The following is a 57,671-nucleotide window of genomic DNA, read 5'->3' as shown; positions in this document are numbered from 1 at the left end:
CAGGACCTCCTGGCCGGGATGGTCTAGATGGTCTGCCAGGGCCATTGGCCCAAGTATTTGAAGTTCAAATTGATTTCACAGCTGCCAATAATTTTGAATTTTTAGTCTCTTTCCCCTCAAACATTGAAGTGTTTGATAGTGATGTGGTCGCTGCTTACATTTTAGATGAGGTAGACAATGGTGTCGATATCTGGGAGCCACTCCCGCAAACATTGTTCTTGGGGAATGATATTCTAATTTATGGTTATGACTTTTCTTCCAGCGACATCAACTTTTTCATAGATGGCACCATCGACCCATCAACTTTAGATCCGATCTATACCGATGACGTTATTTTTAGGGTAGCCATTATCCCTGCGGAATTTGCACGAAGTTTAGACCTATCTAATTTTCAAAGCATAATGAACGAGTTAAAAATTCAGGATTTCCAGCAATTAAGATAGTGTGCAACATCAAAAACCGCTGATCTCAATGACCTATTTTTTAATCAAAAACATCATATAGACCTTCAGATATCATGAAGAAATTTATTATTTATACCAGTATACTAAGCCTTTTGGCCGCTTGCGATTCTGCAGAAAAAAAAGACACAACATTGAATTATCCGGAAACTAAAAAAGAGGCCGTTGTAGATTCCTATTTTGGAACTGAAATAAAAGATCCATACCGATGGTTAGAAAATGACATGAGCGATGAAACCGCTTCATGGGTAAAAGCACAAAATGAAGTTACCTTCGGTTATTTAAATGAAATTCCGTTTAGAACACAATTGAAAGAGCGTCTTGAGAAAGTATGGAATTACGAAAAAATTTCTCGCCCATTCAAAGAAGGTGATTATACCTATTTTTATAAAAATGATGGACTGCAAAATCAATATGTCGTCTATCGTAAGAAAGGTGAGGGTGAAGAAGAGGTATTCTTGGATCCAAATACATTTTCTGAAGATGGCACTACCTCGCTCGCAGGGCTTAATTTTTCCAAAGATGGAAGTCTCGCAGCGTATTCTATCTCTGAAGGGGGTAGCGATTGGCGAAAGATCATCGTTATCAATGCAGAGACCAAAGAGATCATCGAAGATACTATTGTGGATGTTAAATTTAGCGGCATCTCTTGGAAAGGAAACGAAGGCTTTTACTATTCTAGCTACGACAAACCAGAAGGCAGTGAGCTGTCGGCCAAGACCGACCAGCATAAATTATATTACCATAAGCTTGGCACCAAGCAAAACGAAGATGAAGTGATATTTGGCGCCACAGATGCGGAAAAGCATCGCTATGTAGGAGGATATCTTACCGAGGATGATCGCTATTTGGTTATCACGGCCAGAGTCTCTACTTCGGGCAATAAACTTTTTATCAAAGACCTCTCAAAATCGAATAGTAAGCTCATTACTGTATTAAATGACACAGAAAGTGATACCTATGTTATCGACAATGTGGGGCCTAAACTATATTTGGTGACCAATCTTGGAGCTCCCAATCAGAAAATAGTTACTGTCGATGCCAAAGATCCGAGGCCTACATTTTGGGAAGACTTTATCCCTGAGACAGAGAACGTGTTGAGCCCTTCTTCGGGAGGAGGTTACTTCTTTGCCGAATATATGGTCGATGCTGTCTCCAAGGTCTTTCAATATGACATGAATGGCAAGTTAGTTAGAGAGATCGAGCTTCCAGGAGTTGGAAGTGTTGGAGGATTTGGCGGAAAAAAGGACGAAAAGGAGATGTACTTTACCTTCACAAACTACAATACCCCTGGGACACTTTATAAATATGATGCTGATACTGGTGACTACAAGGTCTACTGGAAACCTGAGATCGATTTTAATCCAGATGATTATGAGTCAAAACAGGTATTCTATACTTCAAAAGATGGCACTAAAATTCCGATGATCATCACCCATAAAAAAGGCCTTGAACTCAACGGTAAAAATCCAACGATTCTTTATGGTTACGGTGGTTTCAACGTTAGTTTGACGCCAACATTCAGCACGGCAAATTCTGTATGGATGGAGCAAGGTGGCGTTTACGCGGTACCCAATCTTCGCGGTGGAGGAGAATATGGGAAGAAGTGGCATATCGCGGGCACTAAAATGCAAAAACAAAATGTTTTTGATGATTTTATAGCAGCCGCAGAATATTTGATCGACAATCGATATACCTCACCAGATTATCTGGCAATTCGAGGAGGATCCAATGGCGGTCTTCTAGTAGGTGCCACCATGACGCAGCGCCCAGATCTAATGAAAGTGGCATTGCCAGCCGTAGGGGTCTTGGATATGTTGCGCTACCATACATTTACGGCTGGCGCCGGATGGGCGTACGATTATGGAACTTCTGAAGAAAGTAAGGAGATGTTCGAATATCTAAAGGATTACTCACCAGTACATAATGTGAAGGCCGGAACAGCCTATCCTGCAACCTTAGTAACGACGAGTGACCATGACGACCGTGTGGTACCAGCACATTCCTTTAAGTTTGCCGCAGCCCTTCAGGAAAAACATGTTGGTAGCAATCCCGTGTTGATACGAATAGAAACAAATGCGGGGCACGGTGCAGGAACTCCTGTGAGTAAAACGATAGAACAATATGCGGATATCTTTAGCTTTACACTTTACAACATGGGCTACGAGGTATTGCCCAGCAAAACAGATAAAATAAAAGGGTAAATACTATTTATTTATCCAGAAAATAGACCACACAGGTTTTGGAAACCTTTGTGGTCTTTGTATTTTCACTCTATGCTCAACGTACAAAACATCTCATTTGCATACGATAACGAAAATGTCATCAATGATATAAGTTTTTCCATGAGGAGAGGGGAATGTTTGGCCATTTTAGGTGAAAGCGGCTGTGGAAAGAGCACCCTGATCAAAACGATCTATGGTCTTTACAATTTAACGGATGGAAGCATATTTTGGGGTGAAAAACAGCTGCTTGGACCAAATTTCAATATCGTTCCTGGAGAGGATTTTATCAAATATGTAGCGCAAGATTTCGACTTGATGCCCTTTGCAACCGTTGAAGAAAATGTGGGCAAATTCCTTTCTAATTTCTATCGCAAAGAAAAAGCCAAACGAACAGCTCAACTGTTAGAAACCATAGGGCTTTCGGCGTATGCCAAAACAACCCCTAAATACCTCAGTGGAGGGCAGCAACAACGTATAGCAATCGCACGTGCACTAGCCAAAGATCCCGAATTGCTATTACTCGATGAACCCTTTGGACAGATTGACAATTTTAAGAAAAACGAATTAAGAAGAAATCTTTTCTCCTTTCTAAAAGAGAATAATATCAGTTGCATTTTGGCCAGCCACGATAGCACGGATGCCCTTTCTTATGCAGATAGGATCATTGTGATGAAGGATGGTAAGATCATAGCCGATGACACACCTCAACATCTTTACAACGATCCAAAAACCCTGTATATCGCTTCGCTTTTTGGTGAGGCAAATGTTTTACCATATCTAGTTGACGACAAAGAAGTGCTGATGCTTGTATATCCACATGAAATTAACATTGATGACTCTTCAAAATTTAAAATGACCGTGACCAAATGTTACTTTCGTGGCGACCATTTTCTAGTGGAAGGCATCATGAACGACCGCCCAGTTTTTATAAAGCATTCAGCTTTTCTTGAAGCTGGAAATGTCACAGGTTTTTCTCTTGCAAAACATGTTGGTGAAAAAAGAATTTTGAGCTAACCTTCATTTTAAATTTATCATATTCTACACTCCTTTCGCAAAAGCAACTCCAAGATATCGTAAGCGATTTTTCTTTGATGCTAAAGAAATGAAACAACGACAAGATTTAAGACCTGGTCATGACGGTAGTCTACCGATGCATCCTATCCAACATCTCCATCACTTCTTGCTTTTTACGGACAGAAACTGGAATGTTGTCATCATTCTTTAGCATCAGATAACCGCCATCGGTCTTGATATAGGCGCTGATGAATTGCACATTGACCAGATGACTCTGATGGACCCGCAAAAACTGGTAGTTCTTTAACATGTCGGCAAAATATTTGAGTGTCTTTGTCACAAAGACCTTTTGCCCATCTTTTAGATAAAATATGGTGTTATTGCTATCTGACTCGCAGCGAACGATATCGTCCAAGCTTACGATGATGATCTTGTCTAAAGTATGCAGCGAAATCTTGTTGGGTTTTTGTTCTGGAGCCGATAAGGTTTCCTTTAAGATATCCAAGCGCTCCTTGTTGGGTTGAATCTGCTCTTTGGCCTTGGTGATGGCCTGTGCCAATTCCTCATTAGAGTAGGGCTTTAATACGTAATCTATCGCCGCAAACTTAAAGGCGCGTATGGCAAATTCATCGCTCGCAGTGACAAAGATGATCTTTGACCTCAGGTCTGGGAAAATTTCCAGAACGTCAAAGCCTGTGCCGTCGCCCAGCATAATATCCAAAAAAAGGATGTCGGGTTGTTCTTTTCGCAATACTTTTGCTGCCTCGACCACACTGTTCGCTGTGTCTACAATGGTAACTTCGGGATGATTGGCCTCTATGTCACCTTTCAGCAACTGAAGGGCGTCTGGCATATCGTCTACGATAACGGCTGTAAGCATAATTATATCTTAGTAATCGGTTTCTAGTGGTATCTTAAAAGAAATCTCCGTTCCAGTGACTGTACCTTTCTCGGTTTGTAACTCCTTTATTTTGAGGGTGTCTTTTCCAGTAAGCGATTCGATCCTTTCTGTGGTCACTGTCAAAGCCATCGATTGATGGTCCGTATTTGTCTTGGTCTTTTGCGACTGAAAGATTCCCATTCCATTGTCTATAACACTGCAATGTAAGAAATCCCCTCCGTTTGTACTGAAGTAAATATTTAACTTTCCTTTTCTGGTACCTTTAAGTATGCCATGTCGTATCGCATTTTCAACGAATGGCTGTATTAACATCGGTGGTATCAAGATCTCTTCTTTGTCTAAATCAGAATCTACTTTGATGTCATACGTAAACGGTTTGGTTGCCATCAATTGTTCCACTTCGATATACTTTTTTAGCGTTTGAACTTCTTGATCTAATGTGATATGATCTTGTCGCGAATTATTGAGCGTTTCTCTGAGTAGGGTAGCGAAGGTGTTGATGGTAGTATTCATCTTGCCGGGATTGCTGGTGCCCATCGCCTTGATCCCGTTGAGTACATTGAAGATAAAATGAGGATTCATCTGCAGGCGCAATGCTTTCTGTTCTAACGAAAGAAGATGATTCTGCATCTGAAGACGTTCACGTTCTTCCCTATTCCTTTTCTTTACCCTTCTCAAATATCGCAATGCGAGTATGGCCATGGTTGCAAGTATGGCCAAGAATACCGAGGCCTGGAACCAGAACTTCTTATAAAAGGGTCTTTGAATGAAAAAGTTGAAAGCAATGGGATCGCTTTGCTCCCAACGTCTATTTCTGGATTGTACTGTAAAGTTATGCGCCCCGTATGCCAGACCCGCAAAATTCTGTCTACTCTCAAATGACCATGGACTCCACTCGCCCTTGTTCAATCGAAAGCGATATTGTACCTCAGAAGGATTATTGATGTCTATGGTCTTGAATGCAAAGGTGACTTGTTTTTGAGAGGGATTCAATTGAACGACCTTTTCACTATTGGTCCACTCATTTAAATTGATACTATCGATACTCTGATAAGCGACCTCAACGTCCTCAAAATGAAGGGTAGGCTTGATGCTGGTATCTTTTTTCGTGCCTGGTTGATATTGGGTGAGTCCATAGATGGCTCCAAACCAGAGATTACCTTCATCGTCCTTGTCCACGGCATTCAAACAGGTTTCAATTCCTAAAAAGCCGTCGTTTCTGCCAAAGTGAAAAACATCGACGATCTCATTGGAAGGGTTCAGAACGATCTTATCGACGCCACGTTCAGTGCCCGCCCAAAGGTTACCTTCATTATCAAAAATAAGCTGATAGATATTGTCTGAATAAAGCTTCTTCTTACCTTTTAGCCTGGCAATGTTTGTTGGATCTGAGACACTCGCCCACCAAACACCACTCCCAGACGTCCCTATGTAGAGTTTGTCTTCATGAAATAGCAGCGAATTGATGGTGATGTTTCGTCCAAAAATATTTCCAAGATGCTTGACGCGATTTCCCTTGATATATCCTAGGTGACCATCTTTTGTCGCATACCATATCTTTCCGTCATTGTCAATTCTCATATCCCTAATGAATAGGTCCTTAATTCCAGAACGTGGACCGAACTTTTTCATGTCGCTGACCTTGCCTGTCTCTGATGAGTACTTAAACCTATTGATCCCGCTAGAATAGGTCGCCACCCAAATGACATCGTCCCTGATCTCGATCTTGCGTATCCAATCTGAAGTTAGGCCCAGCTTGGTGTCGATCAGATGATCCTTTGTGACCTTCTTTACAATGGTGTCGGTGATGATGTTCTTTAGGTCGGAGCTATCTATAAGTATGCTATCTACTTCGATAGTTTCTCTAAATAATATTCCCTTTCCCTCGGTTCCCGCCAGGATATTTCCGCTAGAGTCGCTGGCAATCGTTTTGAACTTCACCTCAGAAAAGCGCTCATCTTCTGGGATTGGATGTATTCCAAGAGAATCAATACGCGTTAGTCCAGCTTCCGAATTGGAGACCCAGAGACCATCGGCTGCCTTGTGAACCGCATATATCCTATTTCCTTTTAAGCCCGAACGTCTATCGAAGTGCTTAAAGCTATTTTGAAAATACTTGTAGAGCCCCCCACCCGAAGTAGCGATCCAGATGTTGGATTGCCGATCCCTGATCATCGTTCTAATATGAGCAACTGAAAGGCCACTGGTTCTGCTCAATGTCTTTTGCTCTGAAAAATCGAGCAAGCTGACGACCTTAACACCGCTGTTATCCGTGGCAACCCAAAGTTGACCATCAATGATTTGCATTTTATTAATGCGGTAGGGCCTCTCAAATAATACATAGTCCGCTCTGCGCCCTCCTTTTGCATTCATCACTAAAACACCGGCATTGTAGGTGGCAGCGTATATTTTATTGTTTTTGACTGCCAAAGAGGTGAAGTTGTTGGTTGCCTTTTTCCGAATGTATGTCGGATTATCCTTCAACTCCTTTAGCCGCCAAAGTCCCCTGCTCGATGCTATCCAAAAATGTCCTCCATCGAAAACAATATCGTTTACGACACTTTTATTGATGAACTCGTGAACAGAAACTCTTTTGAGCGCTGCGCTATCTTTTAACTGAAAAAGGCCATTGTCTGTAGCGACAAAGGTCTTGTTTGCAACTTTGAGAATTTTATTTACCTGAGGACCTTCGATATTTGTAAATCCTCGCTTGGTCTTGATAGATAATCCTCGCTTGGTCCCGATGAATATGCTGTCGTTGGCATGTGTAATGGCGTGTATGTAATTTGAAAGTAATCCATCGCTTTCGTTCCATACCTTAAACTTCTCCCCATCAAATCTGGCAAGTCCGCCTCCTTGGGTCCCAAGCCATAGATATCCGATCTCGTCTTGAATAACGTCATACACCTGCGACTGAGGCAGGCCGTCTTCGAGCGTATAGGATTGTAGCTGATTATTCTGCGCAAAAGTCTGTGCACATATAAAGTACATCCATAGCAATATGGCAGTATAGGCTAGTCGTTGTAGGTACATTTAAGTTTCAATGGGTTATAACAAATATAAACAATTCATTGACTTATCATTACAAAAAGAAAAAGGGCCCCTTCCGCCCAAAGAAGAGGCCCAATTTTGAATTAACCCAATAAATTAATCAAAACTTAAGGCTTATTGAAGGTTTGCGCATAGGTTTCTTCGGCGAAAAAAGTGTTTTGTGTCCATGAATAGCTTTTCTCCAAAGAAACATAATCGATCTTAAACTCTTTGTTAAAAGATGATTGCGCTCTAAGTATCTTCCCCTGTTGTCCATATTCTTGATTAGGGAAGATATACTGTGTTATTGGTCCTGGTTTTTCACAATAAATATTTTCTAACATTGGTAGCGCAGTCAGAACATTCTCTTCAGAAACGGTAAAATAATATGCCTGAACTCCTGTGCAGCATGCGCCGTATGCCAATTCTACTTTTAATACTTCTTTTATCCCTTCTAATCCATTGTTCTTTAATGTGGAGATATAAACCCCATCAAAGATGTCTGGGTCTGTGATCGTCATAGATGCCACCATGTTCACCGGATCTTCCTTTCCAACCAACGATACTTTCGTAAGCACCTCTCCATTACTCTCCAAAATGGTCGTGTATGCCTTGGTCTCTACAAAGTCTTGTGCGGTTAGGCTTCCAAGACTTAGAAATATGGTTAAAAGTATGCTCAGTTTTTTCATAGCAAGTAGTTTTTGGTGGTTACTACGAGGTAAAAGTAGCATGGTTAAGTTTGGCTAGAAAGGTCCTTTTAGAATTCGTAGTAGGTAAATTAGAATTCGTTAAAAGCGGCATTTCAGCTATCCTTAGAAGCAGTGAAGTTATTTTAAAGAGCTATAGAAAATTATTGGCCAGGAGCATCCATGCGCCTTATAAGACCCGCATGATCGTTATTTTTTTGCCCTTGAAGACAATCGTTTCGCCCTTTTCCTTTCCTATAAGTAATATGCCAATTGGCGTGTTGGTAGCTATCGCATAGAAGCTGTCTTCTTTGTGTTTTAGGACACCCGCGGATATCGAAATAAAATAATTCGCCTGATCAGTAAAGACCAAACTGCCCAGTCTGATGCGACCTTGGTCCTGAAACGTAGTATGCTCTGGCAACACTTCTATTTTACATAATATAGCTACTAGCTTTTGTACCTCGGCTAACTGCTGCCCTACCTTTTCTCGCTCTAACTGTAGCATGGCCCTTCCTGTCTCGTGCTTGTCGCCTGCGGTGCTCTTCGTTTCTGAATTTAAAGACTGTTGTATTCCTTGGATGCGATCTTGGATGCGACCCAATCGTTCGTTGACGAACTGCTCACATTGCTTGAAAAGGATTGTTTTTATATCATTCGTTTCCATACAATTCTTCTTCTTCCGCGGCTTTGAGAAATTCCTCTTGCTCAACCTCGTATTTCTTGATATCGCCCAACAGTTTCTTTACCTTTTCAACCTGTGCTTCCATATTTTTTTTCAGTTCACATTCCCAAACCACCAGTACCTTCCAATCGTGTTTAGCCAATTCCGCCTGCTTGGCTTGATCTCTTCGAATATTTTTGGTGAACTTCTCTTCCCAGAATTGGGTGTTGCTCTTGGGTAATTTTAATTTACAATGCGGACATCGATGCCAAAAGCAGCCATTGACAAAAATGGCCACTTTCTTTGTAGTAAATGCGATATCGGGCCGGCCGGGAAGCTTCTTTTGATGCAGTCGATAGCCTCGAAATCCAGCCTTCCATAATGCCTTTCGGAACAATATCTCTGGCTTGGTGTTCTTGCTTTTGTTCGCACTCATCACACGAGAGACCGCTTCGCTTTTTGGCGTTGGCGATCGTTTATCCCTGCGATATGTATTTTCCTTTGTCACAAACTTTCTTAAAAACTCTAATTATCTACTAAACGAGAAAGTTCTTCTCCAATGATGCTTCCAATGGCAACGCCCATTCCTCCCAGTCGCACCCCGCAATACACGTTATTCGATACCTGCTTCACAATGGGTTTCTTTAGATTCCCAACTCCCATAATACCACTCCAACGGTGGTCGATCTCAAAATGTGTGTTTGGTAATATGGTGGTTTTCAATAATTCCTCTAGTCTATTTTGAATAAGCGGTGTCTGCGCCATCTTGGAAGTCTGTTCTCCTTTAAAATCGAGATTTCTTCCACCACCCAAAAGAATTCTGTTGTCTATATTTCTAAAATAATAATAGCCCTTGTCCAAATGAAACGTTCCTTTGATGGACAGTCCTTCAATTGGTTTTGTGATCAATACCTGAGCTCTAGCCGGTTGGGTCTCTTTGATATTCATCTGCGACGCGAAACCATTGGTCGCAATTAGCAATTTCTTGGTTTTGAATTGAAGAGTATCCGTTTTGACATCCACGTCTTCAAAATTCTCTGAATAGGCCTCGACGGTGCAGTTATTCAGGATCATGATTCCATTTACGATGGCTTTTTTAAGCAATGCGACCATCATCTTTCCGGTATCGATCTGTCCCTCAAACTTATTGAAAAATAAATCGGGCTGAATCCTCTTAAAGCCAAAAGCATTGGTCCTTATTTCGAAAACATCCTCTTCAAATATGGGTTTTAATAAGCCATTTATCTCATTCTTTTTGTTCAAGCAGTTTTCAAGGAGTTCTTTATCCCTATGGCCAAATAGCTCGTAGCCACCTAGCTGCTGATACTCGATGGTCGAATCACCTAATGTTTTTCGAAGTAATTGTAATCCCTCCCATCGTTTTTGTACCAAGGTGACCATCTCTTGTGCGGAATGTGAATTAAGGTCATCTATCAATTCTGAAATACTTCCAAAACAGGCAAAGCCAGCATTTTTGGTACTTGCACCTTGTGGTAACAATCCACATTCTAAAATAAGGATCTTGGCCTTTGGAAATCTTTTTTTAAGGTGAAGCGCCGTGCTCAACCCCACGATGCCACTCCCAACAATAGTATGGTCTACATTACTGAACCATGATTTTTGTTCCCAATAGGATAAATTCATATACAAAACTAGTTGTTATAAAGATACGCTTTAGGGCTTAATTTTTTCTTGTAGATGGTTTGGATCTAATTGCGAGGAAGGTCTTAATTAGAAGCGACAGAAAATAAGCGATGTAAGCAATTTAAGAAAGATAAAAAAAGCTCCCAATATAGGGAGCTAGATATCATTGTTCTTTAGGATCAGTCCTCTGTCTCGGCCATTTCAAAGTCCTCCATGAACTTGGTGGTATAGTTCCCAGCGACATAATCGGGATGATCCATCAATTGTCGATGGAAGGGAATGGTCGTTTTGATTCCTTCGATCACAAATTCGTCCAACGCACGCTTCATCTTATTGATCGCCTCTTCTCTGGTCTGAGCCGTTGTGATCAGTTTGGCGATCATCGAATCGTAGTTGGGGGGAATGGTGTAACCACTATATACATGGGTGTCCAAACGCACACCATGGCCTCCTGGCATGTGAAGTGTGGTGATCCTTCCGGGGGAAGGGCGAAAATCATTATGAGGATCCTCTGCATTGATGCGGCACTCGATAGAATGTAGCTTTGGTATATAGTTCTTGCCAGAAATCGGCACTCCCGCAGCTACTAGGATCTGTTCTCTTATGAGGTCAAAATCGATGACCTGTTCTGTAATGGGATGTTCCACTTGAATACGCGTATTCATCTCCATAAAATAGAAGTTACGATGTTTGTCGACAAGGAACTCTACTGTTCCTGCTCCTTCATACTTTATAAATTCGGCGGCTCTTACCGCAGCTTCTCCCATTTCTTTACGCAACTTATCGGTCATGAATGGTGAAGGCGTTTCTTCTGTCAACTTCTGATGTCTGCGTTGTACGGAGCAATCTCTTTCCGACAGGTGGCAAGCTTTTCCAAACTGGTCCCCGATGACCTGAATCTCTATATGACGTGGTTCTTCGATAAGCTTTTCCATGTACATCCCATCGTTACCAAATGCCGCTCCAGCTTCTTGTCTGGCCGAATCCCAAGCTTTGCGGAGATCTTCTTCTTTCCAAACAGCACGCATTCCTTTACCTCCACCACCAGCGGTAGCCTTCAACATTACAGGGTATCCCATCTCTCGTGCTAACTTTTCGGTTTGTTCAAAGGATTCTAACAATCCCTCAGATCCCGGTATGGTAGGAACACCAGCCGCTTTCATTGTAGCCTTTGCTGTAGCCTTATCACCCATTTTTTCGATCATCTCTGGAGAAGCTCCGATAAACTTAATTTCGTGCTCTTCACAGATCTTTGAGAACTTTGCATTTTCGGAGAGAAAGCCATATCCTGGATGAATGGCATCGGCGTTGGTGATCTCTGCCGCAGCGATGATGTTTGCCATCTTTAGGTATGACTGATTGCTTGGTGCTGGGCCGATGCAAACCGCTTCATCTGCAAAACGAACATGTAGGCTTTCGGCATCTGCGGTAGAATAGACAGCAACAGTCTTTATTCCCATCTCTTTGCAGGTACGTATTACTCGCAATGCGATCTCGCCTCTGTTTGCAATTAATATCTTTTTAAACATAATTTTTTCAAATTAAAAATCTCAAATTCCAAGCACCAAACACCTTATTTATGGGATTTGGCTTTTGATTATTGGAATTTTACAATTTGATTAAGATGGGTCTATTAAAAACAGTGGTTGGTCGAATTCTACCGGTGAAGAATCATCTACCAACACTTTCACTATAGTTCCTGAAACTTCAGATTCTATTTCGTTGAAAAGTTTCATAGCTTCAATGACGCATAATACGTCTCCTACTGCCACGCTTTGGCCTACCTCTACAAAAGAAGGTTTGTCTGGGGAAGGCTTTCGGTAGAACGTTCCGATGATAGGTGACTTGATCGTGATATACTTAGAATCGTCCGATGCTGAATCCGTCTTGGTCTCTTTGGCCGGCTCTGGTGCGGCAGCAACTGGTTGTGCTGCAGGCGGCATTCCTGTAGCAGCAGCGACGGGAATCTGCTGTACAAATGTTGTTTCACCTTTAGCGCCTTCACTTCCGGTTCTGATGGTGATCTTTACATCATCCATCTCTAACTTTACTTCGCTGGCGCCTGATTTTGCCACAAATTTGATCAAGTTTTGAATTTCCTTAAGATCCATGATATAGGTTTAGTTAGCTGTTAGTCTTAGTTTAAATATTATTCGTTAAGAGTTATAAGCCCACTTGAGGTATATTGCTCCCCAGGTGAATCCTCCTCCAAAAGCTGCGAAGATAAGATTGTCGCCTTTCTTCAATTGATTCTCATAATCGCTTAATAATAGGGGTAAGGTTGCCGAGGTGGTATTTCCATATTTATGGATATTCATCATCACCTTTGACGCATCTAATTTCATCCGATTGGCCGTTGCGTCTATAATTCTTTTATTGGCTTGATGTGGCACCAACCAGTTTACATCATCATGTTCCATCTGATTGCGCTGCATGATCTTTTCGCTTACATCTGCCATATTGGAAACTGCGAATTTAAACACGGTTTTACCATCTTGATGAACGAAATGTTGCTTATTCTTAACGGTCTCTTCAGATGGAGGAAGTATGGATCCGCCAGCTTCGATCTTTAGAAATTCACGCCCGACACCATCAGTTCTGAGATACTCGTCTTGAAGCCCAAGCCCCTCTTGGTTAGGCTCAAAAAGAACGGCACCTGCACCATCTCCAAAGATGATGCAGGTGGTCCTGTCTGTATAATCGATGATCGAAGACATTTTATCTGCTCCGATCAGCAGTACTTTTTTATATCTGCCAGATTCTATATAGCTCGCCGCTGTGGACATCCCATAAAGAAAACTAGAGCATGCCGCCTGAAGGTCGTAAGAAAATGCATTGACGGCTCCGATTTCGGAAGCGACGAAGCATGCGGTTGCGGCCACTGGCATATCTGGAGTAGCCGAAGCAACGATGATCAAATCGATTTCTTTTGGGTCAAGCCCCCGTTTATTCAAAAGATCTTGAGCGGCCTTTATTGCGAGAAAAGAGGTGCCTTTGCCCTCTTCTTTGAGAATTCTCCTTTCTTTGATTCCTGTACGAGTGGTGATCCACTCATCATTGGTATCTACCATGGTTTCCAACACCTTGTTGGATAACACGAATTCTGGCACATATGCACCTACAGCTGTAATGGCTGCCGTGATTTTGCTCATATCAGTTTTACCTAATTATTGGTCATTTTAGCAAAAAATCAAATAAAATTGATTCAAATTACTAAAAATACTGTAAATAGTGGTGCAAATTAAGTGGTTTTTGACACTTAGAAAAATTTTAAATAAAAAAACCCTCGCTATGGCGAGAGTTTTAACGTAAGTACTATTTTTCTTAAGCTACGTTCTCTTCTGTATTGTCAACTAGCACTTGGCCTCTGTAGTACAATTTTCCTTCGTGCCAATGTGCTCTATGAAACAAATGTGCCTCTCCTGTTGTTGGGTCTGTGGCCAATGTTGGAGCCACTGCCTTATAGTGAGTTCTTCTCTTGTCTCTTCTAGTTTTCGATATTTTTCTCTTAGGATGCGCCATCGCTAATTCTTATTTATCTGTTAATAGTTTCTTTAATGTATCCCAGCGAGGATCTGTTTCCTCAGTATCATCTTGTACTTCTTTTGGTTGCAATTCCTCCAACTTTTCAAGAAGTTCGCTTTTCAGGGTCCCGTCGGCAATGCCCGGGTGTACTCTTTTGGTAGGTGTGGACAAGACGATCATTTCATAGATATACTGTGCCACCTGAACTTTATGTTCTCCATGAGGGATGATCAGAATTTCATCATTCTCATCATTGAACTCTTCTCCAAATTTCACGATCAACTTAAGACTTCCTTCTATAGGAAGGTCAAAAGGCTCATTGGTCAGGTCGCAATTTACATTGACCGTCCCACTTACCTGAAAACCGAACTCAAGCAATGTGCTTTTCTTTTCCAGCATTGTTGTTACCTGGAGATCTGCACTGTTGAATTCAGCGTATTCAAAAGTTTCAAAGAATGCATCATCCACATGATGCTCAAACTGGTGCGTTCCTTGCTTTAAACCCACAAATGGGATTTCGAACGTTCTCAAATTCTTCATCTTAACCTCAGTTTGAACGCCCCTACCTCAAGATAAAGGCGGGTGCAAAGATAAACAAATTTTCGTTCTAGGAAATGGTTGTCAACATTTTTTTGTTCATATCTTGGCGGGGCGCTTTTTGAGCACATTACTGGTGAGTTCAACATGTTCGTTTCTTGCCTTATATATCGACAAAGCAGCGAACAATGCCTCTTTGAATGAGCTGTTGTCGGCTTCACCCTTTCCTGCGACTTCATACGCCGTACCATGGTCGGGAGAGGTCCTCACCTTTTCTAGGCCTGCGGTGTAATTAACTCCTTTTCCGAAAGAAAGTGTCTTAAAAGGAATGAGTCCTTGATCGTGATAGGCTGCCACTATTGCATCAAACTTTTTATATCCGTCCGAGCCGAAAAAACTATCTGCAGAATATGGCCCGTAAACAAGCTTGCCTCCTTCAAAGAGCTCTTTGATGGTTGGTCTAAGTATCTCATCATCTTCTTTCCCTATGACACCGTTATCTCCACTATGCGGATTGATTCCCAGCACAGCTATCTTTGGTTTTCTAACCCTAAAGTCCTTCACCAATGAATCATGGATGATCCCAATTTTCTTTTTTATCAATTCTGGGGTGATGTGATTGGCGATCTCACTAACGGGCACATGGTCTGTAAGAAGACCTACCTTAAGCTCTCCAGTAATCATAAACATAAGGCTTTCGCCATCGAGTTCTTTGGCGAGATAATCGGTATGGCCGGGGAAGTCAAATTCTTTAGATTGGATATTGTGCTTATTTATGGGTGCTGTGACCAGCACGTCCACCTTGCCTTCTTTCAGCGCTTTTGTAGCAGCTTCCAACGATTTTCTAGCATAGTCTCCGATCTTTTCATCGGATTGGCCAAAGTTGATCTCTACACCCTCGTTCCAAACGTTGATCACGTTTACCTTTCCGTGGACAATGCGATCCACATGGTCAACACTTTGAAAGTTGGTAGCTAGTTTCAGTTGCTTTTTTTGAAAAGAGAGCACTTTGGAGGACGCAAAAATAACAGGAGTACAAAAATCGAGCATCCGTGGGTCCTCAAAGGTCTTTAGGACTACTTCGGGACCTATTCCGTTCAAATCTCCTATCGAAATTCCTACGCGTATCTTTTCTACCTTGTTCATTAACGATTGCTCCTTTTATTTGTACCTTTGATTCGCAAATTTAACCATTTAATCCTTTCCATGTTTACAGGAATTATTGAGCAACTTGGAATTGTTGCCAAACGTGAAAAAGAACAAGAAAATCTTCACCTTACCATTAGAACTGATCTAGCCAGGGAATTAAAGATAGACCAAAGTGTTGCTCACAATGGTGTTTGTCTAACCGTGGTAAGTGTCACGGATGACACCTATGTAGTAACTGCCATAAAAGAAACGCTCCAAAAGACTACCATAAACCACCTGCAACCTGGTGATCGTGTTAATTTAGAACGCGGGATGAAGCTCGGTGACCGCCTAGACGGTCATCTTGTGCAGGGGCATGTAGATCAGACTGGTCGTTGTGTGGCCTTGGAAGAACAGAATGGTAGTTGGTTCTTTACCTTCGAATACGACCCTTCATTGAATAATCATACGATTGAAAAAGGTTCTATTACTGTAAACGGAGTAAGCTTGACTGTTGTTAATTCTGAGAAGAATCGCTTTAGTGTCGCTATCATCCCTTACACTTTCGAGCACACCAATTTTAGCTCCATGACAGTAGGTCAAAAAGTGAATTTAGAGTTCGACGTAATCGGAAAGTATGTGGCTAAGTTACATGCTGCCAAATAAGACTATTAGAGCATCTTATTTTCGAGTCAAGTTTCGTTTGGGGCCAAAATAAAAAAGCACTGTTCGGTTTCCGAAACAGTACTTTATCATAATACTTATCTCTTAAGTCTTTTTCTAACACCGTACACAACCCCTAGCATTGCCAATCCTAAAAGGCCCTCCGTTATCGGAAGTCCTGGTGGTGGCGGCGGTAGTGGTGGCGGCGGGGTCTGCGCATATCCTATCGTCGCAAAAAGACATAGGAATAGCATCATTGTAAGTTGTTTATTGTTCATAACCATAGCGCCGTAAATGTAAAAAATTAAATCATTCAACAAAAAAAATCGTGCTTGGGGCACTCATTTAATCTATAAATGGACAATATATTCGTTGAATGATAAATCTACTTTACCGATTCCAAAATACAACTAAATTTTGAATTGGCAAATTTAGTTGTTAATAAGTGGACCCAGAAGGGCTCGAACCTTCGACCCCCTGATTATGAGTCAGGTGCTCTAACCAGCTGAGCTATGGGTCCTAGAGCGGGTGCAATTATACTACATATTTTGAAACCCTGCAAGCTTTTTAATTGTTAATAACTGATTCTTGACAGAGCTCTATCAAGACCCCATTTGTGGTCTTTGGGTGGAGAAAAGCCACCAGTTTATTGTCTGCTCCTTTCTTGGGTTTTTCGTTCAACACAACAAAGCCTTCCTCCTTAAGTCTGGCTATCTCGGCTTCAATATCCTCCACATCAAAAGCTATGTGATGGATGCCCTCGCCGCGCTTCTCGATGAACTTAGCTATCGGACTCTCGGGGCGTGTGGCTTCCAACAATTCGATCTTGTTTGGGCCTGACTTAAAAAATGAAGTTCGCACGCCTTCGCTTTCTACCTCTTCGACCTTATAATGAGGCGTTCCCATCAGTTTGGCAAATACATCATTGGCGATGTTCAAATCCTTCACCGCAATACCTATGTGCTCGATTTTCTTCATTGTAATTAATTAACGATTATACCATAACAAAATTATGCCTCTTCTTATAAGATTGCAACTCTCCTATCAGTTATTGTCGTATTTTTGCTGCATGGAAAGTAATAGGCAAAAAAAAATAGCCGGTGTCATCCAAAAGGACTTGGTAGACATCTTACAGGGGGCTGCAAGAGATGGTGGCCTCTTGGGCACTTTGATCTCTGTAACCAAGGTGAAAGTAACGGTAGACCTGTCGGATGCTAAAGTCTTCTTAAGTATCTTTCCTAACGACCAAGCTAAGGGGTTGCTAGAGGGTATCACTGACAACGCTTCTCAGATAAAGCATCAATTGGCCATGAAGACAAAAGACCAATTGCGCAGAGTTCCAAACCTTCAGTTTTATTTAGACGACTCATTAGAATATATCGATGAGATCGATCGTTCTTTAAAAGGAACGGAAAATCCGATCGACAATCCAGATCTTCTAGACCCAAGAAAGAAATCATAGTTTCATTGCGTTTGAAAGTACCGCTCTACATAGCAAAGCGTTATCTTATCTCTAAAAGCAGTCAGAATGCCATTAATATCATCAACATTGTGGCATTTACCGTTGTGGTCATCGCAACGGCTTCCCTTTTTGTTGTATTGGCAGGCTTTTCAGGTCTAAAGACCTTTGGGCTTTCATTTTCTAATAGCTTCGATGCCGATCTAAAGGTGTTTCCTGTAACGGGCAAGTCTTTTTTCGTCTCGGCAGACCAAATCGAGCAACTCAAGGAAACAGCGGGCATCATTAATTTTTCTGAAGTCGTCGAAGAGCGTGTTTTCCTACATTTCAAACAGAAGAATGCCATCCCTATCCTAAAGGGTGTGGATGAAAACTATAAAAATGTGGTTGCCATCGATAGTGCATTAGGTTATGGCAATTGGGTTTCAAAAAATAGTCAGGATGTGATTCTGGGTGCCAACGTCGCGACCACCTTAGGAGCCGGAATTTTAGATTACGGCAATCTCATAGAGGTCATCGTTCCGAAGGCTGGAAAAGGTAATATCACTTCTGGCCAAAAACCTTACAACAACACTCTTGTGGCCGCAGTGGACTATTATATGGTGAGTGAAGACCTCGATGCGAAGTATGCTTTTTGCGATATCGACCTAGCAAGATCGCTGTTGAATTTTGCGCCAAATCAAATTTCGGCCATAGAGATAAGAATGTCTGAAGATATTGATGAGATCGCTCTAAGAAGGGAAATTTCTTCGATTTTTGAGGATGACGTGCTGATCAAGAATAGAGCAGAATTGAACGACGCGTTATATAAGATGTTAAATACTGAGAACATTGCCATCTATTTGATCTTTACCCTCGTTCTCATTATCGCACTCTTCAATGTCATCGGCTCCATTATTATGATGATCTTGGATAAAAGAAAAGATCTTAAAACCCTTTCCAATTTAGGCTTGACGACGGCAAAAATTCGAAATATCTTTTTTAGCCTAGGGATGCTTCTAACACTTATAGGCGGCACGATCGGTATTGCTATTGGTGCTCTTTTGATATGGCTTCAACAAAGCTTTTCGCTGGCCATGATCACCCCATCACTCGCTTATCCCGTAGAGCTTAGACTTTCAAACACCCTAATTGTAATTGTTACGATCATCGTACTGGGGATGATCGCTTCAAAAATTGCCTCGAGCCGCATCAATAAAAATTTGATCGCCTAGCACTTGATCCAAAAAATAATGGTCGCGAAAACGTTGCGATTCCTATTAAAAAGTGATAGACGCAAGGATGTTCTAAACGAATTGATAATCGCCAAATTTTGCCAAAACTTCATCGAAAGCAGCAAAAACATCTTCGCTTTGGTCACTCGTTACCATCTTGGTTCGGTACTCCTTAAAATGTGGTATTCCTTTGAAGTAGTTGGTATAGTGACGGCGTGTTTCGAAGACGCCTAATTTTTCGCCCTTCCAGTCGATGGCCATTTGCAGGTGTCGGCGAGCAGCTTCTACACGCTCTTCGATCGTCGGTGGTGCCAAATGAGATCCAGTGTTAAAAAAATGTTTCACTTCCTTAAAGAACCATGGATATCCAATACTTGCTCTTCCTATCATCGCTCCATCAAGCCCATACCTATCACGCATTTCCATGGCCTTTTCTGGGGTATCCACGTCACCATTTCCAAACACGGGAATATGCATGCGTGGATTATTCTTTACAGCGGCAATTGGCGCCCAATCTGCCTCTCCCTTATACATCTGAGCGCGTGTACGTCCATGAATGGCGATCGATTTAATTCCCACATCTTGCAACCGCTCTGCCACTTCAACAATTCTGATAGAGTCATGGTCCCAACCCAAACGTGTCTTTACCGTCACTGGAAGGTCGGTTCGCTCTACTATTGCTCTGGTCAGTGATACCATGAGATCTACTTCCTTTAGTATTCCTGCACCAGCGCCTTTACTCACCACCTTTTTAACAGGGCACCCAAAATTAATGTCTATAATATCGGGGTTTGAAGCTGCGACGATATCCGTAGCCTGCAGCATGGAATCGAGCTCAGCTCCAAAAATTTGAATTCCTACGGGGCGCTCCTTCTCATAGATGTCGAGCTTCATCACGCTCTTTGCAGCATCGCGAATAAGACCTTCGGAAGAAATGAATTCTGTGTAAACGACATCGGCCCCTTGTTCTTTGCATAATGCACGAAACGGTGGGTCACTTACATCTTCCATTGGAGCTAACAACAACGGAAAATCAGGAAGTTCTATATTTCCAATTTTAACCATATCAGATACTTGGGCTGCAAAGATACTTGATTTTGTAAAAAGTAAAAGCCTCTATTTTTCTTCCAGGCGTTTTTGCTCTTCTGTCTTCTTAGTGGAGCTGTTTTGTTCTAGTTTGCGATTTCCAAAGCGGTATCGGGCTCCCAAGCGAATAAAACGCGTTTCATAGATTTGCCTGTAGGTTGTGCTCTGGTCCAAATAGTTGATCCTGTTCCTAGGGTTTGAGGTGCCTAAAAGATCTTCAGAAATAAGACTAAAGGACCATTTTCTGTCTGCCGTCGTCTTGCGCAGACCTATACTTAAATTTGCCCAACCACCTTGTCTCGATGCCCCTAAAATTGCAGGGGACACGTAGGTAAGGTTGATGTCGGCTTGCAAGTCGTGCTTCTTGGAAAGCGTCAATTCATTACCGACATAGGTGAATAGGGACCATAAGCCATTGTCGATGAGTTGCCCATTATTTTCAATTGCCCTGAACCTTTCGGCGCTGTAGTAGATAGAGTTAAGCACATACAATGACCAATGATCTGTGATACTTTTATATGTCGTAAAATCAAAGCCCCACGAGACCTCGCGGTCGATATTAGAGTTTACATAGCGCAAGGTAAGGTCGGTATTGTTTTGAAAGATCAATTGACGCTCCGAGTTCTCTTCATAACGATAATAGAGTTCAAAGGTGTAATCACCATTTAAGGTATAAGAAAGGGTGAGTAGATTTTTGTATGCTGGTTGTAGATTTGGATCTCCCTCAAAGGTGGAATTAAAGTTTAGAAAGTATCTGAAAGGATTGATACTACCATAGCGAGGTCTGCTAATTCGCCTTCCATAGCTCAGGCTGTATTGATGTTTGTCACTTGGCGTGTATTGCATATTAACGTTTGGAAAAAACTGTACGTAGTTTTGGTCGGTCGTCTGCGACAACACTTCAGAAATCCCTTCTATATCCGAATATTCAGCTCTTAGCCCTCCCTTAAATCTCCATTTGTCCCAACGATCCTCATAGCTGGCATAAATCGCATAGTTCTTTTCATCATAAAAGAAAGTATCATCGATCGTGGCACTTGCTCGATTTTGATCGAGCTTGTTTTCAGATTCGATCGTCGCCATCTTTACACCCGTCTCTAATTTGGCATTGTCACCGATTTCCGATTCAAAATCTATCTGACCTGAATAAATGTGAACAATTTGATCAGAGAACGAATCAAATTCCTCATTTCTAAGATTTGCCCCCATAGCATCAAAGAATGTCGTATTGATCGACTGGTCCCGCGCAAAGTCTGAATATGAATATTGAAAGTCTGTAGAAATCCGAGCTCGATCCGAAAACGCATATCGATATCCAAGATTGCTTGAAATGCTGTTTCTTTGATCACCAATATCGTTGGTGGCAATATAGGTAGAATCTAATTGCGCACTGTTGAAGATTCGCGTATCCCCTCTGTTTGTATATGTTCGTTCTGGCGTAAATGATCCATTGAGGGAAAGGCTTAGCTCGCTCTTGCTGTTGAAGGTATAATCAAGATTCATCATCCCATTATGACGCTCGGACCTCGAGACTCTATTGATATCGGAGATCCAAGTCGAGGAGGGAACTCCACTTTCGAAGAAATTGATCGTCTCGTCAGTATTTCTGTTAGACTTGTTATCTCTATAGTTGTAATTGACGTATAGATCGAGTTTCTTTGATTTGAAAAATTGACTTATCCCAGCATTATACTTCGGAAACACGGCTTGCGTAAAATTTCCATAGAGGCTACCACGATATCCCGCGATGATATTTTTACTCATATTAATGTTAATGATCGCACCGCCTTCGGCACCATATCTTGCCGATGGGTTAGTGATCACCTCTATGGATCGAACATTGCTCGCTGGTGTTCCTGCTAAAAGAACGTAAAGGTCCGATATCGGCAGTGAGACCTTCCTATCATTGATAAATAATTGAAAGTCTGTATCTCCTTTAATAGTGATTTGGTCGTTAAGCACCAAAACTCCCGGTGTCCTTTTCAATGCATCGATGATGGGTTGTTCGCTTAGTGTAGAGTTTGCGATGTTGAACACAAGCCGATCTATTTTTCTCTCTACGGTGGGGCGTTTAGTTCCAACAACCACTTCGTCCAATTCATCCACTGTTTCTAACAGCGCGATATCTAATTGCACGATGCTTTCAGCAGTATGTATTTTAAATGGGATGATGGTTTCTTCGTAACCGATAAATGACCCTTTTAAGAGATAATCTCCAAGGTCCAGCTCGTTAATCTCATAATAGCCATTCTCTTCCGAGGTGGTGCCCGTAACTATGGTAGAATCATTTGCCTTCAATACCAAAACATTCGAGAAAGATATAGGTTGATCGTTTCTGTCCAATACCTTTCCAGAAATCATGCCTTGTTGTGAGAAACACAGATGAAGACAGAATAGACAACAGATATGTAGCAGGGAACCTTGTTTAGGCAAACTTTGATAATCAATTATTTAGCCAAGCTAAAATACATCAAATTTTACTTTTTATCGTATTTTTATGATGCTTCATCGATTTTTTTGTTAAAAAACGATTGTTGCCTCCACTCGTTTCCCTTTGCGATCTACCACTACTTTTGTGGTGTCGCCCTTCTGAAAAGTCGTGAGGGCTTTCATATAACTCATCATGTCTGTCGTCTCCATATCGCCTAGCTTAATGACGATATCCCCTTTCTGCAAACCTGCCTTTTCCGCCGGTTTTCCTTCACTCACCCCATCGATACGCATCCCAACGCCATCAAATAGATAGTCCGGTACAACTCCTAGTGCAACTTTGAATCTAGGGACTTCTTCGCTCTCATTCTTTGTTTTCTTAAAAACGAGTTTGTCGCTCGCATCCAAATCGCTTATAATGTTGAAAATGTAATCGGTAATCATTTTCATCCCATCATAATTTAATTTTTGATGGTCGTCTGAGGGCTTGTGATAATCCTCGTGCTGCCCCGTAAAAAAATGTAATGCTGGAATATTCTGCAAATAGAAAGAGGTATGATCCGACGGTCCAATTCCCGATTCATTCAGGACCAATTTAAATCCAGTATTGTTGCTGTTCAATATTTGTTTCCATAAGGGCGTCGTTCCAACACCACTTATTGAAAGCGCTTTATCTTCACGTAACCTGCCCACCATGTCCATATTCAGCATATAATTGGCTTTGGAGAGGTCGACAGTAGGGTTCTTAGCAAAATAGTTAGACCCCAATAGCCCCATTTCTTCGCCAGAAAATGCTATGAACAGATAATTATGTCCTGTATTTTGGTTTGTGAGGCGTTCAGCCAATTTCAACATCATGGCCACTCCACTGGCATTATCATCAGCACCATTGTGCACCTCAAGACTTCCTCGATGTAAACTTCCCTGACCACCATACCCCAAATGATCGTAGTGCGCTCCGATGATGACCGTTTTCGCCGCATTGTTATCGATATATCCTATCACGTTGGTGCCTGTAGTGGTGCCATCTCCTGCATCTATGAATTTGACCTTTTCGTGGGGATTGGTACTGGGTCTGAAGGTAAAGGTCTGAAAGTAGGTGCCAGCCTGTCCTTTTGCAATAAGACCAATCGCTTCCATCCGCTCTTTGATATACTTTGCCGCCATCAACTCTTCCTTGGTCCCTGTCTCTCTGCCAGCCAAATCATCGCTTGAGAGAAAAGCGACGTCTTCCTTAATACTTACTTGGACAACTTCTTTTTTACAAGAAACAAAACAGAGTACGGCAATAGACAGCAATAGTATCTTCATGATATTGGTTATTTTTGTGTAAAATTAAGCATCTCATGAGACATCTGACTGTTATAACATTGTTAATCATCTTTTGTTCTTGTAAAAGTGAGAGAAAAGGTAGAGCGATCATTGAAATACCAACAACATTAGTTGCTGGAAAAGATTCCCTGATCTATCCTGAAGAGATTCATTTTAGAGCGATCAGACAAATAACGTTTGGAGGCGACAATGCCGAAGCCTATTGGAGTTTTGATGACAGGCAACTTATCTTTCAATCTAACAACAAAGATTGGGGAGTCGGCTGCGATCAGATGTTTTTGATGAATGTTGGAGAGACCTTTAAAAATACACAGCCACCGATGATCAGCACAGGAATGGGGCGTACCACATGTGCCTATTTCTTGCCCGACAACAGGCATATTGTTTATGCCTCCACCCATCTTACGGACAAAGAATGTCCCGAAGTCCCATTGCGCGAAAACGGCAAATATGTATGGCCAGTGTATGATTCCTTTGATATTTTTGTCGCAGATCTCAACGGAAATATCACAGCTCGGCTCACTAATGAACCTGGCTATGATGCTGAGGCCACGGTGTCTCCAAAAGGTGATAAGATCGTTTTTACCTCAACCAGAAGTGGTGACCTTGAACTCTACACAATGAATATCGACGGCTCTGATGTGAAGCAGATCACCAACGAATTGGGCTACGATGGTGGTGCTTTCTTTTCGCCAGATGGAAGCAAGATCATCTTTCGTGCCTCACGTCCAAAAACTGATGAGGAAATAAAGGAATACAAAGATCTATTGGCTCAAGGTTTGGTACAGCCTACCGAAATGGAACTTTTTATCTGTAATGCCGATGGCAGCGATTTAAGGCAGTTGACCTTTTTAGGTAATGCCAACTGGAGTCCATTCTTTCATCCATCGGGCAAGAAGATCTTGTTTTCGAGTAACTATGAAGCCGAACGAGGGTTCCCTTTTAATTTGTACATGATCGGCATTGATGGGAAGAACCTCAAACGCATTACACATAGCGAAACCTTCGATGCCTTCCCGGTCTTCTCTAACGATGGAAAATACTTGGCTTTTTCAAGCAACCGGAACAATGGTGGTACGCGCGATACCAATCTGTTTATTGTTGAGTGGCAGGAATGATGCGTTTAGAGGTTAAAGAGTTGAGGGGTTGAGTTGTGCTTTTGAACTTAAAGTACTGTTCCGAGTTCCAAAAAGTTCTCGATACGTTTCGCGAAGCGAAACACTCGAACGGACATTCAGTGTAAATAAACAAAGCATTCACAAAGTATTTTGACACTTACAAAATCTTTCCGTTCTATTTTTAGATTAATTGCTATATTCGGCTTCCTTAAATCAGACCATTATGCTTAAGAAATTGTTCCTGCTTGTCGTTATTGCCACATTTGTAAGTTGTGAGACCGATACAAACGCTCCTCGAGAAGGCGTTTTTGAAGGTGATGTTGTTTTACGTAGTCAGCAGGAAGTCGATGATTTTGGCTCTGAAAACTATCATACAATTAATGGAAATCTCTGGGTCTATTCGCCTCTAGAGATAACAGATGTTGCAATATCCAGCATTTCGCCGTTGGCCACCTTGACCTCTGTTGGTGGTAATGTCCAATTAGAGGGTGATTATCAACTAAATTCGTTAGAAGGGCTGCATAATATTACTACTGTTGGCGGAAACCGCATTGAAGTGTTGCTCCCTAATTTAAACTCCTTAGAAGGGTTTCCGAAAATAGCAGACCTTTCAGGTGTTGATTTAACGATACGAAGCAACGAGATGAGCTCGTTGATCGGCATGGAAGATCTTACTCGGGTAAATGACCTCTTCATTAATAACTGTTCAATGCTCGAAACATTGGATGGCATGGAGAATCTTGCTGATGTCAATTCCATGCAAATACAAAACAACGATAGCCTTGACGATTTCTGCGCTTTTCAAAATTTATTTACCAATAGCATCATTCCGAACGCTCCCATTATCAGCGGAAATCTCTTTAATCCTACTGTTCAAAATATTGTGGATGGTATTTGTACTCAAAATTCCTTTGAAGGTGATGTCGTCTTATTGTCTCAACAAGAGGTCAATGATTTTGGTGCCAACAATTATACCAATATCAATGGTAACCTTACTATCGGAACTACTGGTGTGCCTACAGACATTACGACCCTTGCTCCATTGAATTCTTTGGTCGCCATTTCTCAAGCTTTCGAATTAAGAGAGAACCATAGCCTCACATCGCTCGAGGGCTTGGAGAATCTTCAGACAATAGGTGACCAACTTCTGGTAGGCTACAATATGAATCTTTTTTCACTAAAAGGGTTAAACAATCTGGAGCGTGTCGGTCTACTCGTAATTGATAATGGCGTCTTGACGTCGATCGAGGATCTGCACAATCTTAGCAATATAGAAGGAGCGTTTTTACTTTCTGAAGGTTCTCTCGTCAATTTTAAGGGGTTGGAAAATATCACAACTATCAAAGGAGATTTTACATTGGAAGCCCCAAAAAATCTCGCATCTTTTGAAGGGCTAGAGAATCTTGAACGTATCGAGGGGGATTTTTCATTCAATACCTTGAACAATTTAACAAATACACTTGCCTCGCTTTCAGGTCTAGAGAAACTAGAATCCATATCAGGCTCCTTAAGGATTGTTCCGAATGAAAATTTTGTGTCCCTTAACGGATTTGAGGCCCTAAATTCGGTAGAGGATGTAATTGTTGGAAGCATCGTTTCTGAAATAACAGATTTTTGTGGACTCTCCAATTTGCTCACCAATGGCACCTATAGAAGTATGACCATATTGTTCAATCCCTATAGCCCTTCGGCACAAGATATCATCGATGGGAATTGTCGTCAGTAATTAAGACAATGATCTATCAACAAGAAGTCAAAAGGCTTCCTTTTTTCATACATCAACTTTAAAGAGAAATAAACTTTTTTAAAATGTATCTTTGCAGCCACACGAAGAAGGATTTTATTTGATATATGAAGAACATCCGCAATTTCTGCATCATCGCCCATATCGACCATGGTAAGAGTACCTTGGCGGACCGCCTACTGGATTTTACAGGTACGGTCACCGAGCGCGAAAAGCAAGATCAATTATTGGACAGTATGGACCTGGAACGCGAACGGGGTATTACCATCAAGTCACACGCCATCCAAATGGAATATACCTATAAGGGGGAAGAGTATGTCCTTAACCTCATCGATACGCCTGGACACGTGGACTTCTCCTATGAAGTGTCGCGATCCATCGCGGCCTGCGAAGGCGCGTTATTGGTGGTAGATGCTGCCCAAAGTATTCAGGCACAGACCATTTCCAATTTGTATTTGGCCTTAGAAAATGATCTAGAGATCATTCCGGTGCTGAACAAAGTAGACCTTCCTTCAGCAAATCCAGAAGAAGTGACCGATGATATTGTGGATCTTTTGGGTTGCGATGCCGAGGAAGTGATCCCGGCCAGTGCAAAGACCGGTATTGGGATTGAAGAGATCCTTGAGGCAATCATTGAACGGGTGCCTCCTCCCAAAGGGAATCCCGATGAATCCCTACAAGCCTTGATATTCGATTCGGTATATAACCCATTCCGTGGGGTAGAGACCTATTTTAGGGTGATCAACGGGGAGATCACAAAAGGACAGCAAATCAAATTCATCGCGACAGGCAAAACCTATTTTGCGGATGAAGTCGGCACTTTAAAATTGAGTCAGGTACCTAAGAAAAGTATCAAAGCTGGTGATGTAGGCTACCTCATCACGGGAATCAAAGATGCCCGCGAAGTCAAAGTAGGTGATACCATCACCGATGCCAAAAAACCTACTACCAATGCCATTGAAGGATTTGAGGATGTAAAGCCGATGGTATTTGCCGGCATTTACCCTGTGGACACCGAAGATTACGAAGAACTTCGTAATTCAATGGAAAAGCTTCAGTTAAATGACGCCTCGTTGGTGTTTCAACCTGAGAGCTCCGCCGCACTAGGATTTGGTTTCCGTTGCGGATTCTTGGGCATGCTTCATTTAGAGATCATTCAAGAGCGATTGGAGCGCGAATTCGATATGACAGTGATCACCACGGTCCCTAACGTATCTTATCACGCCTATACAAAGAAAAATCCTGAAGAAACATTACTTGTAAACAATCCTTCCGACCTTCCAGATCCGAGTGGTCTAGATCGTGTAGAAGAACCATATATCAAAGCATCGATCATTACAAAATCTGATTTTGTTGGGCCAGTGATGTCGCTATGTATCGAAAAGCGCGGACAGATCACCAATCAGACCTATTTGACACAAGATCGTGTGGAATTGAGTTTTGACATGCCTTTGGCAGAGATCGTCTTTGACTTTTACGATCGATTGAAAACCGTCTCCAAAGGATACGCTTCCTTCGATTATTCACCTATAGGAATGCGCGCCTCAAAATTGGTAAAAGTTGATGTGCTGATCAACGGAAGTTCGGTTGATGCGCTTTCAGCATTGATCCATGCGGACAACGCGTACAACATTGGTAAAAGAATGTGCGAGAAATTGCGCGAATTGATTCCCAGACAGCAATTTGACATTCCTATTCAGGCGGCGATCGGTGCAAAGATCATCTCGAGAGAGACCATCAAGGCACTTCGAAAAGATGTGACGGCAAAATGTTATGGCGGTGATATCTCTCGTAAGCGTAAGCTTTTAGAGAAACAGAAAAAAGGTAAAAAGCGCATGCGCCAAGTCGGTAATGTCGAAATTCCGCAGCAAGCGTTTATGGCTGTTTTAAAATTGAATGATTAAATAAGTAGACCTTAGAGTAAAAGTGAAAGGACACCATTATGTTGGTGTCTTTTTATTTAAGAGAGTTTCACTAATAGCTGAAATCAATATATACATAGGTAGTATGAGCATCTATAAGGTAGTTCTAAAATCTTGGATTGCTTTCAAAAAAAATAGCCCGCACATTGCGAGCCATTATATGAAATGGAAGTAACTTCTGTCGGTATTCTTACATGACCGACTTATACACAGATAAGCATGGTAAGGGCAATCACTACTGCTGCAACTATCAACTTTTTCATCATCAGTTCGTATAAGATCTATTGGGTATTGTAAAAGTAGGGCAAACCTGTGATAACCAAAAAAAAACGTTGTGAATTGGGCTTTTATTGTTGTAAATCACTCCAATCAGGCCAATAATTCTATGGATTTTCCCATATACACAAGAAAATAACCTTGCTTAATATCCATTTCTTCACTTTTGCAAGATAAGATATGCAGTTCTCCATCTAGGTCTTTGATAAATACTGGTATAGACTCTCTTTCTTCATTTATAGCATTCAGGCTTTCGAGAAAATGTTCCTTTGACTCTATCTCTAATTCGTGCATTGTTGGGTAATCCCTAGCTACTTCACTCAGGTTGATGAAATCATCTGTAGGCGAGAAAAGACAATCGGGTCGATCTATCTTCTCATCGCTCATTTCCTCATTGGTAATAAGCCTAAAGGCACCATTTTCACCAAGACTCTTCCCAAAACGATCTAGCACATGTTCGTTGACCTGTCTGCTTGGGGTAAGTGCCATTAGATAACCAATGTCGCTAAATTCTGGATCGCTGCTTAGGTCTTCAGAAAAGATGTTTGCCTCTGTCGCCAGTAGATTCATCTCTTGAGCATTCTCTATATTTTCCTTATTACTATCTGCCAAGACCACATGTCGGCCATTGTCATCTAAGTACTTTCCAATTAATCTTGCAAAAGGACTTGCTCCTACGATCAATACCCCATCGGAAGATTTTAAGAAAACTCCTATAAGTTTTGCGAAAGGCCTCGCGGTCGTAGCATTGAGCAACACCGTTCCCAGAACGATCATAAAGACCAGTGGAGTAATATATTCCGCCCCAGGCTCGCCTTTCGCCGCGAGTTTTGCTCCAAAAAGTGATGCGATTCCTGCAGCGACAATACCTCGTGGCCCTACCCAGCTTATGAAAACTTTTTCGTTGAGCTTCAATCCAGAGTTGAAGGTGCTTAAGAATACTCCAACAGGTCTAATGAGAAAGACCACAATGGCAAAAAGAATGGCGCTCTTCCAATTAAAGACCAGTATAAGGTCTTTCATTTCAATATTGGCCGCGAGCAAAATAAACAGTATGGATATCAATAGCACGCTCAAAGATTCCTTGAAATACAGAAGCTCTTTCAGATTTGGCAATTTTGTATTTCCCATCACTAATCCCATAACCACCACAGCCAATAATCCTGATTCGTGGGCGAAAATATCGCTCTCCACAAATACCAACAAGACTACTGATAAAGACACTACATTGAGCAAATAATGAGGTATCCATTGCTTCTTGATTATATATACCAACGCATGTGCAAAGGTGAAGCCGAAGGCGGTACCAAACAGGACGATCTTCCCAAACTCTATCAAGGCCGTTTTGGTGTAGGCATTGCCTTCGCCCACTGTAATAAATTCAAATACCAAGACGGCCGCCAGCGCTCCGATGGGGTCGATGAGGATCCCTTCCCATTTTAAGACTGCAGAAACATCTTTCTTCAGAGGAATATTCCTTAGGATCGGTGAGATCACGGTGGGTCCGGTGACGATGATCAATGCAGAAAAAAGAAAGCATATCTTCCAGCTAAGATCAAATATATAATGTGTTACGATTCCCGCAGCAAAAAACGTGACCAGCGTTCCGATAGTGATCAACTTTGTGATAACGGGACCCACATTCTTTATTTCATTCTTTCTTAATGTAAGTCCGCCTTCGAATAGAATGATACTGATGGCCAGCGATACAAAGTAGAAAAGGTTCTCTCCAGGAAAGAATCCTTCTTCACCATTCCAGATAGGCTCGATCCACTTGGTGCCATCTTCCGACAACAGGGTAGATACTGGGCCTACGAAGAGCCCGATAAGGATGAGTGGTAATATCGCTGGTATTTTGAACTTCCATGCTACCCATTGTGCCAAAATTCCTAAAATGATAATACTTGCTAACTCTAACATCGAAGTTTTTTTTGTTAAAATACTACTTTTTCAGATTTACTGAATACGCTTAGCTAAGCTTTGTTCCTTTCCAAAAGAAAAATTAATTATATCTTGGGCGCTTATCACCTAAAAACCACCTCTTGCACAAAGATTTTAAAACGATAAGTATCGGTATTGCCTTTTCCCCAAACCTCCGCGCAAATGTTTTTGAGGCTGCCCGATTGGCCAAATTATTCTCAGCGAAGCTAATTCTAGTGCATGTAGGCGATAGGACACCTCAGAAAGAGGAAATCCTAACCTTGATCCTTGAAGAGTTTCCCGAGCAAATCACAAATATCGATGTCGTATGGAAAGAAGGTGCTCCTGTTGAGGTGATTTTAAAGACTTGTGAGGAATACTGCGTGGACTTGCTGATCTTAGGTGCTTTGAAGCGCGAAAATCTCTATCAGTATTACATCGGGTCGATTGCGAGAAAGCTTACCAGAAAAGCGCAATGTTCCGTGCTGTTATTAATTAAACCCTCTGTACATAGAATACCGTGCAATCATATTGTTGTGAATGGTCTTAAGGATCCGAAAACGAAAGAAACTGTGCTCAGCTCTTTCTTTGTCGGAACCTTATTGGGCGCCAATAAGATCACTATTGTTGAAGAAATAAGCCAGCAGGAAGTGCATGTTGCCGTTGAGGACGATCGATCATTACGAAAGGCTACCTTGGTCAAGGAGCGCATCAAGCTTCGCGAAAACTCGCGGGTAAATCAAATCTTAGAGGAGGTGCCAAAAGACCTCAAGCCTGGCATTAACGTACATGTTCAAAGTATTTTTGGGAGAAGAGGTTATTCCATCGGCCACTATGCCCAAGTTGTGCGAGCCGATCTCCTTATCATGAATGCGCCAACTAAGAGCGGTCTTCTGGATCGCATATTTCCACATGATATCGAGTACATTCTCTCAGAACTTCCAACCGACGTATTGATCATCCAATAACCACATGTCCACAAAAACAAGTATGAACACTCCCGCCAAGAACCTGCCTAAAAATATTTTTGCTGGTTTCGTCGTTTCCTTGATCGCGTTGCCTTTAGGACTTGGTTTGGCCCTTGCATCTGAAGCGCCTCCAATTTCTGGAATCATCGCTGCAATCGTGGGTGGTTTTCTCGTAGGATTCTTGGGAGGTTCCAATGTAACGATCACAGGTCCTGGTAATGGGTTGGTCATAGTACTCCTAGGTGCCATTACAACCTTAGGTGAAGGAAATAACTATCAAGGATATTTATTTACACTGGCAGCGATCGTCGTTGCTGGAATACTAATGATGCTGTTGGGTTTTCTGCGGCTGGGGATACTGAGTGACTTCTTCCCTTCTTCCGCCATACAAGGAATGTTGGCGGCCATCGGAGTTGGCATCTTTGCCAAACAGTTTCATGTAATGCTGGGACAGCTGGATACGAAAGGAAGTATCGTAGAACTTCTTTTTCAAATACCCTCGTCCTTTATCGAGGTATACACATCTAACGATAGAAGTCTTCTTGCCGCCGCCATCATAGGGCTCATGAGTCTTGGAATTATGATATTTTATTCCAAGATCAGAAACAAGTACTTTCAGTTAATTCCTGCTCCGATGTGGATTGTTATCTTGGTCGTTGGTTTCAGCTATTATTATCAGCTCTTTTCCAAAGAGGCCTATCCGATGTCCGAAGATCTTTTAGTCAACATTCCGGAAAATTTTGCAAGCAATCTGGTCTTTCCAAATTTTGATAAAGCTCTCAGTCTTGATTTTGTCGGTATCGTGCTAGCAATAACACTCATCGCCAGTATAGAATCACTGCTCAGCATCAAGGCGGTGGATAAATTAGACCCAGAAAAAAGGAGAAGCAACGTAAATAAAGACTTGAAGGCGCTTGGTTTTGCGACGGTAGTTAGTGGTTTTATCGGAGGCTTAAATGTGGTGACTGTGATTGCCAGAAGCTCGGTCAATGTGAATAACGGGAGTAACGATCGATCCTCCAACATGTTTCATGCGATGTTTTTACTCATCTTCCTCTTGGTATTTCAAGAGCAATTACAAATGATCCCATTACCCGCACTTGCTGCGATCTTGGTATATACGGGTTACAAATTGGCTGCGCCGGGCACGTTAAGAGAGGTTTCAAGAATCGGAAGAGAACAAGTGCTGATCTTCGTCATTACATTGCTGACAACGATTCTCACCAATCTAATATCCGGTATTCTGATAGGTATTCTTGTCACTTTTATTATCCACGTTGTCATCAATAAAAGTTTTACCCTCTTCCTTCGGAACTTTGCCAAACCTAATGTATTGATGTACAAGGAAGCGGTAAAGGGAAACTACTATGTGAGTGTAAAAACATTCTCAAGTTTTCTCAATTTCTATCGGCTCAAGGCAAAGTTAGATGGGATCCCACAGGATGAAGAGGTGATCGTCGACTTCTCTCTTTGTGATTTTGTCGACCATACCGTTATGGAAAATCTAAATAGCTATCAACAAAGTTTTGATAGAAAAGGTGGACATTTTGAGGTTATTGGCCTTGATGCTCACGACACCGATTCTAAGCATCCATTCGCCATAAGGAAGGTGTTGCCGCTTCAAAATATTATCGGGATCGGTAAATTTCTTACCAAGAGACAAACAGCGCTCAAAGAGGTGTCTAAAGATCTAAGTTGGGCATATGTTCCTAAAAAAACTGAAAACACTCAGTTTTTAGACGACTTTTTATACTTCAAAACCAAAAGACCCAATGTGATCTTCAATGAGCTCTCAGACGAAAAGAATCTATTTCGACTGTTCGATATCGAATATTCAGAAGGAGCGTTCATCGCGAAGGAAGTTGTGCGCACTACGATGCTTTATATCGATCTGAAGCGCACAATTCCAATATTTACGCTAGATAGGGAAGGATTCTTAGAGATGCTCTATCATCTAGCTGGTTTTAGGGATATTGATATCGACGGGCACAGCGACTTTTCTAAGCGATTTTATCTTAGAGGAGAAGATCAGGAGGCGATACGAGAATTATTTACAGATGAGTTGGTCTTGTTTTTTGAAAGTAACCCTTACTATCATATCGAATCAAATGGCTCTTCATTGATCATAAAGAATAAGGAGCGTTTGGCCAGCGTGAGAGAGGTCAAGGCACTCGTGGATTTCGGAACCCGCCTTCAAGGATTGCTTCAACATTAGACCGTTTTCTGTTAAAAATATCTCAACAATTGAGGGCTATTTTGTTAAATGTAAGATGCTTTTCTTATTTTGCATCATATTTATCTTTCTCATGAATTTATACCCCATAGAGACAGGAAATTTCAAGCTAGATGGAGGGGCTATGTTTGGTGTTGTCCCCAAAAGTCTATGGCAAAGAACCAATCCTGCAGATGCCAATAATATGATTGAAATGTCTGCCAGATCCTTGCTCATCGAAGATGGTGATCGGTTGATCTTGATCGATACTGGCATGGGAAACAAGCAGAGCGATAAATTCTTCGGCTACTATGATCTCTGGGGAGATCATTCTATCGATCTCTCATTAAAAAAATATGGCTTCCATAGAGACGAGATCACAGATGTATTTATGACACATCTGCACTTCGATCATTGTGGCGGCAGTATCCAATGGAATCACGACAAAACCGGATACGAGCCCGCTTTCAAAAATGCTCGTTTTTGGAGTAATGAAGCACATTGGCAATGGGCAACCACTCCAAACCCAAGGGAAAAGGCCTCTTTTTTATCAGAAAATATACTGCCGCTTGAAGCTAGTGGGCAACTCAATCATGTTGGAATTCCCTCTTCGAATATCTTGAAAGATTCCGAGTTAGGTTTCGACATTTTTTTTGCTGACGGGCATACCGAAAAACAGATGATCCCACTGATCAATTACAAAGGCAACACCTTGGCCTTCATGGCAGACCTACTACCAACGGTGGGGCACATACCCTTACCCTATATTATGGGCTACGACACAAGGCCTTTATTGACACTAGAAGAAAAGAACGTTTTTTTAAATATCGCCGCGGAAAATAATTTCTATTTGTTTTTGGAGCACGATCCCTATCATGAGATAATTTCGGTAAAGCGAACTGAAAAGGGTGTAAGGCTCGATGAAATATTTTCGGCGGAAGAACTATTAGGATAAAATTTAATTGAGAATATGAAAAAAGTAAGTAAACGTATTGCACTATTAGCGCTCACAACATTGGTTTTGGCAAGTTGTGGTGCTCCAACCTTGATTTCTACACCAATTGAGAATATTGACGCCATTCCGCTCAAAACTATTCCTTTGAGTGAGGAAGAAAGAAAAAGCTGGGGTCACGCCGACCTTGTCTCCGACACCATTCCAGGCATGAGCGTAGATAAAGCCTATGAGGAGTTCATCAAAGGCAAGAAAGGAACAACGGTCATTGTTGGAGTCATCGATTCGGGAGTGGATATAGAACACGAAGACTTAAAAAATGTGGTCTGGGTGAATAAAGATGAGCGACCAGGCAATGGAAAGGATGACGACAACAACGGGTATGTCGACGATATTCACGGATGGAATTTTCTGGGTGATTCTAACGATGAGCAATTAGAAATGACCCGCATCGTTGCCAAAGGAGACGACGGGTCTGAGATATACAAGAAGGCCAAGGCTAAACTGGAAAAAGAGCTTGCCGATTTACAAGGTCCTAAAAATCAATTGGATTTTATATTGAATGTAGATAAAACACTTCAAAACCATTTGAAGAAGGAGACCTATACCAAAGAAGAGGTCGAAGCAATCGATACTGAGGATAAAGAAGTTGTCCAAGCAAAGCAGATAATGCTTCAAATCTTGAATGGGCAAGAAATGAGCAAGGCGGATTTTGACAAAGAGATCAAGAACTTTCAGGATTATGTATACGACCAACTCAACTATAACCTCAATGTAAATTTTGACGGTAGAAAGGTCGTTGGTGATGACCCTTATAATTTTAACGACAAGAATTACGGGAATCCAAATGTGATTGGTCCTAATAAGGAAGATGCAGGCCACGGTACCCACGTTGCTGGTATTATTGCTGCACAACGGAACAACAACAAGGGAATTGACGGTGTTGCAAACAATGTAGAGATCATGGCGATCAGAGCCGTTCCCAACGGTGATGAATACGACAAGGACATCGCATTGGCCATCAGATATGCAGTAGATAATGGGGCCAAGATCATCAATACCAGTTTTGGAAAGGCCTTTTCACCTAATGCAGAATGGGTACGAGATGCTATTAAATATGCTGGTGAGAAGGATGTGCTCATCGTCAACGCAGCGGGTAATGATGGTATTGATCTAGATGACACGGAAAATGATGTGTTCCCAAATGATGCCATCGATAACGGTCCTGAAGTGTCTGACACCTTTATCTCAGTGGGTGCATTGGCGAACAAATACGGAGCAGAGCTAGTCGCTGGATTCTCCAATTATGGAAAACAGAATGTAGATGTCTTTGCTCCTGGTTCTGGAATTTACTCCACCACGCCGAAAGACAATTATGAATTTAAGGGAGGTACTTCTATGGCCGCTCCGGCAGTTGCAGGAGTTGCGGCATTGATCCGTTCCTTATATCCAAAACTTACCGCTTCTCAAGTAAAACAGATCCTTATAGACTCGGGCTTGGCCGTTAAAACAAAAGTGATCGTCGGAGGCAAAGTGGACGATGTACGCTCGTTTTCAGAATTATCAAAGTCTGGAAAAATGGTCAATGCATATAACGCCCTGATCATGGCTCAGAAAATGTCCAAATAATTACAGTCGTCCAGACTTCCTTAAAAGAAAAATTACAGGTATGAACAGACCCATTCTTAGTATCATCAGCTTGGCAATGCTTCTAAGCGCATGTTCCTCCTCTGGGACAACGATAAAGCAAGAGCCCCAACAGCAACCTTTGGTCACAACCAATTCAGCATGCGGTTATTGGCAACAGCACGTAGACTATAAGATGACCATAGATTTTGATGTCACCAATTATCGCTATAGTGGTGTTCAAAAGTTGGTATATACCAACAATTCGCCAGATGTCTTGAATAAAGTGTTCTATCATTTGTACTTTAATGCGTTTCAGCCAGGAAGTGAAATGGATGTCCGCTCAAGGACCATTGCCGATCCCGATAGCCGTGTTGGAAACCGGATCAGTAAATTAGGCCCCGATGAGATCGGATACCTCAAAGTGAGCTCATTAAAACAAAATGGGAAACCGTTAATGCACGAGACTGCTGGGACCGTTCTAGAAGTGATTTTGGCAAAGCCCATTCAGCCAGGTGAAAGTGTTACTTTCGACATGGAATTCACCGGACAGGTTCCTCTTCAAATAAGGCGATCTGGAAGAAATAATAGTGAGGGGGTCGCACTTTCTATGACGCAATGGTATCCCAAAATGGCCGAATATGATTTTGAAGGGTGGCACGCACATCCTTACATCGGTAGAGAGTTTCATCAGGTTTGGGGAGATTTTGACGTAAAGCTATCCATTGACAAGGACTATGTAGTTGGCGGTACCGGATATCTTCAAAACCCCCAAGAGATCGGCCATGGATATGAGGCGAAAGGTATGCGTGTGAGTAAAAAAGTAAAGAATGGAAAGCTCACCTGGCATTTCGTGGCGCCACAGGTGATGGACTTTGCATGGGCCGCAGACCCAGCGTATATTCACGATAAGCTACAGGTCGAAAACGGTCCTATGTTGCATTTTCTCTACAAGAACAACCCAAACATAACCGACAGTTGGAAAAAGTTACAACCGAAGGCGGTCGAGGCACTGAATTTCTTTAATAGAAATATCGGGCCATATCCCTACGATCAGTACTCTGTGATACAAGGAGGCGATGGGGGTATGGAATATGCCATGTGCACGTTGGTTACAGGTCAACGCTCCTTCCCTAGTTTGGTAGGGGTTACGGTCCACGAAATGGCCCATAGCTGGTTTCAGCATTTGCTTGGCACGAATGAGTCCAAACATGAATGGATGGATGAGGGGTTCACCAGCTTTATTTCTGCTCTTTGCGAAAATGCGATCATGGATCAAAAAAAGGAAAATCCTTTCATGTCCGACTATAGCGGCTACTTTCACTTGGCCAGCTCTGGGGTAGAACAGCCACAGTCGACACAGGCCGACCGTTATGAGAGGAATATGGCTTATGGCCTTTCTGCCTATAGCAAAGGCGCTGTTTTTCTGTCGCAACTGGGTTATGTCATCGGGCAGGATAAGTTGATGGAAACCATTAGAAAGTACTTTAACGATTTCAAATTCAAGCATCCAACTCCAAACGATATCAAACGTACTGCTGAAAAGGTCTCGAATTTAGAGTTGGATTGGTACCTTACCGATTGGACACAGACCACAAATACGATCGACTATGGTGTCAAAGATGTAAAAGATAATAATAATGTTACCAAGGTAACTTTGGAGCGCATTGGGTTAATGCCAATGCCGCAAGACATTTTAGTTGTCTACAAGGATGGGTCCCAAGAAACGTTTTATACGGCATTGCGCATGATGCGAGGAGAAAAGGATAATCCATATCCTTCTATGAATAGAACTGTACTACCAGATTGGCCTTGGGCATTTCCAACATACGAATTTACCATCGACAGGCCCAAAAGTAGCATTCGAGCTATTGTATTGGACCCTTCCGGACTCATGGCCGATGTCAACAGGTCCAACAATGTAGTGGAGTTTAATTAAGATAACGGATCAATAATTATAAGAAAGGCCATCTAAAAAGTATCAGATAAAGGTCATTGCGATTCGCAATGGGCGGAGAAGCAATCTTTCTGTCATTTCGGTAAAGTTTAACAGATTCCTTCCCACGAAGTTTTGTGGTCGGAATGACGACTTTTTAGATGGTTTTTTTATTCTTCAACCTCAAGTTTCTTTTCTAACATCACCAGCTTGCTTTCTAGATTATGCAATCGATCGTAAACATCTACGGGTTCTGGCATTTGTCTTGAAGCATACATGGTAACATACCAAGCTTCGATGACATCTTCTGCGTCAATGGTGTAGGTAGGGTAATTGCCATCTTTATTATCCGACTTCAATATGAGTTTGCCTCGTTCTTTTGTTCGATTGATCACTCGTTTTAGAACGATACCATCATTTTTGCTAACGATAACATAAACTCGGCCATCCTTAAGGTCGTCCAATGTTTCTACAAATCGGCCGAAGACCAAATCGCCATCAAAGAAAGTTCCCACCATAGAATTGCCTTGTACCTCGAAGCAACGATACGTTCCGTTGGTAAGATGAGGCATATTAAAGGATGGTAGTGTTTCGATATATTCCATGTCCCCATACCCATCCAGATATCCCGCTCTTGCTTTGACCGGGACATAGACAATGTTTTCCGCTCCTTCCTGATCTACTGTCACCACTTGTGGGACACTCGTATAGTTCATTCGATCAGGTATCTTGCTTTGTAGCATTTCATTGCTTCTAGCAAACAGATAATCGGGATTGATATTGAATTCTTCGATGATTCTTTCTAAAAGGTCATATCCCGGCTTTGTTCTCTTTCTGGATCCATCTGGTTGTAATCTTCCGGTGGTAATGCTATCGATCGTTGTGCTGGTGACCCCAATCCTTTTGGCAAACGAATTGTTGTTCAGCCCAAAGTGTGCAATGATCTCTTTTATTTTTTGATTGATGAATTCCATACAGTACAAATTTCAAGAAATTGCAACAAAAAACAGAAAAATCTGTATTTTGTTTGTATTATATTGTAATATGTTTTAATTTTGATTACTAAATTACAAAATATGTTTGATTTATGAGGTGTTTTGCAACATTTTCTTGTATTTAGAAAATAACACAGAATATCTACCACCATCCATCAGATGGTAGTTTTAACTATTGATATAAAGAACCTACAGAAAATGCAGCGAAGTAAAATATTATTAGAAAAAAGAAAACGATTTGTAGAGAATTATGTTAGAAACAATTCTGAAAAGCAAATGAAAGAAATAGTTGTTGAACTTACCGAGCGCCTATTTATATCTGAGCGGACGGTCTATAATATATTGAAACAGTAAGGGCGCAGTGCTCTGGGTGCCATTTTATAGCTCATCAGCTAAACCACTTCTCCTCCATATAAAGGTCCTTTCTAGCGGTTCTTTCCCTATTGAAGATCTTTATATGGTCGGTATCTTGAATACGTTGGCGATATCCCAAAAGGTGAAAGATGGGTCGGGCCAAAAAACGAGCAACTTTCAAGTTTACCTGCAGCGCCTCTCTTTTTGGTGAGTCCCAACGAACCCCTGGCAGCCATGTGAGCAGTCTATCCAGTTCTCGATTGCGCAAAAAGGTGGAGAGCTTCAGAAAGAAATCGGGTATTCTTCGAATTAAAAAGAAGCCTTCTTCCCCCTGCGCTTGATAAAGTGGCATAAACAGCGTCGCTCTTTTGTTTGCAAAAATTGGGATGCTATTGCTATGCGCCAATAGGGTCCCCTTGGCAATTTTTTGAAAACTGCCAAACCCTTCCTCCATGACAAACGTTTCCGTATTCTTGATCAGATATCGATCGATCACTTCAAAGAATTTGATGTTTTCTTTCGAAGCGTTTCTTAGATGCTCATAATGTTTATCTAGCGATGGTATTTCTTCCTTCTTCAATATTCCTGAAAAGCAGAAGGAAAGATACATAAATGCTTTTGCGTTCTCAATTGCCTCTAGTTCCTCGTGCTGTCCGGATTCGAACCCCAGAGAAACATATCCTAACTGGTTGATGTAGCTAAGAAGTGGTCCCTCTAAATATTCTTCTATCCCCAGAATAACGGGGGCTGGAAACTGCCTGGAAAACTTCCGGTTGATCAATGCGTCATTGATCGTAATGAAGGGTAACGTTCTGCTTGAGGTGGTGTGGAAGTCAATGAAATAGATCGGTCCTTTTCTAGTCGCTACAATGATTTCGATATGTCCCAGAAGATCAAATAGGTCGCTGGCCTCAGCAATTGGCGGATGCTGCTCTTGGAGTTCTTCGATCAGTTTTGAGGTCCAAATTCTGTTCAGGTCCTTATCTATAAATCGAACATCTTTTTCTAGGGCCCTCATATTTCCTGAAAAGACATAGAGAGAACCGTTAAAACTCAGTTGTTCTAATTCATCCTTGATTTGTGTAAATGCTTTTAATCCTGCTTTCTCATTTCCATGGATTCCAACAAAAAACACCAATGTCGGCGATTTGGGCTCGCCTTCTATCTTCATTAAAACTCGCTCCATATATTAAAAATCGCTTCGCGTAATAATTCCCACTAAGCTACCATAATTAATGATCGGCAAGCATCCTATTTGGGCATTTTCCATAATATCTTTGGCTTGTGCGATTTCGGTTTCGGGGTTTACTACAACGATGTCTGTTTTCATGAACTCACTAACAGCTGCCGTCTTCCCTGCAGATTTCATCCCTTCGATATCCGTCGTAGTGACCAGGCCCTTCAGTTTTCCAGCATCATCTATGATCGGCATGTGGTGAATATTTTTCCACTCCATAATGGCAGCCACGAATTCGGCACTATCATTCTCGTTGGCCGTAATCACGCTCCTATTCATCAACTGATTTACTTTTTTGTAGCGCTCCGCTGTTATCTCAATATCTTCATCTATCACTTCCCATGAAGAAATAGGTCGCTCTTCTTTTTGATTCTTATAGATCGCCGCAACCAACGCTCGCGAAGCATCGATCTTCTTGTATTTGACATTTAATTTTCTGTAACTAAGTCTGCACCAACGCGATCCGTTCTGCCCTTTGACTCGATCTCTGATGATATTCAAATAGTATTCGATATCCTTTGGATCTATGTCTACCTTTTTCAAACCTTTGGCCGCCATGGGTATCAATTCTCCCAAGATCAACTGATCTACCGGAATAAGTTTACCTTCCCAATACATCTGTGAGGCCATACCATAGCGAGCCGCGTTGAAGAAGTTGGATTTTACATCCTTGAAGTCCATCTTCTTATCGACCTCATCAAACTTCGCCGGTCTTCCACTCATAAGACCGATCCAAAAGACCATATTGGCAATTTCATCCACGATGGAAGGTCCGGCAGGAATATATCTACATTCGATTCTAAGATGGGGTTTTCCATCGGTAATGCCATAGCAAGGTCGATTCCAGCGATATACTGTTCCATTGTGAAGGTTTAAGGCTCTTAGTTTTGGAATGGTCCCATTAGAAAGCTCTTGCAGGCTATCTTTCTCGAAATCTGTAGTGATCACACTTCTAAACCGAACGATATTCTCTTTAAAAATATCCACCGCCGTTCCTGTGGCCCAAGATTGACCAAAGCTAACGCGTGCCTCCCGCTCGTTCAACTGATAGGAGCTCGCCCGGGTATCGATGCTTTGTGCAAACAGGGCGATTCGCGTCTCATCCCACAACTCTTTCCCCTGAAGAATTGGAGAATTTGCGCATATGCTAAGCACTGGACCAGCGATCGCTTGCGACCAGTTAAAGCTTTTCACAAAATCGTATGGATCAATTTGTAGATGTGCTTGAAAGCTCGTATTGCAGCCTTCAAATAAAACAGAGTCGTGCATCAAACTCACCTCATCTATGCCTTTGATATGAAGATCAAAATTTCGTCCCCTCAAAGACCTCATGGTCTCGTTGAGTGCGAAATATCGCTCAGCAGGCGTCATAAAATTTTCTTTCAGATGCTTTGGCATGATCGTTGGCAAGATGCCCGTAAGCAATGGCTTTGTTTTGAAAACTTTAGCGGCGTCGTTCACTTTACTGATCATGCTAATTACTTCTTTATGAAGTTTAGAAAAGCACCTTCCTTCTAAAATCAAAGGCTCTAAGTTGACCTCTAAGTTATACAGGGCTATTTCTGTAGTAAAATGATCATCTTTCAGACGTTCCAAGATCTCCAAGGCCTTTGGTGCTGGATACCAATCTTTATCGACAAGGCAAAATTCTTGCTCTGCCCCTATTCGCAAAGGTTGTCTTTCAAAAAGTCCTTGGTCTAGCATTTGACCTAAGGCGGCAACGTCATTTAACAGTTGTCGGCTATAAATTGCTCGATCCTCGGCCTTGCTCAATTTTTTTACCAGATGCTCTCCCATAATTTGAAGCCAGTTTTGATTAGAAAGAACAAATTAAGCGCTTTAGCGCTGAGCAAAAATGATAAATATCAGTCAAATAACTTGTGACACAACCGTCGAAGTATAATTTTTGGGCATAAAAAAAGGCTCCGAACCACCAGAGCCAAATTTTATTGTGATGTATTTGAAGATTTGGGACTAAACATCATCACATATAACCAATAACCGAGAACTAAATAAGGCCATGTCTATTTAGCATCAAATTTTTTGTTGTAAAACTATTACTTTGTGTTGTAAAGAATCATTAAGCGTATGCTTTGTCCACAAAAAGGAATAAAAACTCTTTGAAAGGAATCCCGTTGATTCAATGATTATCGAGGAAAATAAAAGGCATAAAAAAAGGCTCCGAACCACCAGAGCCAAATTTTATTGTGATGTATTTCAAAGATTTGGGACTAAACACTATCACATATAACCAATAACCGAGAACTAAATAAGGCCATGTCTATTTAGCATCAAATTTTTTGTTGCAAAATGGTTGCATGGTGTTGTGAAGTAATCATCATTGTATATATAAATTGTGTAGAACTGATCGTACCATCTGTTTTCTATGTCATTTGATTATTTTTACAGCGCATGAATGTAGGTCAGACGTTTTCAAAAGAAGAGAAGCTAAAGAGCAAAAAGATCATCGGCAAGATTTTTGCCGAGGGCTCCTCTGTTTCTAAATATCCGTTGAGATTGATATACCTTGAAACCGATCTGCCAAAAGATGTGAAAATACAGGCCGCGGTATCTGTCGCCAAGCGTCATGTGAAATTGGCCAGTAAACGCAATCGTATAAAGCGATTGATGCGGGAAGCATATCGAAAAAATAAACACCTTATTTTTAACAACATAGAAACATCTTATGCGTTTATGTTTTTGTATCTTGGAAAAGATGAACTTTCATTTGCCCAACTTAATACTAACATGCAGCTTCTTCTAAAGAAGTTCCTAAAAAATATCAATGATGAAAATGACTCTCAGTAAACGGGTGATCGTCCCAGTTTTGGCCGCTACTTTTTTATTGGTAGGATCAGGTTTTAAGAGCGATTTTTTTGAGATCGCCAAACAGATTGAGATCTTCACGACACTTTTCAAAGAGTTGAACATGAACTATGTGGACGATACCAATCCTGCAGAGTTGATGGACACTGCGATCAAGGAAATGTTGGATGATCTGGATCCCTACACACGCTACATGAACGAACAAGATGTCGAAGAATACAAGATTCGAAATGCGGGAGAATATTCTGGGATCGGGGCGTCTGTACGTCGTTACAAGGACCGTCTTGTAATTGTAGAGCCATATAAGGACTATCCTGCAGACAAGGCAGGCTTAAAAGCGGGGGATGAGATCATAAAGATCGGTGATATTGTCGTAGAGGACTTTAAAGATGATACGAGTGAATTGCTGAAGGGTGCTGTTGGTAGTACCGTAAAAATAACCTACAAAAGGCAAGGTAAGACAAGAGAAACTTCGCTAGTTAGAGATGAAATTGAGGTTGATGCGGTTCCTTTTTATGGAAAGATCGATGATAAGACGGGCTATATTGCACTGGTCAAATTTAACAGCAAAGCCTCTAAGCAAACGAAAGAGGCGCTGGAAGACCTTAAATCACAAGGCGTGGAACGTTTGGTTTTGGACCTCCGAAGCAATCCTGGAGGGCTTTTAAATGAGTCCATCAACATTGTGAATCTCTTTGTCCCCAAAGGTGAGGTCATCGTTACCACCAAATCCAAAGTGAAAAAATTCAACAGGGTATATAAGACCAAAAAAGACCCCATAGACACCAAGATTCCACTAGTTGTCTTGGTCAATGGAAGCAGCGCTTCCGCTTCAGAAATTGTTTCTGGCGCACTGCAAGATTTGGACAGAGCAGTTATCATGGGAGCGCGTAGTTTTGGTAAAGGGCTGGTGCAACGCCCTAAGAAGCTTACCTATGGGACACAACTAAAGGTGACCATATCACGCTACTATACACCCAGCGGAAGATGTATTCAAGCGTTGGATTATTGGAATAGGGATCAAAAAGGGAAGGCCATTAGAACCTCGGAAAAAGATTATAACGAATTCAAGACCCGTCGTGGTCGAAGAGTATATGATGGCGGAGGTATAATGCCAGATGTGGAGGTGGCCAACTTGAAGCATGGCAGCCTTACAAAAGCATTGATCGCCAATAATGTGATCTTCGACTTTGCCACTGATTTCTATTACGACAAACCTTTTGATGATGTTGATTCCTTCAAGTTCACCGATAAAGATTTTGAACGATTTAAAGAGTTTGTCAAGAATCATGAGTTCGATTACGAGACCAAGACGGAAAAGATGATCAAAGAGGCCATGGAAAATGAAGAAGTGGAGGAGCTGGGCCCAAAGATAAAGGCCGAATTCAATGAACTACTAGCTAATGTTGACCAGGCAAAACTAGCTTCGTTGGATAGTTATAAGGACGAGATCATGGTCGAGTTAAAAAATCAACTTCTGAGACATTATTTCTACCGAGAGGGCCTATTTAAATATAATTTGACAAACGATGAGGCCGTTACCAATGCAACCAAAATATTAGCAAATCCCAAGCAATATAACGGTATTTTAAAATAATAGGCTAGGAAAATCTTAATAACTACAAGTGGTGCTTCTCTGATCTCATGATTTTTCAGAGAGGCACTATTCTTTTATCATGGCAATGTGTGGAATTCCATCTTCCAGGTACTCTTCCCCAACTTTTTGGAACCTGTGACTTTCGTAGAATTTCCTGAGATAGGTCTGAGCCGATATCTTAATTTCAGTCGTGCCGTAGTTTGATCTTATTGCCTTGATGCATTCTTCTATCAATTCGTGGCCATAGCCGTAATTCCTGTCTTCGTATGGGACCACTACCCTTCCAAGACTTGCTTGATCAAAGTAGGTCCCTTTGTTGAATAGACGCGCGTAAGCGCGAATTTTTCCGCCACCAACACCAAAAATATGTAGTGCCTTGCCATCTTTATCATCAAGGTCTAGATAGACGCAATCCTGTTCGACAACGAAGACCTCACTGCGCAATTTCATTATTTGATAGAGTTCATCTAAGGATAGCTCTTCAAACTTCTTTACATGCCACTGCAATTGATACTTCATATAAGGCGATTTAGGTATCCAACACCACAATATATCTCATAATCCATAGGTCCACAAAAAAAGTTATTCCTCAATCTTGAACAATGAGGTCCTTACTATCACACTTGCCATATTCTGGCTGAATATTTACGTGATTGATCCCAAAATCGTGATAGAGCAATTCTTCGATCGCATCGAGCTTTTCATCAAATTCAGATAAATTGATATTGTTCTCAAAATCCAAATGCGCTTCGAGGTGCACCTCATCTTCATTTAACTGCCAGATATGAACATGGTGCATATTCTTTATTCCTTCGATCTCACAAACTTTGGCTACAATGTCATTTACTTGAATTTCTGTAGGGGTAAATAGCATTAATACGCGGGTCGACGTTTTCAGCAGGTCATATCCTACGTAGATGAGGTATAAAGCAATGATTACCGTTAGTAGGGCATCGATCCAATAGACCTCAAAATATTTCATCATTAGTCCCCCGATGAGCACTGCCACACTTGCTAACATATCCGTTAATAGATGAAGATAGGCCGAACGCATGTTCATGTTGGAATCCGAATCTTTCCTTAATAACAATACACTTATTCCGTTGGCAATAATTCCCAGCAGTGACAACCAAATCACTAATTCCGATGCTATCTCCTGTGGTTCGGTAAAGCGATCTATCGCTTCGATTATCAATAATATGGCGACGATCACCAAGGTTGATGCATTGATAAAGGCAGCGATGATCTCTGCTCTTTTATAACCAAATGTCTTATTGGTAGAAGCTGCCTTCTTGCTAAGAATGTTTGCGATATAACTGATCACCAAGCTAAGAACATCACTAAAATTATGAAGCGCATCGGACAGCAACGCGAGACTGCCAGATATGATACCACCAATGACCTGAGCTACCGTGATAAGTATATTTAGGAGAATGGAAATGAGCAAGTTCTTTCCCTTGATATCCCCGTGACGATGCGAATGATTATGCGCGTGCGAATGTCCCATCTTTATCTATGTAAGTTAGTACAAATTAATCGCATTTAACTATGCAATACTATTGTATTGTCTGTGTATTCCCTTGATCAAAATTGGAAGATCGGTGTTTTCAAACCGCTCGTATCTTCAAAAAGGTGACAATGAAGCGTGGATTAAATTCCAACTGTTCGTCTTTTTTGCGCTTGTCATTGCTTACAATGCTGGTCACGAACAAGCTATCTTCTCCACTCTTCGTTGGTGCCTTCCTCCTTCGAATTCGGTATCTAAAAACGTCTTTACCATATCAATCGCCTGTGGGAGGGAGGTAAATCTTGCAGGAATACTTAAAATATTTGCATCATTATGTTGGCGCGCTAGCGCGGAAATTTCTGAGGTCCAGCATAAGGCAGCTCGAACCTTCTGATGTTTATTGGCTGTCATTGATGCACCATTCCCACTACCGCATATGATAATTCCATAATCGACTTTCCCGTCAGCCACATCAGATGCCACTGGATGTACAAAATCGGGATAATCTACACTATCATTAGCGTCGGTACCGTAGTTCTCTACTTGTATATCTCTGGTTTGTAAAAATTCGATGATCGCAAATTTATAATCAGTACCTGCATGATCGTTGCCAATGGAAATCTTCATTTTTTTAACATTATTTTGGTTAGTTACAAAGGTACTAATTACCCACTATTATTGTATCAATATTCTCTTTCCTGATCAAAAAAGGCAAACTCCAAATCATTGTTCTTAAGCTGTGAAATACATGTTAACTATTTTTAATTGTTGGCAATAACTTTTTTTTGAAAGCTCAGATTATTTTTTCATACTCAGATCCAAACTTAATTTCCAACTTTTATGTCATCAATTTCTAGTTGAGTTTTCAATGATCATTTTTTGGTTATCAACATTAGCATGCAATAATAATATCAAAATTCGTCTGTTAATTTCTGTTGTTGACAATTGTTTAGAATTCTATGATAATTACAGAAAATCAGTGATTTAGACTGTAAATAAGGTGTTCATTTTATTTGATGGTATGCTAACAACAATTTATCAAAGTGAAATGGAGAAAAGTTTTTCCATCTATTCACATTACATCATCATCATCATTTTTAATTTTAATTAAATAGAAAAAAAATGAGATTAAAATATATTGTTGACAACTGGGATATTTTTGATCTCAGAGATTTGAAATATGGAAGAGATAATGGAATGAAAAAGCTTATACGATTTGAAGCGGAAAGAAGTCTGTATTGAGGCGATCGATGATCGCCATTGCTGCCGCCACGTCATTGGGATGAACTTTTAAATGAATTCCTCCCAAGGCATTTGAGTAAAATGGCGATACCTGTACCATTGTTTCATTTTCAAATATGAATCGTATGTCTTCTGATGCTAGCAGCGTTTTAAGAACCGCGTACTCAAAAGGATAGGTGTAGGTTGCTATGACGACAAAGTTTTTCATTAGCTGTCTTTAGTATCTTAAATGTACAAAAAAAGCTAATTGAAATAATAAGAACTATTTGAATCTTTTCCAGATTTCTTAATGGTGTCCGCGGCTTTATTAGCTTCGGTCTTGTCGTAGGAATAATTGATATACGAGATGAAAGAGAATAATCCGAGAAGGAATATCACTACAAAGAGAATGATTATTTTATAGGCTCGTTTCAAGGTAAATCAGTGGTTGTGTTTTATATAGACGAAAGAAATACAGAGTTGTTACACTTTTTTTAATAAAATTTTAAGAAAATTGTTTAACCTATAGCTCGTGATTAAATTTCGTACATTCACCGAGAATTATATTTTTTGAAAAGATTGAATGAATAGAAAGAAAAAGAGATCCCAAAAAGGGAAACAAAAGGAGATCACCCAAGGAATCTTCGGCGTCTTAGAAAAAGAGCCTAAAAAGTCCTTTAATTATAAGCAAATAGCCTCAAAGCTTGGCATCACCGATACTGCTGGAAGAAACCTGATCATTAAGCGATTAAGTCAGTTAGCGGCGAAAGAACGTATCGAGGAGGTAGAACGTGGCCGATTCAGGGTCATCCCTTCACAAAATTATTTTCATGGAGTTGTCGATGTAACCAGTAGAGGAAATGCGTATGTAGTATGTGATGAGCTCGACCAGGATGTATTTGTTCCGTTCAACAAATTGAACAAGGCGATGCATGGAGATGAGGTGGAAGTGTATGTTTACCCGCGGAGAAAAAGCAAAAAGATGGAAGGTGAGATCAATCAGATCTTCAAAAGGGCCAAGATGACCTTTGTGGGTGTCCTTCAGCTTCAAAAGAATTTTGGTTTCGTAAGACCTTCAGATATAAGAATGTATACGGATATCTTTGTTCCTAAGAGTAAATTGAATGGTGCAGAGGACGGTGATAAGGTCTTGGTAGAGATCAAAGACTGGCCAGAAAAGGCAGATTCTCCATTCGGAAAGATCGTCGAGACCTTTGGACGACCTGGAGAACATGATACAGAGATACATGCCATCCTTGCAGAGTACGGTCTTCCGTATCGTTTTCCTGAAGAAGTAGAACACGATGCCGATAAATTGGATACCTCCATTACCGAAGAAGAGATCAAGAAGCGTAGAGACATGCGCGATGTACTTACGTTTACGATCGATCCAAAAGATGCAAAGGATTTTGACGATGCTTTGTCCTTTAGAATCTTGGAAAATGGAAACTACGAGGTTGGTATTCATATTGCAGATGTATCACACTACCTAAAGCCCGGTACACTTTTGGACGACGAAGCCTATAGCCGAGCTACCTCTGTGTATTTGGTGGACAGGGTTGTCCCTATGTTACCAGAGATACTATCCAATGGTGCGTGTTCATTACGTCCGCATGAAGAAAAATATACATTTTCAGCAGTTTTTGAAATTAATGATAAAGCCCATGTTGTTGACGAATGGTTTGGAAGGACCGTCACCTATTCGGATCAACGATTTGCGTATGAGGAAGCTCAACATATCATTGAAACGCAAGAAGATGCGATTCCTGCAGCTATTTCATTGACGGGAAATGATTATAAAGTATCCAAACCAATCGTAGAGGCGACTCTAAAGTTAGATGAGCTTGCAAAGACCATGCGGAAAAAACGTATGCAAAATGGAGCCATCTCTTTTGATAAGGTTGAGGTGAAATTCAATTTAGATGAGGACCACGTGCCGGTAGGAGTGTATTTTAAGACCTCTAAGGATGCCAACAAGTTGATCGAGGAGTTTATGTTGTTGGCCAACAGAAAGGTCTCTGAATTTATCGGAAAGCAGCGACCAAAGAAGACCTTCGTATATCGGGTACACGATGAACCCAATGAGGATAAATTGTTTGCATTGAATGGGGTGATCTCACGATTTGGATATAAACTTGATCTACGCGATAGAAAAACGATCACCAGTTCATTGAACAATCTTTTGGACGAGGTAAAAGGAAAGGGAGAACAAAATTTGGTAGATACGCTTGCAATACGAAGTATGAGCAAGGCAAAATATACCACAGAGAATATCGGCCATTACGGATTGGCCTTTGATTATTATTCGCATTTTACATCGCCTATTCGTCGTTATCCCGATGTTATGGCGCATCGATTGCTACAGCATTATTTAGATGGTGGAAAATCGGTAAAAGAATCCGAATATGAGGAAAAATGTGAGCACTCGTCCAATATGGAGGCACTGGCTGCAAATGCCGAACGAGACTCTATCAAATATATGCAGGTGAAATTTATGGAAGATCACAAGGACCAGGAGTTCTTGGGGGTGATCTCTGGAGTTACAGAATGGGGAATCTATGTAGAGATCATTCAAAATAAATGTGAGGGAATGGTGCGCATCAGGGATATCAAGGATGACTATTACACCTTTGATGAAAAACAATATGCATTGGTAGGTGAAGTTACCAAAAACATGTATCAATTGGGTGATGAAGTTGTGGTAAAGGTGAAGAATACCGATCTGGTAAAACGACATTTGGATTTTGAATTACTAGGAAAACGAGAGGACTTTTAAGCGGTCTTTCGAGCATCCAGAATGAATTTTTAGACGTATCTTTATGTATATGAAAGAATGCTATGAGGGTTATCGAAACTTCTTTCATAGGAACATGCCATCACTATACAAATGATATTTCCCAACATGCCATCAATGTGTTATTTTTGGAAATTTGGAATGGTTATTGTAACGATCTGTTTGAAAATTCATCTCTCTTAAAAAACATTATCACAATGAAAAAAATCTTAGTATTTATAGCCTTAGCCTGTAGTGCAATGGTAACTGCGCAAGACTCTTCAAAAACGGTTCAACTTGAAGATTTCAACGAAATAAAAGTCTTCGATGGTATTTCGGTAACATTGATCAAGGCGGACGAGAATAAAGCGGTCATTTCTGGTGAAGATATCAGTGATGTCGCATTGGTTATTAGGAATGGTCGACTAAAGGTCCGCATGGAAATAGACAAAGTATTCACTGGGCATCGGAGCTTTGTTGAAATCTATTATAAAGATCGTCTCGATGTGATCGATGTCAATGAGAATGCCTTTCTTTCGTCTGAGGATGTCATAGAACAAACATCCATTGAGTTGAAGGCACAAGAAGGTGCCGAAATGAATGTGAGACTAGATACTCAGAAGGTCGATGTGTTATCAACCAGTGGTGGCAAGATCGAAGCTACCGGAGATTCCATCACCCAGGATGTTATCATCACTAGTGGTGGACAATATGAGGGAGATCGTTTAAAAACAGAACAAAGCTATATAAGAGTCAATGCTGGCGGTACCGGATATGTAAATGCCTCCGAGTTGGTAGAAGCAAGGGTTAGAGCAGGTGGAACAGTACGTATCCATGGTAAACCTAAGGTGATCGACAAAAAGACCTTTCTGGGAGGAAAGATCATTGAAATGGACTAAGGGAGAAGATATAAAATATGAAAAGGCCTAAGAGGATTACTTTTAGGTCTTTTTTTATGAGGTGTTTTCCTAACTTTGTTTAAACGTTATAAAATGATACGATGATTGAAAATTTACAGGTCGCCATTCCCATAGGTATCTTTTTGGCATTTACCATAGGACCTGTATTTTTTGTGCTTCTAGAGACCAGTGCGATCAAAGGTTTTAGAGCGGCGATCACTTTTGACCTCGGGGTGATCTTTGCAGATATCATTTTTATTGCCATCGCCTTTTATAGTACAAGTAAGATTGTTGAAAAGGTCAAAGACGATCCAAATCTATTGGTCTTTGGTGGCGTGTTACTTACAACTTACGGTATCATATCCTTTATACAAAATAGAAAGGTGCAATCTTTTAGAAGAATAGTAAAAGAGCACTATACGCTAGACTTCAAGCGTAACTATGGTCAGCTTTTCCTTAAAGGTTTCTTATTGAACTTCATCAATATCGGGGTTCTTGCAGGTTGGATAGGCATCATTTTCGTAGCAAATTCTATAGAAAAGACAGAAAGTGGGGTATGGTTATTCATTTTTACCGTTTTGGCCACCTATCTGATTGTAGATGTATTTAAGATCATGCTAGCGAAAAAGTTGAAAAGTAAACTTACACCTAGGGTCATATTCAAGACAAAAAAGCTGATAAGTTTGATCATCCTGGGGTTTGGAGTACTATTGATGGTACAAGGATTCTTTCCAAAAGAAAAAGAAAGATTGCGAGAGCGAATAGAAAAGATCAATCCGCTGAAAGATTAAATTGTATAATAAAAAAGCTCCTTCTTTATAGGAGCTTTTTTGTTGAGGCACCGAGCGGATTCGAACCGCTGTACAAGCTTTTGCAGAGCTCTGCCTAGCCACTCGGCCACGGTGCCATGGTTCTGATGGATGGCAAAAGTAACAAAAATATTAATCTTTTGTAGCATCCATTTTCTTTTTTGCAACCCTTGGTCAACTTACCTTATGTGAGTTCTTATATGACCTCGAGTCCAAAGCGTTGCTTTTTCATGCTTTGCATGCATGTCAGTGCTACCTTGTAGCCCCGCCAGGACTCGAACCTGGATCTAGAGTTTAGGAAACTCCTATTCTATCCCTTGAACTACGGGGCCAAATTATCTGGTTTGAGACATCGCTATCGTTACCATCTCTACGTTTCCACCAATAGGAGGATTGATCTTTGACACTTCCACTGTCGCTTCCTTTGCGATCTCGATTTCATCAAATATCCGGTCTAAAATGCGTTTAGCAACATGTTCCAGTAACTTAGAACGAATGCTCATCTCTTCCTTTACAATTCGATTTACATGAACGTAGTCTACCGTTTCCCTCAGATTGTCGCTTTTTGCCGATGGCTGTAGGTTGGCTTTCACCATGACATCTACGCGATAATCACTTCCTATTTTTCCTTCCTCTACCAAACAACCGTGATAGGCATACACCTGGATATTGGTAACTCTTATTATTCCCATCTCAATATTTAACTGTAGGCAAAATTAGACAATAATTGCAAAGCCTTTTAGTCTTGTCAAAGATAGTTAGCACACTAAACTGAAATTAAATACAATTTAAGGTTCCACCTTTGAGGGTTAAGGGGCTTTTGATACCTTTGCAACACATTAAATGTCACTCCCGCTAAAGCGGGAATCTTTTTACTTACAATTGAATACCATAAAAGGATCGACCTTATATTTTTGAAGTATGTCAGAAGAACGTTCGCTCAATTTTATCGAGCATATCATAGAAGATGATCTAAAGGAAGGATACACAAAAGACAGTCTTCGCTTTAGATTTCCACCCGAGCCAAACGGCTACCTGCATATAGGCCATGCCAGTGCTATTTGCTTGAATTTTGGTTTAGGATTGAAATACAACGCCCCTGTAAATCTGCGTTTTGATGACACCAATCCGACCAAAGAAGAGCAAGAATACGTGGACGCCATTAAAAGGGATGTAGAATGGCTTGGTTTTAAATGGGCGGAAGAACGATATGCGTCGGATTACTTTCAACAATTATATGATTGGGCCGTTGCCCTGATCAAGGAAGGGAAAGCCTATGTAGATAGCCAAACCTCTGAGGAAATGGCTGCTCAAAAAGGAACACCGACTGAACCTGGTAATGCGAGTCCGTACAGAGATCGTTCAATAGAGGAAAATCTGGAGCTCTTTGAGCGTATGAAGAACGGGGATTTTCAGGAAGGGGCACATGTGTTGAGAGCGAAGATCGATATGGCCTCTCCAAATATGTTGATGAGAGATCCGGTCTTATACAGGATATTGCATAAACATCATCACCGTACTGGAAATGATTGGTGCATTTATCCCATGTACGATTGGACGCACGGGGAAAGTGACTATATCGAGCAGATCACGCATTCGCTATGTACGCTAGAATTTAGACCGCATCGAGATCTTTATGATTGGTTCCTAGATCAAGTTACGCGCTATTCACCAAAGGACATAAGGTCAAAACAGCGCGAGTTTGCACGTAGAAATTTGAGCCACACAGTGGTAAGCAAGCGAAAGCTGCTTCGTCTTGTAGAAGATGGTATTGTAAGTGGCTGGGATGATCCTAGAATGCCAACCATCTCGGGGTTACGAAGAAGAGGATACACGCCAGTTTCGATACGAAACTTTGCGGATACCATTGGAATTGCTAAACGCGAAAATCTGATTGATGTGTCACTTCTGGAATTCTGTGCCCGTGAAGACTTGAATAAGATCGCACCCCGTGTGATGGCAGTTTTAGATCCTTTGAAGGTAGTGATCACCAATTATCCAGAAGGAGAGGAAGAGTGGTTGGAAGCGGAGAATAATCCTGAAGATGAAGCGGCTGGAACGCGAAAAGTTCCTTTCTCAAGAGAGATCTACATCGAAAAGGACGACTTTAGAGAGGAGGCCAATCGCAAATTCTTTAGATTGAAACTAGGAGGGGAGGTCCGATTAAAAAACGGTTATATTATCAAGGCAGAGAGTTGTACTAAAGATGAAGCCGGGAATATCATCGAAGTTCAATGTACATATGATGAAAAGAGCAGAAGTGGAAGCGGAACGGAAGAATCTAAACGAAAGGTCAAAGGAACCCTGCATTGGGTATCCGTACCGCACGCCATAGAAGTTGAGGTGCGTCAGTACGATCGTTTGTTCACAGAGGCTTCACCAGATACTCATAAGGATAAGGACTTTATGGAATTTGTAAATCCAAAGTCGCTAGAAGTAATAACCGGATATGCAGAGCCCAGTCTAAAAACACTCAAAGAAGGAGATCGCGTTCAGTTTCAACGTTTGGGTTATTTCTGCGTAGATCGAGATACCACGATGAAGACGATTGTGTTCAACAAAACTGTAGGATTAAGAGATACTTGGGCGAAAATAGAACAGAAATAGCTCTTCAATACGCCTAAATAGTACAGCCCGAAACTGTAAAGTTTTGGGTTTGTTGTTTTATAGTATTATGTTTGAAGCAGATACCCAGATGAATCAAAGATGAACAAAATGAAAAATTTACACCTACTCCTAACATGCCTGATGCTCACCAGTGTCGGTTTTGCACAGAAAATTAAGCTGAAGAAGAAGGATCAACTTTATGTAGACAAGGTATACTATGGCACCTTGAAAGTTGATGAGACAGAAGAAGGCAATGTGGTATCGCTTCAAGATATAGATACGGTGAAAGTAGTGGAGGTCCGCAAAAAGAAGATGCCCTCTCCAATTTATTATAGCGATAGAGGCTTTGAGTATATCGAAGTGTCTTTTCCAACAGATAGCACCAAAATAGGTCTGAAGAAAGAGGACCTTACTTGGACCAGAGATGATATCATCAAGTTTTTAGCGAAGTACAATGTGATGAGTGAAGGTGCCTTGTCATTAGAGGGAGTTGAAGAGATGCGACTGGATTTTCCTTACGAGATCCCTTTAGAGATCAAAGAAATGGCCATCGAGGAACAACGCGTATTTGAGTCGGATATCAGTATTGTAGAACGCGACTATACCAAGGACATTTTTGTCATTTTCAATAAGACCATCAAGAAGGATATGGAGACGTTTGAGACGCACTATAACATCATTCAAGATAAGAAGACGATCGCCAAGGTCATTGCAGAAATTGCTGCCGAGCAGATCATCGGTGGCAGTTCGGACAATTTCAAGCCGTCGACTGAGTCGGATCCAAAGCTGTATTTTTACACCCTGCAAGGAATACCACTAGGATCATTGCAAGTAGGAAAAGATGGAATTTTCAAGTCGTACCTTCCATTTAAAGAATATTCTATAGAAGAATTGAACTTCAATAATCCAACCGATGGACTGTACGAGCGAATATCAAAAGCAATTCGCTGGTTGATCAACAACGGAAACTTATAGACTAAAAAATTTTAAGATAAAAACCTCGAAACGACTGTTCGGGGTTTTCTATTTTATCATCACTCACCATAGCTTTCGACTATCATAGATAATCGCAATATCCTAAGTTATTTGATAAAATTTACTTATTGAAAGTGGCATGAAATAAGGCGTTTTAAGCGACTTTTATTTTTATAGAAGACACAAGGACGGAATCACCAAAGATCTTTTAACAGTAGCGCTTATATAGCTTTTTATCCGAATCAAAATAAAAAACCCGAAACCTTGGAAGATTTCGGGCGCCAACTGGCAAATTGAGACTTACTACTCCTCTTTTTTCTTATCCTTAGCAGCCTTCATAGCCTCGCCGATTTGATTGCTCGCCGTAAAGGAAGCTACCATATTGTTTAGCATATCGCTACCGGCTTGTGGTGAGTTGGGCAGCAAGATCAAATTGCTATTGGTCTCCTCACCTATGGATTGCAAGGTATCGTAATGCTGGGTAACAACGATCAAGGCAGAAGCTTCCTGGCTATTGATACCAACTTTGTTCAAGACCTCTACAGATTCTTCCAATCCACGCGCAATTTCTCGTCGTTGATCGGCGATACCTTGTCCTTGTAGACGCTTGCTCTCTGCCTCGGCCTTTGCTTTTTCAACGATCAAGATACGTGCTGCATCTCCTTCAAACTGCGCTGCGATCTTTTCACGCTCAGCCGCGTTTATTCGATTCATAGCGGCCTTCACCTGAGAATCGGGATCAATATCGGTGACCAAGGTTTTTATGATGTCGTAACCATAATCCAACATCGCATCATTCAATTCTGTTTTTACCGCAATAGCAATATCATCTTTCTTAACAAAGACATCATCAAGTTTCATTTTTGGTACTTCGGCACGAACTACATCAAATACATAACTTGTGATCTGATCATGTGGGTAATCCAATTTATAGAAGGCATCATATACCTTTGTCTTTATGACCATGTATTGTACAGAAACTTTCAGTTTAACGAAAACGTCATCCAAGGTCTTGGTCTCTACGATAACATCCAATTGCTGAATCTTTAAACTTAACCGTCCAGCGATCCTGTCGACCAATGGAATTTTTAGCTGTAATCCAGACTGCCGTATACTTTGAAAGCGACCAAAGCGTTCTATAATGGCGGCAGTTTGCTGTTTTACGATGAAAAAAGAAGAAATAAAGATGATGAAGCCA

General features: G+C 41.2%; 48 protein-coding genes and 3 tRNA genes (2 of these 51 only partly in view). 21 read left to right on the top strand and 30 right to left on the bottom strand.

Annotation, left to right across the window (positions count from 1 at the left end; all coding sequences use genetic code 11):
- The 3 genes from ACFQ1M_RS13510 to ACFQ1M_RS13500 form a co-directional block, all read left to right on the top strand.
- Positions 1–443 carry the 3' portion of a hypothetical protein gene (locus tag ACFQ1M_RS13510; protein WP_386409071.1) on the top strand. Its footprint begins 64 nt before the window's first position, so 443 of the gene's 507 nt are visible here — the last part of the coding sequence; its start codon lies off the left edge, out of view; its stop codon occupies positions 441–443.
- A 74-nt stretch (positions 444–517) separates the two neighbouring features.
- Complete coding sequence (locus ACFQ1M_RS13505; protein ID WP_386409069.1) at positions 518–2,665, top strand: prolyl oligopeptidase family serine peptidase; 2,148 nt, start codon at positions 518–520, stop codon at positions 2,663–2,665.
- 72 nt (positions 2,666–2,737) lie between these two features.
- Positions 2,738–3,700 (top strand): ABC transporter ATP-binding protein, encoded by a 963-nt coding sequence (locus ACFQ1M_RS13500; protein WP_386409067.1) that lies wholly within the window; start codon positions 2,738–2,740, stop codon positions 3,698–3,700.
- Between the two features lie 130 nt (positions 3,701–3,830).
- Here the strand turns inward: ACFQ1M_RS13500 and ACFQ1M_RS13495 are convergent, their stop codons facing one another.
- The 12 genes from ACFQ1M_RS13495 to pdxA all read right to left on the bottom strand — a co-directional run bounded on the left by ACFQ1M_RS13495 (position 3,831) and on the right by pdxA (position 15,833).
- Positions 3,831–4,580, bottom strand: coding sequence for a LytR/AlgR family response regulator transcription factor (locus ACFQ1M_RS13495; RefSeq protein ID WP_386409065.1), 750 nt, complete (start codon positions 4,578–4,580; stop codon positions 3,831–3,833).
- Positions 4,581–4,589: 9 nt separating this feature from the next.
- Positions 4,590–7,634, bottom strand: coding sequence for a ligand-binding sensor domain-containing protein (locus ACFQ1M_RS13490; protein ID WP_386409063.1), 3,045 nt, complete (start codon positions 7,632–7,634; stop codon positions 4,590–4,592).
- Positions 7,635–7,759: 125 nt separating this feature from the next.
- Entirely contained in the window at positions 7,760–8,320 is a 561-nt protein-coding gene (locus tag ACFQ1M_RS13485) for a hypothetical protein (protein ID WP_386409061.1), read from the bottom strand.
- 187 nt (positions 8,321–8,507) lie between these two features.
- A complete protein-coding gene (locus ACFQ1M_RS13480; protein ID WP_386409060.1) occupies positions 8,508–8,984 on the bottom strand; it encodes a 3-oxoacyl-ACP synthase in 477 nt (158 codons plus the stop codon).
- Positions 8,971–9,489, bottom strand: a complete 519-nt coding sequence (locus ACFQ1M_RS13475) for a very short patch repair endonuclease (RefSeq protein ID WP_386409058.1) — start codon at positions 9,487–9,489, stop codon at positions 8,971–8,973. Before ACFQ1M_RS13475 ends, ACFQ1M_RS13480 begins: the two co-directional genes overlap by 14 nt.
- Before the next feature lie 17 nt (positions 9,490–9,506).
- On the bottom strand, positions 9,507–10,625 hold the full coding sequence (locus ACFQ1M_RS13470; protein ID WP_386409056.1) for an NAD(P)/FAD-dependent oxidoreductase: 1,119 nt from the start codon (positions 10,623–10,625) through the stop codon (positions 9,507–9,509).
- Between the two features lie 179 nt (positions 10,626–10,804).
- Positions 10,805–12,154: an acetyl-CoA carboxylase biotin carboxylase subunit gene (accC, locus tag ACFQ1M_RS13465; RefSeq protein ID WP_386409054.1), complete on the bottom strand. Its 1,350-nt coding sequence runs from the start codon at positions 12,152–12,154 to the stop codon at positions 10,805–10,807.
- A 90-nt stretch (positions 12,155–12,244) separates the two neighbouring features.
- A complete protein-coding gene (accB, locus tag ACFQ1M_RS13460; RefSeq protein ID WP_386409052.1) occupies positions 12,245–12,736 on the bottom strand; it encodes an acetyl-CoA carboxylase biotin carboxyl carrier protein in 492 nt (163 codons plus the stop codon).
- Positions 12,737–12,781: 45 nt separating this feature from the next.
- Complete coding sequence (locus tag ACFQ1M_RS13455; RefSeq protein WP_386409050.1) at positions 12,782–13,777, bottom strand: beta-ketoacyl-ACP synthase III; 996 nt, start codon at positions 13,775–13,777, stop codon at positions 12,782–12,784.
- A gap of 172 nt (positions 13,778–13,949) precedes the next feature.
- The gene (gene rpmF, locus ACFQ1M_RS13450) at positions 13,950–14,147 is read right to left on the bottom strand and encodes a 50S ribosomal protein L32 (RefSeq protein WP_386409048.1); all 198 of its coding nucleotides are present in this window, start codon (positions 14,145–14,147) and stop codon (positions 13,950–13,952) included.
- Positions 14,148–14,156: 9 nt separating this feature from the next.
- On the bottom strand, positions 14,157–14,690 hold the full coding sequence (locus ACFQ1M_RS13445; protein ID WP_386409046.1) for a YceD family protein: 534 nt from the start codon (positions 14,688–14,690) through the stop codon (positions 14,157–14,159).
- Positions 14,691–14,786: 96 nt separating this feature from the next.
- Positions 14,787–15,833 (bottom strand): 4-hydroxythreonine-4-phosphate dehydrogenase PdxA, encoded by a 1,047-nt coding sequence (pdxA, locus tag ACFQ1M_RS13440; RefSeq protein WP_386409044.1) that lies wholly within the window; start codon positions 15,831–15,833, stop codon positions 14,787–14,789.
- Between the two features lie 60 nt (positions 15,834–15,893).
- On the opposite strand from pdxA, the gene ACFQ1M_RS13435 reads away from it, so the two are divergent.
- Positions 15,894–16,481: a riboflavin synthase gene (locus tag ACFQ1M_RS13435; RefSeq protein WP_386409042.1), complete on the top strand. Its 588-nt coding sequence runs from the start codon at positions 15,894–15,896 to the stop codon at positions 16,479–16,481.
- A gap of 95 nt (positions 16,482–16,576) precedes the next feature.
- On the opposite strand, the gene ACFQ1M_RS13430 is transcribed toward ACFQ1M_RS13435, so the two are convergent.
- From ACFQ1M_RS13430 to mce, 3 genes are all read right to left on the bottom strand, one after another.
- A complete protein-coding gene (locus ACFQ1M_RS13430; protein WP_386409041.1) occupies positions 16,577–16,735 on the bottom strand; it encodes a hypothetical protein in 159 nt (52 codons plus the stop codon).
- A 189-nt stretch (positions 16,736–16,924) separates the two neighbouring features.
- A tRNA-Ile gene (locus tag ACFQ1M_RS13425) sits at positions 16,925–16,998 on the bottom strand.
- Between the two features lie 47 nt (positions 16,999–17,045).
- Complete coding sequence (gene mce, locus ACFQ1M_RS13420) at positions 17,046–17,456, bottom strand: methylmalonyl-CoA epimerase (RefSeq protein ID WP_386409039.1); 411 nt, start codon at positions 17,454–17,456, stop codon at positions 17,046–17,048.
- Positions 17,457–17,547: 91 nt separating this feature from the next.
- Between mce and rbfA the strand changes: the two genes are divergently transcribed.
- Both rbfA and ACFQ1M_RS13410 read left to right on the top strand, forming a co-directional pair.
- Positions 17,548–17,940, top strand: a complete 393-nt coding sequence (gene rbfA, locus ACFQ1M_RS13415) for a 30S ribosome-binding factor RbfA (protein ID WP_386410872.1) — start codon at positions 17,548–17,550, stop codon at positions 17,938–17,940.
- 5 nt (positions 17,941–17,945) lie between these two features.
- Positions 17,946–19,151 (top strand): ABC transporter permease, encoded by a 1,206-nt coding sequence (locus ACFQ1M_RS13410; protein ID WP_386409037.1) that lies wholly within the window; start codon positions 17,946–17,948, stop codon positions 19,149–19,151.
- 72 nt (positions 19,152–19,223) lie between these two features.
- Here the strand turns inward: ACFQ1M_RS13410 and dusB are convergent, their stop codons facing one another.
- The 3 genes from dusB to ACFQ1M_RS13395 all read right to left on the bottom strand — a co-directional run bounded on the left by dusB (position 19,224) and on the right by ACFQ1M_RS13395 (position 23,978).
- A complete protein-coding gene (gene dusB, locus ACFQ1M_RS13405) occupies positions 19,224–20,216 on the bottom strand; it encodes a tRNA dihydrouridine synthase DusB (protein WP_386409035.1) in 993 nt (330 codons plus the stop codon).
- A 51-nt stretch (positions 20,217–20,267) separates the two neighbouring features.
- Positions 20,268–22,598 (bottom strand): outer membrane beta-barrel protein, encoded by a 2,331-nt coding sequence (locus ACFQ1M_RS13400; protein WP_386409033.1) that lies wholly within the window; start codon positions 22,596–22,598, stop codon positions 20,268–20,270.
- Positions 22,599–22,757: 159 nt separating this feature from the next.
- Positions 22,758–23,978 carry a M28 family peptidase gene (locus ACFQ1M_RS13395; RefSeq protein WP_386409032.1) on the bottom strand — a complete coding sequence of 407 codons (1,221 nt, stop codon included), beginning with the start codon at positions 23,976–23,978 and terminating at the stop codon, positions 22,758–22,760.
- A 35-nt stretch (positions 23,979–24,013) separates the two neighbouring features.
- Here ACFQ1M_RS13395 and ACFQ1M_RS13390 point away from each other — a divergent pair, with 35 nt between their 5' ends.
- The 3 genes from ACFQ1M_RS13390 (at position 24,014) to lepA (ending at position 28,765) form a co-directional block, all read left to right on the top strand.
- The gene (locus ACFQ1M_RS13390; RefSeq protein WP_386409030.1) at positions 24,014–25,117 is read left to right on the top strand and encodes a TolB family protein; all 1,104 of its coding nucleotides are present in this window, start codon (positions 24,014–24,016) and stop codon (positions 25,115–25,117) included.
- A 223-nt stretch (positions 25,118–25,340) separates the two neighbouring features.
- Positions 25,341–26,843 (top strand): hypothetical protein, encoded by a 1,503-nt coding sequence (locus ACFQ1M_RS13385; protein ID WP_386409028.1) that lies wholly within the window; start codon positions 25,341–25,343, stop codon positions 26,841–26,843.
- Between the two features lie 125 nt (positions 26,844–26,968).
- Entirely contained in the window at positions 26,969–28,765 is a 1,797-nt protein-coding gene (gene lepA, locus ACFQ1M_RS13380) for a translation elongation factor 4 (RefSeq protein WP_386409026.1), read from the top strand.
- A gap of 387 nt (positions 28,766–29,152) precedes the next feature.
- Here lepA and ACFQ1M_RS13375 read toward each other — a convergent pair whose 3' ends face one another.
- Positions 29,153–30,979 (bottom strand): cation:proton antiporter, encoded by a 1,827-nt coding sequence (locus ACFQ1M_RS13375; RefSeq protein ID WP_386409024.1) that lies wholly within the window; start codon positions 30,977–30,979, stop codon positions 29,153–29,155.
- A gap of 122 nt (positions 30,980–31,101) precedes the next feature.
- Between ACFQ1M_RS13375 and ACFQ1M_RS13370 the strand changes: the two genes are divergently transcribed.
- The 5 genes from ACFQ1M_RS13370 to ACFQ1M_RS13350 all read left to right on the top strand — a co-directional run bounded on the left by ACFQ1M_RS13370 (position 31,102) and on the right by ACFQ1M_RS13350 (position 38,676).
- Complete coding sequence (locus ACFQ1M_RS13370) at positions 31,102–31,947, top strand: universal stress protein (protein ID WP_386409022.1); 846 nt, start codon at positions 31,102–31,104, stop codon at positions 31,945–31,947.
- A gap of 4 nt (positions 31,948–31,951) precedes the next feature.
- Positions 31,952–34,162: a SulP family inorganic anion transporter gene (locus ACFQ1M_RS13365; RefSeq protein ID WP_386409020.1), complete on the top strand. Its 2,211-nt coding sequence runs from the start codon at positions 31,952–31,954 to the stop codon at positions 34,160–34,162.
- Between the two features lie 91 nt (positions 34,163–34,253).
- A complete protein-coding gene (locus ACFQ1M_RS13360; protein ID WP_386409018.1) occupies positions 34,254–35,114 on the top strand; it encodes an MBL fold metallo-hydrolase in 861 nt (286 codons plus the stop codon).
- A gap of 15 nt (positions 35,115–35,129) precedes the next feature.
- On the top strand, positions 35,130–36,740 hold the full coding sequence (locus ACFQ1M_RS13355; protein ID WP_386409016.1) for a S8 family peptidase: 1,611 nt from the start codon (positions 35,130–35,132) through the stop codon (positions 36,738–36,740).
- Between the two features lie 40 nt (positions 36,741–36,780).
- Positions 36,781–38,676, top strand: coding sequence for a M1 family metallopeptidase (locus ACFQ1M_RS13350; protein WP_386409014.1), 1,896 nt, complete (start codon positions 36,781–36,783; stop codon positions 38,674–38,676).
- Positions 38,677–38,843: 167 nt separating this feature from the next.
- Here ACFQ1M_RS13350 and ACFQ1M_RS13345 read toward each other — a convergent pair whose 3' ends face one another.
- From ACFQ1M_RS13345 to ACFQ1M_RS13335, 3 genes are all read right to left on the bottom strand, one after another.
- Positions 38,844–39,647, bottom strand: a complete 804-nt coding sequence (locus tag ACFQ1M_RS13345) for a S24 family peptidase (protein ID WP_386409012.1) — start codon at positions 39,645–39,647, stop codon at positions 38,844–38,846.
- 409 nt (positions 39,648–40,056) lie between these two features.
- Positions 40,057–41,208, bottom strand: coding sequence for a succinylglutamate desuccinylase/aspartoacylase domain-containing protein (locus tag ACFQ1M_RS13340; RefSeq protein WP_386409010.1), 1,152 nt, complete (start codon positions 41,206–41,208; stop codon positions 40,057–40,059).
- Between the two features lie 3 nt (positions 41,209–41,211).
- Positions 41,212–43,056 carry a CBS domain-containing protein gene (locus ACFQ1M_RS13335; RefSeq protein WP_386409008.1) on the bottom strand — a complete coding sequence of 615 codons (1,845 nt, stop codon included), beginning with the start codon at positions 43,054–43,056 and terminating at the stop codon, positions 41,212–41,214.
- A 615-nt stretch (positions 43,057–43,671) separates the two neighbouring features.
- On the opposite strand from ACFQ1M_RS13335, the gene rnpA reads away from it, so the two are divergent.
- Both rnpA and ACFQ1M_RS13325 read left to right on the top strand, forming a co-directional pair.
- Positions 43,672–44,067: a ribonuclease P protein component gene (gene rnpA / locus ACFQ1M_RS13330; RefSeq protein ID WP_386409006.1), complete on the top strand. Its 396-nt coding sequence runs from the start codon at positions 43,672–43,674 to the stop codon at positions 44,065–44,067.
- The gene (locus tag ACFQ1M_RS13325) at positions 44,048–45,682 is read left to right on the top strand and encodes a S41 family peptidase (protein WP_386410869.1); all 1,635 of its coding nucleotides are present in this window, start codon (positions 44,048–44,050) and stop codon (positions 45,680–45,682) included. The genes rnpA and ACFQ1M_RS13325 overlap by 20 nt, the downstream gene beginning before the upstream one ends.
- 66 nt (positions 45,683–45,748) lie before the next feature.
- Here the strand turns inward: ACFQ1M_RS13325 and ACFQ1M_RS13320 are convergent, their stop codons facing one another.
- From ACFQ1M_RS13320 to ACFQ1M_RS13305, 4 genes are all read right to left on the bottom strand, one after another.
- Positions 45,749–46,201 (bottom strand): GNAT family N-acetyltransferase, encoded by a 453-nt coding sequence (locus ACFQ1M_RS13320; protein WP_386409004.1) that lies wholly within the window; start codon positions 46,199–46,201, stop codon positions 45,749–45,751.
- Between the two features lie 70 nt (positions 46,202–46,271).
- The gene (locus tag ACFQ1M_RS13315; RefSeq protein ID WP_386409003.1) at positions 46,272–47,189 is read right to left on the bottom strand and encodes a cation diffusion facilitator family transporter; all 918 of its coding nucleotides are present in this window, start codon (positions 47,187–47,189) and stop codon (positions 46,272–46,274) included.
- A 195-nt stretch (positions 47,190–47,384) separates the two neighbouring features.
- Positions 47,385–47,816 (bottom strand): ribose 5-phosphate isomerase B, encoded by a 432-nt coding sequence (gene rpiB, locus ACFQ1M_RS13310; RefSeq protein ID WP_386409001.1) that lies wholly within the window; start codon positions 47,814–47,816, stop codon positions 47,385–47,387.
- Positions 47,817–48,396: 580 nt separating this feature from the next.
- Positions 48,397–48,639 carry a DUF2007 domain-containing protein gene (locus tag ACFQ1M_RS13305; RefSeq protein ID WP_386408999.1) on the bottom strand — a complete coding sequence of 81 codons (243 nt, stop codon included), beginning with the start codon at positions 48,637–48,639 and terminating at the stop codon, positions 48,397–48,399.
- Positions 48,640–48,993: 354 nt separating this feature from the next.
- Between ACFQ1M_RS13305 and rnr the strand changes: the two genes are divergently transcribed.
- The 3 genes from rnr (at position 48,994) to ACFQ1M_RS13290 (ending at position 52,873) form a co-directional block, all read left to right on the top strand.
- On the top strand, positions 48,994–51,186 hold the full coding sequence (rnr, locus tag ACFQ1M_RS13300) for a ribonuclease R (protein ID WP_386408997.1): 2,193 nt from the start codon (positions 48,994–48,996) through the stop codon (positions 51,184–51,186).
- A 215-nt stretch (positions 51,187–51,401) separates the two neighbouring features.
- Positions 51,402–52,082, top strand: coding sequence for a head GIN domain-containing protein (locus ACFQ1M_RS13295; protein WP_386408995.1), 681 nt, complete (start codon positions 51,402–51,404; stop codon positions 52,080–52,082).
- A 101-nt stretch (positions 52,083–52,183) separates the two neighbouring features.
- Positions 52,184–52,873, top strand: coding sequence for a LysE family translocator (locus tag ACFQ1M_RS13290; RefSeq protein WP_386408993.1), 690 nt, complete (start codon positions 52,184–52,186; stop codon positions 52,871–52,873).
- A gap of 45 nt (positions 52,874–52,918) precedes the next feature.
- Here the strand turns inward: ACFQ1M_RS13290 and ACFQ1M_RS13285 are convergent.
- The 3 genes from ACFQ1M_RS13285 to folB form a co-directional block, all read right to left on the bottom strand.
- Positions 52,919–52,989: transfer RNA gene (locus tag ACFQ1M_RS13285), tRNA-Cys, on the bottom strand.
- A gap of 162 nt (positions 52,990–53,151) precedes the next feature.
- Positions 53,152–53,223, bottom strand: a tRNA-Arg gene (locus ACFQ1M_RS13280).
- A gap of 3 nt (positions 53,224–53,226) precedes the next feature.
- Positions 53,227–53,583: a dihydroneopterin aldolase gene (folB, locus tag ACFQ1M_RS13275; RefSeq protein ID WP_386408991.1), complete on the bottom strand. Its 357-nt coding sequence runs from the start codon at positions 53,581–53,583 to the stop codon at positions 53,227–53,229.
- A 229-nt stretch (positions 53,584–53,812) separates the two neighbouring features.
- Here folB and ACFQ1M_RS13270 point away from each other — a divergent pair, with 229 nt between their 5' ends.
- Together ACFQ1M_RS13270 and ACFQ1M_RS13265 are read left to right on the top strand one after the other, a co-directional pair.
- Positions 53,813–55,498, top strand: a complete 1,686-nt coding sequence (locus ACFQ1M_RS13270; protein ID WP_386408989.1) for a glutamine--tRNA ligase/YqeY domain fusion protein — start codon at positions 53,813–53,815, stop codon at positions 55,496–55,498.
- 108 nt (positions 55,499–55,606) lie between these two features.
- Positions 55,607–56,473, top strand: a complete 867-nt coding sequence (locus ACFQ1M_RS13265; RefSeq protein ID WP_386408987.1) for a hypothetical protein — start codon at positions 55,607–55,609, stop codon at positions 56,471–56,473.
- Between the two features lie 303 nt (positions 56,474–56,776).
- On the opposite strand, the gene ACFQ1M_RS13260 is transcribed toward ACFQ1M_RS13265, so the two are convergent.
- Positions 56,777–57,671: the 3' portion of an SPFH domain-containing protein gene (locus ACFQ1M_RS13260; protein WP_386408985.1), read on the bottom strand. The gene runs 32 nt beyond the window's last position; the window shows 895 of its 927 coding nt (coding positions 33–927); its start codon lies beyond the right edge, outside the window; its stop codon occupies positions 56,777–56,779.

This window comes from Sungkyunkwania multivorans (assembly GCF_042675645.1).
Classification (GTDB): Bacteria; Bacteroidota; Bacteroidia; order Flavobacteriales; family Flavobacteriaceae; genus Sungkyunkwania; species Sungkyunkwania multivorans.
This window is presented reverse-complemented; position numbering and strand designations above follow the sequence as displayed.

Coding starts and splice junctions, on each gene's coding strand:
- accC (WP_386409054.1), bottom strand. CDS start 12,154: ATGTTTAAAAAGATATTAATTGCAAACAGAGGCGAGATCGCATTGCGA.
- accB (WP_386409052.1), bottom strand. CDS start 12,736: ATGGATCTTAAGGAAATTCAAAACTTGATCAAATTTGTGGCAAAATCA.
- pdxA (WP_386409044.1), bottom strand. CDS start 15,833: ATGAACAAGGTAGAAAAGATACGCGTAGGAATTTCGATAGGAGATTTG.
- ACFQ1M_RS13395 (WP_386409032.1), bottom strand. CDS start 23,978: ATGAAGATACTATTGCTGTCTATTGCCGTACTCTGTTTTGTTTCTTGT.
- ACFQ1M_RS13505 (WP_386409069.1), top strand. CDS start 518: ATGAAGAAATTTATTATTTATACCAGTATACTAAGCCTTTTGGCCGCT.
- ACFQ1M_RS13470 (WP_386409056.1), bottom strand. CDS start 10,625: ATGAATTTATCCTATTGGGAACAAAAATCATGGTTCAGTAATGTAGAC.
- rpiB (WP_386409001.1), bottom strand. CDS start 47,816: ATGAAGATTTCCATTGGCAACGATCATGCAGGTACTGATTATAAATTT.
- ACFQ1M_RS13305 (WP_386408999.1), bottom strand. CDS start 48,639: ATGAAAAACTTTGTCGTCATAGCAACCTACACCTATCCTTTTGAGTAC.
- ACFQ1M_RS13490 (WP_386409063.1), bottom strand. CDS start 7,634: ATGTACCTACAACGACTAGCCTATACTGCCATATTGCTATGGATGTAC.
- ACFQ1M_RS13445 (WP_386409046.1), bottom strand. CDS start 14,690: ATGAAGAATTTGAGAACGTTCGAAATCCCATTTGTGGGTTTAAAGCAA.
- ACFQ1M_RS13340 (WP_386409010.1), bottom strand. CDS start 41,208: ATGGAGCGAGTTTTAATGAAGATAGAAGGCGAGCCCAAATCGCCGACA.
- ACFQ1M_RS13385 (WP_386409028.1), top strand. CDS start 25,341: ATGCTTAAGAAATTGTTCCTGCTTGTCGTTATTGCCACATTTGTAAGT.
- ACFQ1M_RS13390 (WP_386409030.1), top strand. CDS start 24,014: ATGAGACATCTGACTGTTATAACATTGTTAATCATCTTTTGTTCTTGT.
- ACFQ1M_RS13265 (WP_386408987.1), top strand. CDS start 55,607: ATGAAAAATTTACACCTACTCCTAACATGCCTGATGCTCACCAGTGTC.
- ACFQ1M_RS13375 (WP_386409024.1), bottom strand. CDS start 30,979: ATGTTAGAGTTAGCAAGTATTATCATTTTAGGAATTTTGGCACAATGG.
- ACFQ1M_RS13325 (WP_386410869.1), top strand. CDS start 44,048: ATGAAAATGACTCTCAGTAAACGGGTGATCGTCCCAGTTTTGGCCGCT.
- ACFQ1M_RS13355 (WP_386409016.1), top strand. CDS start 35,130: ATGAAAAAAGTAAGTAAACGTATTGCACTATTAGCGCTCACAACATTG.
- folB (WP_386408991.1), bottom strand. CDS start 53,583: ATGGGAATAATAAGAGTTACCAATATCCAGGTGTATGCCTATCACGGT.
- ACFQ1M_RS13290 (WP_386408993.1), top strand. CDS start 52,184: ATGATTGAAAATTTACAGGTCGCCATTCCCATAGGTATCTTTTTGGCA.
- ACFQ1M_RS13320 (WP_386409004.1), bottom strand. CDS start 46,201: ATGAAGTATCAATTGCAGTGGCATGTAAAGAAGTTTGAAGAGCTATCC.
- ACFQ1M_RS13360 (WP_386409018.1), top strand. CDS start 34,254: ATGAATTTATACCCCATAGAGACAGGAAATTTCAAGCTAGATGGAGGG.
- ACFQ1M_RS13430 (WP_386409041.1), bottom strand. CDS start 16,735: ATGATGCTATTCCTATGTCTTTTTGCGACGATAGGATATGCGCAGACC.
- rpmF (WP_386409048.1), bottom strand. CDS start 14,147: ATGGCGCATCCTAAGAGAAAAATATCGAAAACTAGAAGAGACAAGAGA.
- rnpA (WP_386409006.1), top strand. CDS start 43,672: ATGAATGTAGGTCAGACGTTTTCAAAAGAAGAGAAGCTAAAGAGCAAA.
- ACFQ1M_RS13295 (WP_386408995.1), top strand. CDS start 51,402: ATGAAAAAAATCTTAGTATTTATAGCCTTAGCCTGTAGTGCAATGGTA.
- ACFQ1M_RS13435 (WP_386409042.1), top strand. CDS start 15,894: ATGTTTACAGGAATTATTGAGCAACTTGGAATTGTTGCCAAACGTGAA.
- ACFQ1M_RS13365 (WP_386409020.1), top strand. CDS start 31,952: ATGTCCACAAAAACAAGTATGAACACTCCCGCCAAGAACCTGCCTAAA.
- rbfA (WP_386410872.1), top strand. CDS start 17,548: ATGGAAAGTAATAGGCAAAAAAAAATAGCCGGTGTCATCCAAAAGGAC.
- ACFQ1M_RS13455 (WP_386409050.1), bottom strand. CDS start 13,777: ATGAGCAAAATCACGGCAGCCATTACAGCTGTAGGTGCATATGTGCCA.
- ACFQ1M_RS13335 (WP_386409008.1), bottom strand. CDS start 43,056: ATGGGAGAGCATCTGGTAAAAAAATTGAGCAAGGCCGAGGATCGAGCA.
- ACFQ1M_RS13400 (WP_386409033.1), bottom strand. CDS start 22,598: ATGATTTCTGGAAAGGTATTGGACAGAAACGATCAACCTATATCTTTC.
- ACFQ1M_RS13270 (WP_386408989.1), top strand. CDS start 53,813: ATGTCAGAAGAACGTTCGCTCAATTTTATCGAGCATATCATAGAAGAT.
- ACFQ1M_RS13485 (WP_386409061.1), bottom strand. CDS start 8,320: ATGAAAAAACTGAGCATACTTTTAACCATATTTCTAAGTCTTGGAAGC.
- ACFQ1M_RS13495 (WP_386409065.1), bottom strand. CDS start 4,580: ATGCTTACAGCCGTTATCGTAGACGATATGCCAGACGCCCTTCAGTTG.
- lepA (WP_386409026.1), top strand. CDS start 26,969: ATGAAGAACATCCGCAATTTCTGCATCATCGCCCATATCGACCATGGT.
- ACFQ1M_RS13480 (WP_386409060.1), bottom strand. CDS start 8,984: ATGGAAACGAATGATATAAAAACAATCCTTTTCAAGCAATGTGAGCAG.
- rnr (WP_386408997.1), top strand. CDS start 48,994: ATGAATAGAAAGAAAAAGAGATCCCAAAAAGGGAAACAAAAGGAGATC.
- ACFQ1M_RS13345 (WP_386409012.1), bottom strand. CDS start 39,647: ATGGAATTCATCAATCAAAAAATAAAAGAGATCATTGCACACTTTGGG.
- dusB (WP_386409035.1), bottom strand. CDS start 20,216: ATGGTTAAAATTGGAAATATAGAACTTCCTGATTTTCCGTTGTTGTTA.
- ACFQ1M_RS13350 (WP_386409014.1), top strand. CDS start 36,781: ATGAACAGACCCATTCTTAGTATCATCAGCTTGGCAATGCTTCTAAGC.
- mce (WP_386409039.1), bottom strand. CDS start 17,456: ATGAAGAAAATCGAGCACATAGGTATTGCGGTGAAGGATTTGAACATC.
- ACFQ1M_RS13315 (WP_386409003.1), bottom strand. CDS start 47,189: ATGGGACATTCGCACGCGCATAATCATTCGCATCGTCACGGGGATATC.
- ACFQ1M_RS13500 (WP_386409067.1), top strand. CDS start 2,738: ATGCTCAACGTACAAAACATCTCATTTGCATACGATAACGAAAATGTC.